The organism is Oceanobacillus senegalensis, from assembly GCF_900176885.1.
GTDB lineage: Bacteria > Bacillota > Bacilli > Bacillales > Amphibacillaceae > Oceanobacillus > Oceanobacillus senegalensis.
On record NZ_LT839648.1, the window covers coordinates 1,841,168 to 1,898,838 of the forward strand.

At 35.5% G+C, this 57,671-nt stretch carries 57 protein-coding genes and 1 other annotated feature (2 of these 58 running past the window's edge); of the genes, 5 read left to right on the forward strand and 52 right to left on the reverse strand.

Annotated features, from left to right (window positions below):
- On the forward strand, positions 1-1,433 hold the 3' portion of the coding sequence (locus CAO17_RS08745; protein ID WP_085992444.1) for an Rqc2 family fibronectin-binding protein. 274 nt of this gene lie to the left of the window's left edge; 1,433 of the gene's 1,707 nt are visible here — the last part of the coding sequence; its start codon lies off the left edge, out of view; it ends in the stop codon at positions 1,431-1,433.
- Positions 1,434-1,627: 194 nt separating this feature from the next.
- Here the strand turns inward: CAO17_RS08745 and CAO17_RS08750 are convergent, their stop codons facing one another.
- The 38 genes from CAO17_RS08750 to CAO17_RS08940 form a co-directional block, all read right to left on the reverse strand.
- Positions 1,628-2,488, reverse strand: a complete 861-nt coding sequence (locus CAO17_RS08750; RefSeq protein WP_085992445.1) for a LysR family transcriptional regulator — start codon at positions 2,486-2,488, stop codon at positions 1,628-1,630.
- Positions 2,489-2,695: 207 nt separating this feature from the next.
- Entirely contained in the window at positions 2,696-3,310 is a 615-nt protein-coding gene (gene pyrE, locus CAO17_RS08755) for an orotate phosphoribosyltransferase (protein ID WP_085992446.1), read from the reverse strand.
- A complete protein-coding gene (pyrF, locus tag CAO17_RS08760; protein WP_085992447.1) occupies positions 3,310-4,008 on the reverse strand; it encodes an orotidine-5'-phosphate decarboxylase in 699 nt (232 codons plus the stop codon). The genes pyrE and pyrF overlap by 1 nt, the downstream gene beginning before the upstream one ends.
- On the reverse strand, positions 3,998-4,918 hold the full coding sequence (locus CAO17_RS08765; protein ID WP_085992448.1) for a dihydroorotate dehydrogenase: 921 nt from the start codon (positions 4,916-4,918) through the stop codon (positions 3,998-4,000). The genes pyrF and CAO17_RS08765 overlap by 11 nt, the downstream gene beginning before the upstream one ends.
- Entirely contained in the window at positions 4,915-5,670 is a 756-nt protein-coding gene (locus CAO17_RS08770) for a dihydroorotate dehydrogenase electron transfer subunit (protein ID WP_085992449.1), read from the reverse strand. Before CAO17_RS08770 ends, CAO17_RS08765 begins: the two co-directional genes overlap by 4 nt.
- The gene (gene carB / locus CAO17_RS08775) at positions 5,667-8,867 is read right to left on the reverse strand and encodes a carbamoyl-phosphate synthase large subunit (RefSeq protein ID WP_085992450.1); all 3,201 of its coding nucleotides are present in this window, start codon (positions 8,865-8,867) and stop codon (positions 5,667-5,669) included. The genes CAO17_RS08770 and carB overlap by 4 nt, the downstream gene beginning before the upstream one ends.
- Positions 8,860-9,960 carry a carbamoyl phosphate synthase small subunit gene (locus CAO17_RS08780; RefSeq protein WP_085992451.1) on the reverse strand — a complete coding sequence of 367 codons (1,101 nt, stop codon included), beginning with the start codon at positions 9,958-9,960 and terminating at the stop codon, positions 8,860-8,862. Before CAO17_RS08780 ends, carB begins: the two co-directional genes overlap by 8 nt.
- Complete coding sequence (locus tag CAO17_RS08785) at positions 9,953-11,242, reverse strand: dihydroorotase (RefSeq protein WP_085992452.1); 1,290 nt, start codon at positions 11,240-11,242, stop codon at positions 9,953-9,955. The genes CAO17_RS08780 and CAO17_RS08785 overlap by 8 nt, the downstream gene beginning before the upstream one ends.
- Positions 11,196-12,122 (reverse strand): aspartate carbamoyltransferase catalytic subunit, encoded by a 927-nt coding sequence (locus CAO17_RS08790; RefSeq protein ID WP_085992453.1) that lies wholly within the window; start codon positions 12,120-12,122, stop codon positions 11,196-11,198. The genes CAO17_RS08785 and CAO17_RS08790 overlap by 47 nt, the downstream gene beginning before the upstream one ends.
- A gap of 164 nt (positions 12,123-12,286) precedes the next feature.
- Positions 12,287-12,829 carry a bifunctional pyr operon transcriptional regulator/uracil phosphoribosyltransferase PyrR gene (gene pyrR / locus CAO17_RS08795; protein WP_085992454.1) on the reverse strand — a complete coding sequence of 181 codons (543 nt, stop codon included), beginning with the start codon at positions 12,827-12,829 and terminating at the stop codon, positions 12,287-12,289.
- 182 nt (positions 12,830-13,011) lie between these two features.
- Positions 13,012-13,923: an RluA family pseudouridine synthase gene (locus CAO17_RS08800; protein WP_085992455.1), complete on the reverse strand. Its 912-nt coding sequence runs from the start codon at positions 13,921-13,923 to the stop codon at positions 13,012-13,014.
- On the reverse strand, positions 13,920-14,390 hold the full coding sequence (gene lspA, locus CAO17_RS08805; protein ID WP_085992456.1) for a signal peptidase II: 471 nt from the start codon (positions 14,388-14,390) through the stop codon (positions 13,920-13,922). Before lspA ends, CAO17_RS08800 begins: the two co-directional genes overlap by 4 nt.
- Positions 14,391-14,738: 348 nt before the next feature.
- Positions 14,739-17,492 carry an isoleucine--tRNA ligase gene (ileS, locus tag CAO17_RS08810; protein WP_085992457.1) on the reverse strand — a complete coding sequence of 918 codons (2,754 nt, stop codon included), beginning with the start codon at positions 17,490-17,492 and terminating at the stop codon, positions 14,739-14,741.
- A 128-nt stretch (positions 17,493-17,620) separates the two neighbouring features.
- Positions 17,621-17,844 (reverse strand) — a binding site (T-box leader).
- A 55-nt stretch (positions 17,845-17,899) separates the two neighbouring features.
- Positions 17,900-18,403, reverse strand: coding sequence for a DivIVA domain-containing protein (locus tag CAO17_RS08815; RefSeq protein WP_085992458.1), 504 nt, complete (start codon positions 18,401-18,403; stop codon positions 17,900-17,902).
- A 127-nt stretch (positions 18,404-18,530) separates the two neighbouring features.
- A complete protein-coding gene (locus tag CAO17_RS08820) occupies positions 18,531-19,307 on the reverse strand; it encodes a YlmH family RNA-binding protein (RefSeq protein WP_085992459.1) in 777 nt (258 codons plus the stop codon).
- 12 nt (positions 19,308-19,319) lie between these two features.
- The gene (locus CAO17_RS08825; RefSeq protein WP_085992460.1) at positions 19,320-19,586 is read right to left on the reverse strand and encodes a YggT family protein; all 267 of its coding nucleotides are present in this window, start codon (positions 19,584-19,586) and stop codon (positions 19,320-19,322) included.
- A gap of 6 nt (positions 19,587-19,592) precedes the next feature.
- Positions 19,593-20,021, reverse strand: a complete 429-nt coding sequence (locus CAO17_RS08830; protein ID WP_085992461.1) for a cell division protein SepF — start codon at positions 20,019-20,021, stop codon at positions 19,593-19,595.
- 34 nt (positions 20,022-20,055) lie between these two features.
- Positions 20,056-20,727, reverse strand: a complete 672-nt coding sequence (locus CAO17_RS08835; RefSeq protein WP_179151921.1) for a YggS family pyridoxal phosphate-dependent enzyme — start codon at positions 20,725-20,727, stop codon at positions 20,056-20,058.
- A 27-nt stretch (positions 20,728-20,754) separates the two neighbouring features.
- Positions 20,755-21,564 carry a peptidoglycan editing factor PgeF gene (pgeF, locus tag CAO17_RS08840; protein ID WP_085992463.1) on the reverse strand — a complete coding sequence of 270 codons (810 nt, stop codon included), beginning with the start codon at positions 21,562-21,564 and terminating at the stop codon, positions 20,755-20,757.
- Positions 21,565-21,619: 55 nt separating this feature from the next.
- A complete protein-coding gene (locus CAO17_RS08845) occupies positions 21,620-21,892 on the reverse strand; it encodes a YlmC/YmxH family sporulation protein (protein WP_085992464.1) in 273 nt (90 codons plus the stop codon).
- A 587-nt stretch (positions 21,893-22,479) separates the two neighbouring features.
- Positions 22,480-23,265 carry an RNA polymerase sporulation sigma factor SigG gene (gene sigG, locus CAO17_RS08850; RefSeq protein ID WP_085992465.1) on the reverse strand — a complete coding sequence of 262 codons (786 nt, stop codon included), beginning with the start codon at positions 23,263-23,265 and terminating at the stop codon, positions 22,480-22,482.
- 122 nt (positions 23,266-23,387) lie between these two features.
- The gene (sigE, locus tag CAO17_RS08855; protein ID WP_085994444.1) at positions 23,388-24,107 is read right to left on the reverse strand and encodes an RNA polymerase sporulation sigma factor SigE; all 720 of its coding nucleotides are present in this window, start codon (positions 24,105-24,107) and stop codon (positions 23,388-23,390) included.
- Positions 24,108-24,128: 21 nt separating this feature from the next.
- Positions 24,129-25,049 (reverse strand): sigma-E processing peptidase SpoIIGA, encoded by a 921-nt coding sequence (gene spoIIGA / locus CAO17_RS08860; protein WP_085992466.1) that lies wholly within the window; start codon positions 25,047-25,049, stop codon positions 24,129-24,131.
- Between the two features lie 572 nt (positions 25,050-25,621).
- Positions 25,622-26,797: a cell division protein FtsZ gene (gene ftsZ / locus CAO17_RS08870; RefSeq protein WP_085992468.1), complete on the reverse strand. Its 1,176-nt coding sequence runs from the start codon at positions 26,795-26,797 to the stop codon at positions 25,622-25,624.
- Positions 26,798-26,850: 53 nt separating this feature from the next.
- Positions 26,851-28,134 carry a cell division protein FtsA gene (gene ftsA, locus CAO17_RS08875; protein WP_085992469.1) on the reverse strand — a complete coding sequence of 428 codons (1,284 nt, stop codon included), beginning with the start codon at positions 28,132-28,134 and terminating at the stop codon, positions 26,851-26,853.
- A 253-nt stretch (positions 28,135-28,387) separates the two neighbouring features.
- Positions 28,388-29,185 (reverse strand): cell division protein FtsQ/DivIB, encoded by a 798-nt coding sequence (locus tag CAO17_RS08880; RefSeq protein ID WP_085992470.1) that lies wholly within the window; start codon positions 29,183-29,185, stop codon positions 28,388-28,390.
- A 176-nt stretch (positions 29,186-29,361) separates the two neighbouring features.
- A complete protein-coding gene (gene spoVE / locus CAO17_RS08885; protein WP_085992471.1) occupies positions 29,362-30,474 on the reverse strand; it encodes a stage V sporulation protein E in 1,113 nt (370 codons plus the stop codon).
- Between the two features lie 116 nt (positions 30,475-30,590).
- A complete protein-coding gene (gene murD, locus CAO17_RS08890; protein ID WP_085992472.1) occupies positions 30,591-31,946 on the reverse strand; it encodes a UDP-N-acetylmuramoyl-L-alanine--D-glutamate ligase in 1,356 nt (451 codons plus the stop codon).
- On the reverse strand, positions 31,943-32,929 hold the full coding sequence (mraY, locus tag CAO17_RS08895; RefSeq protein WP_085992473.1) for a phospho-N-acetylmuramoyl-pentapeptide-transferase: 987 nt from the start codon (positions 32,927-32,929) through the stop codon (positions 31,943-31,945). Before mraY ends, murD begins: the two co-directional genes overlap by 4 nt.
- 38 nt (positions 32,930-32,967) lie before the next feature.
- A complete protein-coding gene (locus CAO17_RS08900) occupies positions 32,968-34,329 on the reverse strand; it encodes a UDP-N-acetylmuramoyl-tripeptide--D-alanyl-D-alanine ligase (protein WP_085992474.1) in 1,362 nt (453 codons plus the stop codon).
- A gap of 5 nt (positions 34,330-34,334) precedes the next feature.
- Positions 34,335-35,807: a UDP-N-acetylmuramoyl-L-alanyl-D-glutamate--2,6-diaminopimelate ligase gene (locus tag CAO17_RS08905; protein ID WP_085992475.1), complete on the reverse strand. Its 1,473-nt coding sequence runs from the start codon at positions 35,805-35,807 to the stop codon at positions 34,335-34,337.
- 172 nt (positions 35,808-35,979) lie between these two features.
- Positions 35,980-37,929, reverse strand: coding sequence for a stage V sporulation protein D (locus CAO17_RS08910; protein WP_085992476.1), 1,950 nt, complete (start codon positions 37,927-37,929; stop codon positions 35,980-35,982).
- 109 nt (positions 37,930-38,038) lie between these two features.
- Positions 38,039-40,267 (reverse strand): penicillin-binding protein, encoded by a 2,229-nt coding sequence (locus CAO17_RS08915; protein ID WP_085992477.1) that lies wholly within the window; start codon positions 40,265-40,267, stop codon positions 38,039-38,041.
- 15 nt (positions 40,268-40,282) lie between these two features.
- The gene (ftsL, locus tag CAO17_RS08920) at positions 40,283-40,657 is read right to left on the reverse strand and encodes a cell division protein FtsL (RefSeq protein ID WP_085992478.1); all 375 of its coding nucleotides are present in this window, start codon (positions 40,655-40,657) and stop codon (positions 40,283-40,285) included.
- Positions 40,654-41,634, reverse strand: a complete 981-nt coding sequence (rsmH, locus tag CAO17_RS08925) for a 16S rRNA (cytosine(1402)-N(4))-methyltransferase RsmH (RefSeq protein WP_179151922.1) — start codon at positions 41,632-41,634, stop codon at positions 40,654-40,656. Before rsmH ends, ftsL begins: the two co-directional genes overlap by 4 nt.
- A gap of 35 nt (positions 41,635-41,669) precedes the next feature.
- Positions 41,670-42,101: a division/cell wall cluster transcriptional repressor MraZ gene (gene mraZ / locus CAO17_RS08930; protein WP_085992480.1), complete on the reverse strand. Its 432-nt coding sequence runs from the start codon at positions 42,099-42,101 to the stop codon at positions 41,670-41,672.
- Positions 42,102-42,309: 208 nt separating this feature from the next.
- A complete protein-coding gene (bshC, locus tag CAO17_RS08935; RefSeq protein WP_085992481.1) occupies positions 42,310-43,926 on the reverse strand; it encodes a bacillithiol biosynthesis cysteine-adding enzyme BshC in 1,617 nt (538 codons plus the stop codon).
- Positions 43,927-44,036: 110 nt separating this feature from the next.
- Positions 44,037-44,465 carry a DUF3397 domain-containing protein gene (locus CAO17_RS08940; RefSeq protein WP_218775550.1) on the reverse strand — a complete coding sequence of 143 codons (429 nt, stop codon included), beginning with the start codon at positions 44,463-44,465 and terminating at the stop codon, positions 44,037-44,039.
- Between the two features lie 199 nt (positions 44,466-44,664).
- On the opposite strand from CAO17_RS08940, the gene CAO17_RS08945 reads away from it, so the two are divergent.
- Positions 44,665-45,156 (forward strand): N-acetyltransferase, encoded by a 492-nt coding sequence (locus tag CAO17_RS08945; protein ID WP_085992483.1) that lies wholly within the window; start codon positions 44,665-44,667, stop codon positions 45,154-45,156.
- 136 nt (positions 45,157-45,292) lie between these two features.
- Here CAO17_RS08945 and CAO17_RS08950 read toward each other — a convergent pair whose 3' ends face one another.
- The 4 genes from CAO17_RS08950 to CAO17_RS08965 all read right to left on the reverse strand — a co-directional run bounded on the left by CAO17_RS08950 (position 45,293) and on the right by CAO17_RS08965 (position 47,601).
- A complete protein-coding gene (locus tag CAO17_RS08950) occupies positions 45,293-45,769 on the reverse strand; it encodes an RsfA family transcriptional regulator (RefSeq protein WP_085992484.1) in 477 nt (158 codons plus the stop codon).
- Between the two features lie 67 nt (positions 45,770-45,836).
- Positions 45,837-46,592, reverse strand: a complete 756-nt coding sequence (locus CAO17_RS08955; protein WP_085992485.1) for an enoyl-CoA hydratase/isomerase family protein — start codon at positions 46,590-46,592, stop codon at positions 45,837-45,839.
- A gap of 280 nt (positions 46,593-46,872) precedes the next feature.
- Positions 46,873-47,046, reverse strand: a complete 174-nt coding sequence (rpmF, locus tag CAO17_RS08960) for a 50S ribosomal protein L32 (RefSeq protein ID WP_085992486.1) — start codon at positions 47,044-47,046, stop codon at positions 46,873-46,875.
- A 30-nt stretch (positions 47,047-47,076) separates the two neighbouring features.
- Positions 47,077-47,601, reverse strand: a complete 525-nt coding sequence (locus CAO17_RS08965; protein WP_085992487.1) for a YceD family protein — start codon at positions 47,599-47,601, stop codon at positions 47,077-47,079.
- A 247-nt stretch (positions 47,602-47,848) separates the two neighbouring features.
- Between CAO17_RS08965 and CAO17_RS08970 the strand changes: the two genes are divergently transcribed.
- Positions 47,849-49,069, forward strand: a complete 1,221-nt coding sequence (locus tag CAO17_RS08970) for a nucleotidyltransferase (protein WP_085992488.1) — start codon at positions 47,849-47,851, stop codon at positions 49,067-49,069.
- Between the two features lie 32 nt (positions 49,070-49,101).
- Here CAO17_RS08970 and CAO17_RS08975 read toward each other — a convergent pair whose 3' ends face one another.
- A complete protein-coding gene (locus tag CAO17_RS08975; protein ID WP_085992489.1) occupies positions 49,102-50,118 on the reverse strand; it encodes a SepM family pheromone-processing serine protease in 1,017 nt (338 codons plus the stop codon).
- A gap of 441 nt (positions 50,119-50,559) precedes the next feature.
- Here CAO17_RS08975 and ylbJ point away from each other — a divergent pair, with 441 nt between their 5' ends.
- A complete protein-coding gene (gene ylbJ, locus CAO17_RS08980; RefSeq protein WP_085992490.1) occupies positions 50,560-51,780 on the forward strand; it encodes a sporulation integral membrane protein YlbJ in 1,221 nt (406 codons plus the stop codon).
- A gap of 192 nt (positions 51,781-51,972) precedes the next feature.
- Here ylbJ and coaD read toward each other — a convergent pair whose 3' ends face one another.
- The 7 genes from coaD to CAO17_RS09015 form a co-directional block, all read right to left on the reverse strand.
- A complete protein-coding gene (gene coaD / locus CAO17_RS08985) occupies positions 51,973-52,461 on the reverse strand; it encodes a pantetheine-phosphate adenylyltransferase (RefSeq protein WP_085992491.1) in 489 nt (162 codons plus the stop codon).
- Positions 52,462-52,475: 14 nt separating this feature from the next.
- Positions 52,476-53,030, reverse strand: coding sequence for a 16S rRNA (guanine(966)-N(2))-methyltransferase RsmD (gene rsmD, locus CAO17_RS08990; protein WP_085992492.1), 555 nt, complete (start codon positions 53,028-53,030; stop codon positions 52,476-52,478).
- A 290-nt stretch (positions 53,031-53,320) separates the two neighbouring features.
- Positions 53,321-53,596 carry a YlbG family protein gene (locus CAO17_RS08995; RefSeq protein ID WP_085992493.1) on the reverse strand — a complete coding sequence of 92 codons (276 nt, stop codon included), beginning with the start codon at positions 53,594-53,596 and terminating at the stop codon, positions 53,321-53,323.
- 82 nt (positions 53,597-53,678) lie between these two features.
- Complete coding sequence (locus tag CAO17_RS09000; RefSeq protein WP_085992494.1) at positions 53,679-54,110, reverse strand: YlbF/YmcA family competence regulator; 432 nt, start codon at positions 54,108-54,110, stop codon at positions 53,679-53,681.
- Between the two features lie 65 nt (positions 54,111-54,175).
- A complete protein-coding gene (locus CAO17_RS09005) occupies positions 54,176-54,409 on the reverse strand; it encodes a YlbE-like family protein (protein WP_085992495.1) in 234 nt (77 codons plus the stop codon).
- Between the two features lie 12 nt (positions 54,410-54,421).
- Positions 54,422-54,817, reverse strand: a complete 396-nt coding sequence (ylbD, locus tag CAO17_RS09010) for a YlbD family protein (RefSeq protein ID WP_085992496.1) — start codon at positions 54,815-54,817, stop codon at positions 54,422-54,424.
- 298 nt (positions 54,818-55,115) lie between these two features.
- The gene (locus tag CAO17_RS09015) at positions 55,116-56,207 is read right to left on the reverse strand and encodes a CAP domain-containing protein (RefSeq protein ID WP_245831813.1); all 1,092 of its coding nucleotides are present in this window, start codon (positions 56,205-56,207) and stop codon (positions 55,116-55,118) included.
- Between the two features lie 171 nt (positions 56,208-56,378).
- Here CAO17_RS09015 and CAO17_RS09020 point away from each other — a divergent pair, with 171 nt between their 5' ends.
- Positions 56,379-56,744, forward strand: a complete 366-nt coding sequence (locus CAO17_RS09020) for a YugN family protein (protein WP_085992498.1) — start codon at positions 56,379-56,381, stop codon at positions 56,742-56,744.
- 151 nt (positions 56,745-56,895) lie between these two features.
- On the opposite strand, the gene CAO17_RS09025 is transcribed toward CAO17_RS09020, so the two are convergent.
- Together CAO17_RS09025 and ctaG are read right to left on the reverse strand one after the other, a co-directional pair.
- Complete coding sequence (locus CAO17_RS09025) at positions 56,896-57,351, reverse strand: DUF420 domain-containing protein (RefSeq protein ID WP_085992499.1); 456 nt, start codon at positions 57,349-57,351, stop codon at positions 56,896-56,898.
- A gap of 44 nt (positions 57,352-57,395) precedes the next feature.
- Positions 57,396-57,671 carry the end of a cytochrome c oxidase assembly factor CtaG gene (gene ctaG, locus CAO17_RS09030; protein ID WP_085992500.1) on the reverse strand. The gene runs 636 nt beyond the window's last position, so 276 of the gene's 912 nt are visible here — the last part of the coding sequence; its start codon lies off the right edge, out of view; the stop codon is at positions 57,396-57,398.

Genomic DNA, 57,671 nt, shown 5'->3' on the forward strand with positions numbered 1-57,671 from the left:
AGCAATATGGATTAGAGCGGATTGTTACATTTACAATTCGGTCTAGAAATGAAATCGGGGACATTAGTCAAAAACATCTAATCATTGAGCTGATGGGAAAGCATAGTAACATTATGCTCGTTGATGCAGATAAGGGACATATTATCGATAGCATGAAGCATATAAGCTTTTCCCAAAATCGCCACCGCACTATTTTACCTGGCCAGGAATACATCTTACCCCCTTCTCAAAATAAATTAAATCCACTTCATATAAGTGGGGAAGATTTGATTAAAAGGCTTGATTTCAATGCGGGAAAAATGGAAATGCAGATTGTGCATACACTAGATGGTTTTTCACCCTTTATCGCAAAAGAACTTGTTAACCGTACTCATTTAGGTTCTCAAGAGTTGTACGCCAAAGTATTTACTGAGATAAAAGAGCAGTTAATAGAAAATAAATATCATCCGGCTATTTACCATAATCAAAAGGAAGAGTTCCATGTTATCCCTATCCACTCCTTTAAAGGGGATAAAACAGATTTTGAAGATGTACATCATATGTTAGATGCCTTTTACTCCGGAAAAGCTGAACGTGACCGGGTTAAACAGCAAGCTAAAGACTTAGATCGTTTCATAAAAAATGAAAAAAACAAAAATGAACGTAAATTGAAAAAGCATCAAAAAACAATGATGAAAGCTGAGAATGCAGACCAATATCAACGACTAGGTGAATTGCTTACAGCACATATGCATCTAGTTTCCCAAGGGGATAAAGAAGTTAAAGTTATTGATTACTATGATCCAGATCAGAAGGAAATCGTCATTTCTTTGAATCGAAATAAGACACCAAGTGAAAATGCACAAAGTTTCTTCAAAACCTACCAGAAACTTAAAACATCAAAACAAGTAGTAGAAAAAGAAATAGAAAAGACGAAAGATGAAATAAACTATTTCAAACAACTATTACAACAAATAGAAGTAGCAAGTGTGGATGATATTGAAGAAATACGGGATGAACTTCGAGATGAGGGCTATTTGAAAAAACAAAGAAAAGGAAAGAAAAACAAAAACAAACCAGCTAAACCGGTTCCTGAAAAATATATTTCCTCTGATGGAACAGAAATATTAGTTGGGAAAAACAATAAGCAAAATGAACATTTGACAATGAAATTAGCACGACGGGATGAAATATGGTTGCACACAAAGGATATCCCTGGCTCACATGTTGTTATTCGTAACCAGGAACCGAGTGAAACAACCTTAACAGAAGCTGCTCAAATAGCAGCGTACTTTAGTAAGTCACAAAACTCATCTACTGTTCCTGTAGACTATACAAAAGTACGGCATGTCAAAAAACCAAATGGGGCAAAACCGGGCTTTGTAATTTACGAAAATCAAAAAACTGTCTTTGTAACACCTTCTAAGGATATTGTTGATAAATTGAAACAATAGGTTCTTTTATTTTTTTCCTCCATTTTTGAGGTGGGAGTATAAATGCTCCTTAACCTTCGAAAAAAAAGCGCAAGCATTCCTTCATAGATTGCTTGCGCTTAAAATCTATTTCCCTCTAAATTTGCTACAGATTGAATGTTCGTACCACCTGACGAACAAACGTCATCTATTCATAGAAAATTGGAATGTGGACCTTACAAAAAAGTTGTATTCGTTAATAAGGAAATAAACTGAGCAACTTGTGGAAGATTTTGGACTCCTTCCTGGTAACATAGCCAAGTATCCCTAGTTACAACTTTACCATTTAATTTTAAAGGAACATTTGGGTATTCATCCTTCATCCTATCTGAAACACTTTCAGGCAATACGGCCATCCCGATTCCTTGTTTCATAAATTGCTTACAAGTCTCAATTTGATCCACCGTCATCATTTTCAAAGCTTTGATTTTATCCTGATGATGAAACAACCAATTTTCGACCTGTTCATTCATACTATCATCGCTTTTGAACGAAATTAATGGTCGTTCCTTTAATTTATTTTTTGGAAACTTTTCTGTATCAAAAATATATAACGGATCAGCAAATAAGCGAATACAATTGCCATCCTTAAGTGGTTCCCCACGAATAATGCTGACATGATAATTTTTGTAATCGCGTTGTATATCTTCACTAATTCCAGTTACAAGATCAATGGTAACCTTGGGATAGCTTGCTGTATACTCTCCAAGAATCGCCGGTAAAAATCGTTGACTAATTAAAGAGGAACAAGCAATGGATAACGTTCCTTGAATTTCAGTACTTGACTTAGCAAGTAAATTTTTTAACTCCTTTTCTTGTTCGACTATTCTCCTTGCGTAATCTAAAATAATTTCTCCACTCGGGGTCGGGATCAGCTGCTTCGTAGTCCGAATAAATATCTGTTCCCCAAAATACTCCTCCATATATTTTAACCTTTGTGTCACAGCAGGTTGAGAAATTAGAATAATCTTCGCTGTACCACGAATCGTTCCAATTTCATGCAACTTTAAAAGTAACGCATAATCCTCTATTTTCATAATTATTTTCCTCTCATGGTTTAAAAGAGACGGTTCTCTCGTAACAATATTATCATAGGATTGTTTCCTATTGTTCATTTTAGACTTTAGTCTTACCATCTGCTTCATCTTCATGGTTCTTTCAAATACGTATTAAAAACTATACGAAAAGTGCCAAGAATAAAGAAAAACACCGTAGAATCCATCCTCTACAGTGCCTCCAACTCTTTAAAGCTCATTTCTCCATTCTAGAAGTTCGTTTTTCTCTTGTTCATTTAATTCGCCATCTTCCACTAGTGCATCTACTAATTTATCAAAATTAGTAATTGTTTCATATGGTAGTTTTTCCTCTGCAAATTGATTAGCAGCTTTCTCCAGTCCATAGGTAAAAATAGCATATATACCTAATACGTCTGCACCAGCTTGTCTTAATGCATTTGCTGATTCGATTGAGGAACCACCAGTGGAAATTAGGTCTTCAATAACAAGTACTTTCTGGCCTTCCGATATTTCTCCTTCGATTTGATTTCCTTTTCCATGACCTTTTGGTTTGGAACGCACATAAACCATAGGGAGGTTTAATCTATCTGCAAGCCATGCTGCATGTGGAATCCCTGCTGTAGCACATCCCGCAATCACATCTGGTTTTATTACCATCTTCTCCATTTTCTCAGCAAATGCTTCTACTATTTTCCTACGAATTGCTGGATAAGACATCGTTAGGCGATTGTCACAATATATCGGTGACTTAATCCCTGATGTCCATGTGAAATATTGTTTTGCATTAATTTGTACTGCCTTTATTTTTAATAAATCTCGCACGATTTCATTCGTCACCGTCATTAGTTGCTACACTCCTTTAATGCTGTATCATAAGCTTTCCTTGGGTTTTCTGCTTTTGTAATGCTTCTACCAATAACTACAATATCCGAACCGTTTTCCTTGGCAAATTTCGGTGTTGCGACCCTTTTTTGATCATGATGCTCTGAATTATCCAGTCGGATACCAGGAGTTACCGTTAGAAAATCGGAGCCACATGCCTCTTTTATTGCAGTAGCTTCATGAACGGAACAAACAACGCCATCCGCTCCATTATCTTTCGCAAATCCAGCAAAATGTACTGCATTATCTTGTACACTACCTGGAATAAATAATTCGTTGTTTAATGTTTCCTGTTCCAAGGAAGTTAGAATGGTAACAGCGATTAATTTCGTTGGATGATCACTACTATTAAGGCCCTCTTTTGCTGCTTGAATCATACCACTACCACCCAATGCATGAACATTAACGATGTCTACCCCAAGATTTGCAAGATTTCTCATCGCGCGCATCACCGTCGTTGGGATATCATGTAACTTCAAATCAAGAAAAATAGGGTGATCGTGAACCTTTAGTTTTTCAATAACGCGTGGCCCTTCTCGATAAAAAAGTTCCATTCCAACTTTTACTGGAACACCCCGTAGATCATGTTCCATAAGAAATTGCTCTGTTTCATTCCAGCTTGGAAAATCTAGTGCAACATAGATAGGATTATTTTTCATGATAGACCGCCTTTCCGATTGCATCCTGAACAGATCCAAATCCATATTTTTCTAATGTATGAGGCAATTCATCAATGATTTCTGGGCAGCAAAATGGATTCGTGAAATTTTGTGTACCAACTGCAACCGCACTTGCACCTGCAAGCAAGAATTCTAGTACATCTTCTGCATTTTGAATTCCGCCCATTCCAATAATTGGAACTGATACATGCTGACTTACTTCATAAATCATTCGAATTGCTACCGGTTTGATGGCAGGCCCAGACATTCCACCTGTTTTGTTGGCAAGTAATGGTTGTTTGGATGGTAGATGAATCTGCATTCCCGTTATGGTGTTAATCATTGATATACCATCCGCCCCTGCTCCCTCCACTGCTTTTGCCATGGATACAATATCAGATACATTGGGAGAGAGCTTCACATAAACTGGTAGATTACTAGCTTTCTTTACTCTCTCTGTAACCATAGCCGCCATATTTGGATCGGTACCAAATTGGATGCCTCCTTCTTTCACATTAGGGCAAGAAATATTTAATTCTAACGCATGAACATCCTTTGTATGGTTAAAATACTGAGCAACATACTCATACTCCTCTGCGGTACTACCTGCAACATTCGCAATAATGGATGTATCATAGTTGGCAAGAAATGGCACTTCATGTTCAATGATTTTTTCTACTCCTGGGTTTTGTAAACCAATAGCATTTAACATCCCAGAATCTGTTTCTGCCACTCTTGGGGTAGGGTTACCATAGCGCTCCCTACCTGTAGCTGCTTTCATAATGACAGCACCTAACTTACTTAAATCATAGAATTGACTATATTCTCTTCCAAATCCAAAGCATCCAGAGGCAGGCATAATTGGATTTTTTAAATTTAGTCCAGGTAATTGAACTTCTAAATTAGTCATAAAACTACCTCCATGGCATTAAATACAGGTCCATCACAACATATCTTTTTATAGCCTTTTTCAGTCTTCGTAGGCAATACACAAGCAAAACAAGCACCAACACCACAACCCATACGTTCTTCCAGAGAAATGGAACCAGGTTTTCCCTTAAGTTCACTTGTCACTGCTTTTAACATGGGAGCTGGTCCACAGGAATAATAATGGTCAAAATCCCCAACTTGATTCAATACATTTGTAACAAAACCTTTCTTTCCATATGACCCATCATCTGTGACAATAATAGTCTTACCTAACTCCTGGAACTTTTCTTCATAAAAAACATGTTCCCTTGATTGAAAACCTAACACAGAGACAACATTGACATTACGCTCTTTATACTCTTTTCCAAGGGCATACATCGGAGGGACACCAATCCCTCCTCCAATTAGCAAAACTGTTGTACCCTCCTGTAAATCAGTGTTAAATCCATTCCCATTAGGCCCAAGAACATCTAATGTCGTACCAGAACTGACGGTACTTAATTGTTCTGTACCAGAGCCAAGTTTCTTAAAAAGTATCGTGATTGTTTTATTTTCTTGATCAATATCAGCGATCGAAATAGGTCTTCTTAATGTACGACCTTCAAGTAAAATATGAATAAATTGACCTGGAACAGCATTTTCACTAATATATTTATTTTCTAGAATCACTTCTGTCGTATCTTTCGCAATTTGCTGCGATGATAACACACGCATTTCTACCTTTTTTATCATAAGACCACAGCCTCTTTACTTGTCATCGGTTTGGCACTGAATGTTGTAGAATCAATAACATTTAAAATGGCATTTGCCGTATCTAAATTCGTTAAACATGCGATTCCATGTTCAACTGCTTCCCTGCGAATTAAGAATCCATCTGAGCGAGGCTTCTTACCAGAATTCAATGTATTTACGACAAAATGAACATTTCCGCTTTCGATTGTGGAAAGAACATTTGGTTCCTCTGATCCTACTTTTTCTACTTTCACAACTGGTATTCCGAGCTGCTCAACATAATCTGCTGTTCCTTGTGTAGCAAACAACTCAAATCCAAGGTGATGGAATCTTTCAGCAATTATCCCAATCTCGGGTTTGTCCTTATCTGCAACGGTTAACAGAACTCCCCCTTCTTGTGGAATCTTAATTCCAGATGCAATTAAACCTTTGTATAGAGCTTTTTCCAATGTCTTGTCATAACCGATAGCTTCCCCAGTAGATTTCATCTCAGGTCCAAGAATTGTATCTACACTGCGCAACTTTTCAAAAGAAAATACTGGGATTTTTACAGACACTAGATCTTCCTCTGGTAAGATACCTGTTTCATAACCTAAATCAGCTAATTTTGTTCCTAGGATGCTTTGCGTTGCTATATTTGCCATTGTTACACCAGTGATTTTACTTAAAAACGGGATAGTTCTACTGGCTCTTGGATTTACTTCTAAAATATAAACATCTTCATCGCGAATAATAAATTGAATATTGATAAGTCCCTTTACTTGAAGAGCTTCTGAAATCTTCTGTGCAGCATCCATACACTTTTGTTTTACAGATTCACTAAGTCTTTGTGGAGGATAGACTGCCATGGAATCCCCAGAGTGAACACCAGCACGTTCGATATGTTCCATAATACCTGGAACAATCGTAGTTTCCCCATCACTTATTGCATCCACTTCCACTTCAATACCTGTAATATACTTATCAATCAGAATAGGATGATCTGGGTCAATATTGTCTGATTTTGCTAGATACGTATGGAGTTCCTCATCACTATAGACAATCTCCATCTTACTTCCGCCTATTACATACGATGGCCTGACTAATACGGGATATCCAATCATATTTGCCGTTTCGATTGCTTGATTTAATTTCCGTACGGCCTTACCTTTCGGGCGTAGTAAATCAAGTTCATCAAGTAGTTCTTCAAATTTATCTCGATCCTCAGCGCGATCAATGGATTCCAGTGATGTTCCTAGAATTTTAACCCCTCTACGCTCAAGGCCTGCTGCAAGATTGATAGCTGTCTGTCCACCAAATTGGACAATAACTCCTTCAGGCTTCTCTAAATTGACAACGTGCATGACATCTTCTAATGTTAGTGGTTCAAAATACAGCTTGTCAGAAATACTGAAGTCAGTTGAAACCGTCTCTGGATTATTATTCATGATGATGGCTTCATAACCCATTTCCTTAATAGCAAGCACCGAATGAACCGTTGCATAATCAAATTCAATTCCTTGGCCAATTCGAATCGGTCCAGAACCTAGTACTAGAATTTTTTTATGCTCAGATACGATTGATTCATTTTCATCTTCAAAGGTGCTATAAAAATATGGTGTTTCTGATTCAAATTCTGCCGCGCATGTATCTACCATTTTATAAACTGGAGTGATTGCTTCTTGCATACGATAAGCATATATCTCTTCAACAGAAACGTTCCATAATCTAGCAATCTGGGAATCAGAAATCCCTAATTCTTTAGCCTTTCTCATAACTTCTGCAGAAAATGGCTGTTTTGCAATTTCATTTTCTAGATAGACTAATCCTTGAATCTTATTTAAAAAGAATCGATCAATCTTAGTGATATCAAAGATTTCATCCACTGTCATTCCACGACGAAATGCCTCTGCTAATACAAAAATCCTCTCATCATCTGCTATTTTCAGACGTTCCATCAATATTTCTTTTTCCTCGTTATCCAGGGCTTTTAACCAAAGATCCTCCGTACCACTTTCAAGTGAGCGAATTCCTTTAAGTAGGGATTCCTCAAAATTTCGGCCAATCGCCATTACCTCTCCTGTTGCTTTCATTTGTGTTCCTAGTTTTCTATCACCCATTGTAAATTTATCAAATGGAAAACGTGGTAATTTAGAAACCACATAATCTAAGGAAGGTTCAAACATCGCATATGTTTTCCCTGTAATTGGATTAACGATTTCATCCAAGGTATAGCCTACTGCTATTTTTGCTGCAACCTTTGCAATGGGATATCCGGTTGCTTTGGACGCTAGTGCTGACGATCTACTTACCCTTGGATTTACTTCAATAATATAGTAATCAAAACTATTTGGGTCTAATGCAAGCTGAACATTACATCCCCCCTCAATTTCAAGTGCACGAATAATCTTTAAGGATGCATTTCTTAAGAGATGGTATTCTCTGTCACTTAACGTTTGTGAGGGTGCAACAACAATAGAATCCCCTGTATGGATACCTACTGGATCGACGTTTTCCATATTACATACAACAATGGCCTGATCATTTTTATCACGTATCACTTCGTACTCAATTTCTTTATACCCTGCAATATTTTTCTCAATCAAACATTGATTTACAGGTGAAAGGGAAAGACCATTTCTTGTGATTTCTCTCAATTCTTCTTCGTTATAGCACATTCCTCCACCTGTTCCACCAAGTGTATATGCTGGTCTTACAATTAACGGATAGCCTATTTCCTGAGCAAAATGAAGAGATTCATCCACCGAGTGTACAATCTGACTTTCTGGAACTGGTTCATTTAATTCTTGCATCAATGAACGAAATCTCTCACGGTCCTCTGCCTTTTGAATTGCTTCTAATGAGGAACCTAGCAGTTCAACATTGTATTTTTCTAAAACTCCCGCTTCTTCTAGAGCCATCGCTAGGTTTAAACCAGTTTGTCCGCCCAATGTAGGTAGTAAAGCATCAGGCTGTTCGGTACGAATAATCTTCGTTAGAAAATCCATGGTCAACGGTTCCATATATACTTTATCCGCTACAGTATTATCAGTCATGATGGTTGCCGGATTAGAATTTGCTAAAATAACCGTATAGCCTTCTTCTTTCAAAGATTGGCATGCTTGTGTTCCAGAATAATCAAACTCAGCAGCCTGCCCAATAACAATTGGACCAGATCCAATGACTAGAATTTTTTCGATGGATGTATTTTTAGGCATTTACTTCAACCTCTTTCTTCGTTTGATTTTCTTTCATCATGTTTAAAAATTCATTAAATAAGTAGTTCGTATCTTCTGGTCCAGGTGATGCTTCTGGATGATATTGAACAGAAAATGCAGGATATTTTGAATGGCGAACACCTTCTACTGTATTATCATTTAAAGCCACTTGCGTTAATTCTAATCCAGTTCCTTTTAAGGATTCTTTTCTTACTACATAGCTGTGGTTTTGTGCTGTTAGGAATGTCTTATTTAACATTAAGTCTTTGACTGGGTGCCCCGCTCCTCTATGACCAAACTTCAGCTTTTCCGTATCTGCTCCATTCGCTAATGCTAATAGCTGATGGCCAAGAGAGATTCCAAAGATAGGGATATTTCCACTAATCTGTTTAATCATTTCAATCGCTTCTGGTACATCTTTTGGATTTCCAGGTCCATTTGTTAACATGATTCCATCTGGTTTTAACCGTAAAATATTTTCCGCACTATAGTTATATGGAACAACGGTAATATGGCAATCCCTTTTAGTTAACTCTCGTAATATACCATGCTTAGCACCAAAATCTACCATGACAATTCTCATTCCACGCCCTGGAACTACATATGGCTTAATCGTAGAAGTTCGTTTAACCTGATCTGTTGGAAATACTGTTGCTTGTAATTTTACAACAACATTTTCAGCAGTTTGATTTACATCCGTAATCATAGCCTTCATCGTTCCATTATTACGAATAATTTTAGTTAATTTACGTGTATCAATTCCTGAAATACCAGGGATATCATGTACTTTTAAATAGTGATCCAAGCTCTCTTCACTGCGAAAATTAGAAGGTTGTGAGCTTACTTCCTTTGCAACCAAACCATGAATAAAAGGGGTTACCGTTTCAAAATCATCGCGATTAATTCCATAATTTCCAATAAGCGGATAGGTCATCGTTACTATTTGACCACAATTGGATGGATTCGTAATAACCTCTTGATAACCTGTCATTCCTGTATTAAAAACAATTTCTCCTGATTGGGAGCGTTCACTACCAAATGATTCCCCAATAAAAACTGTTCCATCCTCTAATACTAATTGTCTTTTAGCCATGTATATCCTCCTCATCGATGTATACAGGTTTTCCTTCTACTATCGTTAACACTGGGCAAGCACTGACCTTCCAATTATGGAATGGTGTATTTTTTCCTTTTGAATAAAAACTGTCCTTATTAATCGTTACTTCTTTATCTAAGTTAACAACTGTAATATCTGCTAATTTATCTTCTTCTAAATTTCCATATGGCAAGTTAAATACGTTAGCAGGCTTAATCGTTAACCATCCAACAAGCTGTTCTAATGTGACTTTTTCTGTTTTTACTAGATTCGTATATAACAAGCTAAATGCTGTTTCAAGTCCTACAATACCAAAAGGTGCTTCAAGCATTCCCTTTGCTTTTTCCTCTTCGGCATGTGGAGCATGGTCTGTTGCAATGAAATCAATGGTCCCATCCATTAATCCTTCTAGTAGTGCCTCTTGATCCTCTTTTGAACGTAGAGGTGGGTTCATTTTAAAATTAGTAGAAGTTTCGCTGATGTCTTCTTCATTTAACAATAAGTGATGTGGTGTGACCTCTGCTGTAACCGGAATCCCCGCTTTTTTAGCATCACGAATAACTCGAACCGATTCCTTTGTACTCACATGACATACATGGTAATGGCAACCTGTCGCTTCAGAAAGCAATACGTCCCTGGCAATTTGAACCGATTCACTTATAGAAGGAATTCCTGGTAAATCAAATTTCTCACTCACTTTCCCATCATGTACAACCCCGCCATACACTATCGAATTATCCTCACAGTGCGCCACAATCGAAGCACCTTTAGCTTTTGCCCGTTTCATCGCCCTTAGCATGGAATTAGCTGTCTGTATACCAACACCATCATCTGTAAAAGCAAATACTCCCATTTCAGCAAGTTCTTCAATATTGGTTAATTCTTCCCCTTTAAGACCTTTCGTTATGGATGCATATGGTAAAACACGTACTTGAGCATCCTTATTAATTTTTTCAAATAAGGCATCTACGGATTCTTTACTATCTGGAACAGGATTTGTGTTAGGCATCGCACACACCGTTGTAAACCCTCCTCGAGCAGCAGCTTTCGTTCCTGTAAGGATGGTTTCCTTATGTTCACCACCTGGTTCCCTTAAGTGAATATGGACATCAATAAATCCTGGTAAAATGAGGTTTCCTTTTAAATCTATTACATTATCTACTTCATCTTTTATTACGGAATTAATTTCCTTAATATATTTATCCTCGATTAGCACTTCACAAGCTTCTAGTTTATTTGACGGCAGCAAACGTTTTGCGTTCTTTAAAATTGTTTTCATTTAAAATCCCCCAGTCTTCAAGTAATTGCATCATAATTGCCATTCTGATATACACTCCATTAGACATCTGCCTGAATATTCTTGATTTTGAACATTCTACTAAGTCTGAGTCAATTTCAACACCACGATTTACTGGTGCCGGATGCATAATAATAGCATTTTTTTTCATTTGTTTTTCTCTAGCTTTCGTTAACCCATATTGTTCTAAATAATTCATTGTTTCTGTATGTTGTTGATGCCTTTCATACTGAATTCGTAATAACATCAAAACATCACAATTTTGTACAGCCTCATCAATCGATATATAAGGCACTTCCAAGTCATCATCTTCAAACCCAGATGCTGCACACAGACATACCTCTGCACCTAATCTTTGAAGTGCTGATACATTGGATCTTGCAACTCGACTATGTTTGATGTCACCAACAATAGCTACTTTTATTCCTTGAAATCCGCCAAACTCTTGAAAAATGGTTAATAAATCTAACATACATTGGGTAGGATGCTCAGCCTTTCCCGCTCCAGCATTAATTATTGGTATGGAGAGCTTATTTTCCAACTGATAGAACCAATCATCCGCTTCATGCCGAATAACCAGCATATTTGCTCCAATTGATTCAAATGTTTTAGCTGTATCATATAAACTTTCACCTTTTAATACACTGGACGTTTCAGAATGAAAGTCTAAAACCTCTAATCCTAACTTTCTCTGTCCTACCGTAAAACTTGTTTTTGTTCGCGTGCTAGGTTCAAAAAAAAGATTCGCCACAAATAACTGGTGATCCACTTGGAAATCCTTCAAACGATAATATTCAGCTTTCTTTAAAACGCTATATATTTCTTTATTTGATAATTGGTCAACCGAAATAAAGTTTCTCATAGCTCCTCCTTCAAAATCTTTTTATCGTCTATTTTTAGGCATTAAAAAACCTCTTTGCATAAAAGGTTGCAAAGAGGTATACGTGTAGTATATATTTGTGGCTACACGCTCCTTAAACAACCTTTTAAATCTCTCGGGATTTAATTAAAAGTTGATGATATGATTCACTTTTCGTATATAGAAACAGAATCATCTTTATCTGTTTCATCTAAATGAACAACAATAATCTCCTTATCAGAAGTTGGAATATTCTTTCCAACATAATCTGCTCGAATTGGCAGTTCTCGATGTCCTCTATCAACTAGTACACCTAATTGTATACGTGAAGGTCTGCCAACATCCATTACAGCATCTAATGCTGCACGAACAGTTCTGCCAGTATATAAAACATCATCCACAAGAATAACTTTCTTACCTTTTAATTCAACATGGATAGTCGCTGACTTTATTTCAGGATCCTTAGATTCTGTCACTTTTTCTAAGTCATCACGGTAAAGAGTGATATCTAATTCTCCGACAGGAACCTCAATAGATTCAATTTGTTTAATTTTCTCTTGTAATCGATTTGCTAACGGTACACCTCTTGTTTTAATACCAACCAGAATAAGGTCTTCTCCACCTTTATTCTTTTCTAATATTTCGTGTGCCATTCTTGTCAAAGCTCGATTTATTGCAGCTGAATCTAGGATTTCTGTCTTTTTCTTCATCTATAGTGCACTCCTAACTGTCTGTCAAAATCAGTATGATACTAAAAACCCCTTCTTCCATGAGAAAAAGGGGTTTTTAGTATATCTTCACATATACATCCGATTCCTTTTTAGCCTCACGGGACTATTATTAAAAGGGCTTTATTTAACTAGAACTATTATTTCAAATAATACACGTTGTGTCAATACATTTTTTCAATATAATGAAGAACTTCCTTAAATTCTTTAGGTGGCTCTACTTCAAATTCCATCCATTCATTTTTTTTAGGATGGATAAATCCTAATTGTTTTGCATGTAGAACCTGTCCATTTGTATCAATCGTTTTCCTCGGACCATATTTGGGATCACCAACAAGCGGATAACCAATATATTTCATATGGACACGTATTTGGTGGGTCCTACCTGTTTCTAGCTGACATTCAATATGTGTATAATCTGAAAAAGCTTTTAGAACTCGAAAATGTGTAATGGCATGTTTCCCCTGATCAACCACACCCATTTTTTGTCTATCTTTCGTATCCCTCCCAATCGGGGCGTCAATCATACCTGTCTCATGCGGTATTTCACCATGAACAACCGCTTCATATTTACGTTTCATTTCTTTAGCTGCTAGCTGTTCAGACAATTGTGTATGCGTATAATCATTCTTTGCCACTACTAATAAACCACTTGTATCCTTATCGATTCGGTGTACGATACCAGGACGTTCTATCCCATTAATGCCAGACAAATCGTTGCAATGATATAGTAGTGCATTCACTAAAGTACCACTTCCATGTCCTGCAGATGGATGAACAACCATTCCTTTAGGCTTGTTAACAACTAATAAGTCGCTGTCCTCATACGCAATTTCCAATGGGATATTTTCCGGTGTTAATTCAAGTGGTTCCGTTTCCGGAATTTCCCACTCAATGATATCCCCACTTTGACATTTGTAGTTTGATTTTATATCCTCTCCGTTAACCTTAACATGGTTCTTAGATATCCATGTTTGAATTTGTGAACGAGAGTTTTCTGTATTTAGGTCAGATAATATTTTATCAATTCTTTTCTTAGCTTGCTCTTCTGTTACAATATGACTAAAAGAACTCATGATTTATTTTTTCCTTTCTGTACTTCGTCTAGAATAGTTGCTAAAATAACGAATATCACCCCAACTGTTAAAGCTGAATCCGCTATGTTAAAGATTGGAAAATTATAAGTAACTATGTAAAAATCAAAAAAGTCGACTACTTCTTGTCGAAATAAACGATCAATAAAATTACCAATTGCCCCTCCTAATATTAAGCCTAACCCTAATGCCAGCCATTTATCACTTTTAGCATATTTCTGCATGTAATAAATAACACCGATAACCACAATAACTGTTACCACATAGAAGAAGCCCATCTGACCTTGTAATATCCCCCATGCAGCACCTTGATTTCTGTGAGATGTTAAATAGAAAAATCCATCTATTATAGGTAAGCTTTCTCCAATTTCCATTGAAGTGACAACTATCCATTTGGTCCATTGATCAATTCCAATAATAATAAGAGCGATGATATAATACCAAAACATCTATTTTCCCCCGATTCTTCATTTCCTTATCATTGAACTTCCTATTCTAATATATAGGGATTATGTCTTTTTCATCTTATATGTTAAATTGATTATTTTCAAGAAGAAAAGCGGACAACGATACCTTCCTTGGCCTATTCTCGATGATTACTCTCCATTCTATTAAGAAGCTGTGATATATAAGATTGAGTGTATGACACACTTTACATTTTATACGCAGTAAAATATTCCTACAGAAATACACTTGCCGGTTTGGTGTAATACAAACATATATCCTATTTCCCACAGCAAAAAAGCACCCCAACCTTGTTGATTGGAGTGCTAGTTTATTTAGGTTTTATGCACAAGTTATTGAGCACTATAGTTTTCTTTTACTATACTTGCGCAACGTGTGCACAATTCTGGGTGATCGTGATCCTCACCAACTGTTTCAGATGATACCCAGCAACGTTCACATTTTTCACCTGGATGATTTTCAACAGCTACATCAACATATCTGTATTCTTTTGCATCAACAAAGTTGTTTGTTACAACTGTCTCAGAAACAATTAACAATTGATGTAGATGTTCCATTGACTCTAATACTTCTTTTGTTTCAGCATCTTTCGGTACAATGGTAACTTTAGCTTCTAAAGATTTTCCAATTACTTTATTGTTTCTAGCCTCTTCTAGTGCTTTAAGTACATCATCACGAACTTTCATAAAGTGATTCCATTTATCCTCATTCAAGTTAATCATTTCTCTCGGTTCTGGCATATCTGTTAACTGTACACTTTCCGCTTCCACACCAGGAATAAATTCCCATATTTCGTCTGCTGTATGTGGAATAATTGGTGATAATAATTGAACCAATGTTGTTAGAATTTCATAATAACCTGTTTGTAGACTTCGGCGGCGTTTATTATCAGATGCTTCGATATATAGAATATCTTTCGCAAAATCCAAATAGAACGAACTTAAATCTACTGCACAGAAATTATGAATAGCGTGATAGATTGGTGAAAACTCGAACTTGTCATAGCTTTCACGAACTGTTTTAACTAGCTGTTGTAGTCGATGTAGCATAAATCGATCCACATCCTCTAGTTCAGCATCTGAAACACGGTCTGTCTTAGGATCAAAATCCGCTAAATTACCAAGCATAAAGCGGACCGTATTACGGATTTTACGGTAACTTTCCGAAATTTGTTTTAGAATATCATCTGAGATACGTACATCGGCTTGATAGTCTACAGAAGCTACCCAAAGACGTAAAATATCAGCTCCATATTGTTTTAAAACCTTAGATGGGAATACAACATTGCCTAATGATTTACTCATCTTGCGTCCGTCTCCATCTAAAACAAAACCATGACTGATAATATTCTTATAAGGTGCTTTTCCAGTTACTGCTACCGCAGTTGAAATAGATGAATTAAACCATCCACGATACTGGTCACTACCTTCTAGATAAACATCTGCAGGCCTTTGATGTCCCGCGCGTGTAAGTAGTACTGCCTGGTGAGATGACCCAGAATCAAACCATACATCCATGATATCTGCTTCTTTTGTAAATATACCATTTGGACTATGTTCGGATGTAAATCCTTCAGGAAGTAAATCCTTTGCTTCTCTTTCAAACCATACATTTGATCCATGTTCAGCGAAGAGATTGGAAACATGCTCAATTGTTTCATCGGTGATAATAGGTGTACCATCTTCCCCGTAAAATACTGGAATCGGAACTCCCCATGTACGTTGACGAGAAATACACCAATCCTCACGATCACGTACCATATTATATAGTCTAGTTTCACCCCAATTAGGGTACCAGTTGATTTCCTTAATTTCGTCTAAAATATCTTGACGGAAATCTTTGATGGATGCAAACCATTGTGATGTTGCACGGAAAATAGTTGGCTTTTTCGTACGCCAGTCATGAGGATAGGAGTGTGTGATAAATGATAGTTTTAACAACGCTCCGTTCTCTTCTAATTTCTCTGTTACTACTTTATTTCCATCATCATAGAATAAGCCCTCAAAACCAGGAGCTTCTTTTGTAAATACTCCTTTATCATCAAGTGGGGATAAAGCTTCTAAACCATAGGATTTCCCTACATAAAAGTCATCTTCCCCGTGTCCAGGTGCTGTATGAACACAGCCCGTACCTGCGTCTGTTGTAACATGTTCACCTAACATAACGATAGAATCACGGTCATAGAATGGATGCTTAGCAATTACTTTATCTATATCTTTTCCTTTAAAGGTCTTAACAACTTCTGGATGTTCCCAGCTTAATTCTTCAGCAACTGTTTCAAGTAATTCATGCGCTACAATGAAACGATCCTCTCCAACTTTTGCGACCACATATTCTAAATCTGGATGTACGCTAATACCTAAATTTGCGGGAATTGTCCAAGGTGTTGTCGTCCAGATAACGATTTTATCACCTTCATTTAATACCCCTTTACCGTCTGCTACATCGAAAGCCACATAGATGGAAGGAGAACGCTTATCATGGTATTCAATTTCTGCTTCAGCTAATGCAGATTCTGATGAAGGAGACCAATAAACAGGTTTTAAGCCTTTATAAATATAACCTTTCTTAGCCATTTCACCAAACACTTTAATTTGAGCTGCTTCGAAATCTTTCGTTAAAGTTAAATAAGGATTTTCCCAATCACCGCGCACGCCTAATTGCTTAAATTGTGTACGTTGACCGTCTACTTGACCTAATGCATATTCAGCACATTTTTGTCTAAATTCTGTAATACTCATTTTTTTACGGTCTACCTTTTTGTTTTTACTTAACGCTGTTTCAATTGGTAAACCATGTGTATCCCATCCTGGAATATATGGTGCGTGATATCCTGTCATTGATTTATGACGAACAATAATATCCTTTAAAATTTTATTTAATGCATGTCCGATATGAAGATTACCATTTGCATATGGGGGTCCATCATGCAAGACAAAAGATGGTCTGCCCTTTGTTCGATCCTGAACCTTTTCATAAATGTTGTTCTCATCCCAATGTTCTTGCCTTTTTGGTTCTTTATTTGGTAGATTTCCACGCATTTTAAACTTTGTTTTAGGCATTAATAGCGTGTCTTTGTATTCCATATTACTTCCTCCTTATGGTTAATGAATGATGTAAAGTAGTTTTCATCTCGTTTATATCATCGAATGGATTAACAAGCTTTTGAAATCTTTATATAAGTAAGTATGTAAAAAAGCCTTCTCAATTCCCCAGAAGGGACGAGAAGACTCGCGGTACCACCCTTATAAATTTAAAACACATGATTTTAAATCCACTTTAAATCCGTAACGAGGATGAATCGTCCACTATTACTTTATTTCACAGTAGATACTATGGAGTGATTTTCTAAAAGCATACTGCATCAGGCTCACACCATACCCTGATTCGCTTAAACAGTAATGTTCGCTTCTATACTGTCTCCATCAACGTATTTCGACTTATTTTATCCTTGTGTATGAATTATATGTAAAATCTTGCATTTCGTCAAGATTTAAGATTCATTTTCAATTAACTCCAGTTCATTACTCATATCCGTATCAAACAGATCTTCCCAATCATTGGTATCTATCATTTCTAATTGAGCTTCTACAAGCATTTTTAATCGCGTACGAAATACCTTCGCCTGTTTCTTTAAATCCTCGACTTCAATAGAGATACGACGGGACTTATTTAATGCTTCATTAATAATCCGGTCTGCATTCTTTTCAGCTTCCTTGATAATCAACTTCGATTCTTTTGTTGCACTGCTTTTCACTTCTTCCGCTGTTTCTTGTGCAACTAGAATAGATTTATTTAATGTTTCTTCAATATTCGTAAAGTGTCCTAGTTTCTCATCTAGTTGATCCAACTTTTCTTGCAGATTTTTCTTCTCTCTTATCACCATTTCATAATCTTTAATCACTTGATCTAAAAATTCGTTTACCTCATCTTCATCATAACCACGAAAACTTTTTGTAAACTCTTTATTATGAATATCCAACGGTGTTAATGGCACATTGGCCACCTCCTTATAAAATTATCGTCCCATAGTTACACAAATTATTATTAAATGTATTAATTCGACAAAAAATCATTGAATCCTGTATTTTTTTACAATTTTATTCGTGTATCATTAGAAAAAATTATTTTAAAATTGCCGTTGTAATTTTCCATTTTTCTTTTTTGGATTGTCCATTTATCGTGACTAATTTACTTCTTCCTTTTCCTCTTACAGAAAATAAGTCACCCTCCTGGACTTGAAATTTTGTATCCTCGACAATTTTATAATTCACCTTAACTAACTGCTTGTATATATATTTTGCAGCATCTTTCCTGGAAATATTATAAATCTCTTTAAGAACAGCATCCAACCGCAATGATGATACCGTTTGTTCAGATTCTATCCAGTTTTTTTCAATCTCTATCAGTTGACTTAAAGGAACCTCTCTGAAAGAAATAGACGCCTTTTTTATTGACGTAAGATTTAATTGGACAAATGGAGCTATTTCTCCCGTTGTTACAATTTGAATAATTCCGTTACCTACAAAAATATCGCCTAATTTTTTACGCTTGATTCCCAATGACAAAAAAGCACCCATAACATCACGATGCTCTATTTTAATAAACTTATCCTGATAAGTAGCTTGGAGCAAGCAAAGCATATATGTATCTTCTGTTATTTCTTCATACAGCGGGGCAATAACAGCACGTTCACGTTCACTGTACATTCCACCGCCATTAGTAGTTATCTTTAAATCGTCATGGTTTGTACCAACTAACATACGAACAATTTGCTGTTCTCTTGGATCTAAAAAATCAGTTAACTTCGGAACAAAAGTCCTTTCAACTTGTTCTTTCCATGAAAGGACTTGGTCTATAAATGGTTGTTCATCTTTTCGAAAATGCTGATAAATATCCATAATTTCTCCTAATTAAAATAAGAACATTCTAAAAAATTCTAGCAATCCAATTCTAGCAAGATATAATACGAATATAGCTACAATAGGTGATAAATCAATCATTCCTAATGGTGGTATAAATCTACGGAAGATTTCCAAGTAAGGCTCGACAATTCTTCCGAGCATTTCACCAAATGATGATTCACGTGCTCCGGGAAACCATGACATAAAAATATAAATAATAATTGCCCAACTATATAAATTAAGTGCTAGGCTTAAAATTGAATACAATTGACCCATATACTACTACCATCCTTTATTTAAATCATCTTCATTCATAAAGTTCTCGGTTATCGAACCAGAAACATCTATATTTTCTGGGGTGCAAAGAAATGTTTCAGCACCGAGCTTTTGTATATCTCCATTTACCGCATAAACCGTTCCACTAAGAAAATCCACGATCCGTTTAGCTTGATTCCTGTCAATTCGCTGGAGATTAATCACAACGGCTCTTTTATTTACTATGTTATCCGCTATCTCTTGCGCCTCACTGTACGTCCTTGGCTCACATAAAACAACTTTGGAGTTAGGTTGTTGAACACTTGTTAAACTAACAACATTATTCTTATGTTTCACCGTTTGAGTAGGTTGTTCAGGTATCTGGTCTTCCTCTACATATTCATACTCATATTCCTCGTCAATAAAGAAATTTTTAATCTTATTTTTAATACTCATTCATCTCACCTCATTAAATTATTTAGTAGCTCTTCTAATTCCCTACTAATTTAGAACCAATACGAATATGCGTTGCACCCTCTTCTATAGCAATAGAATAATCATTACTCATTCCCATTGATAAGTACTCACATGGTGCATGTTTATATTGCTTCTCTTTGATTTGATTTCTTAGGTGAGCTAAATCTTTAAAATTCTCTCTAATTCTTTCCTTATCATCAATATGTGGAGCCATAGTCATTAATCCAACAATATGGACATTCGGATATTGCTCCATCTCCTCAATGAACGGAATAACGTTCTCGGGAGCTAGTCCATGTTTTGATTCCTCTCCACTAACATTTACCTGAACAAAACAGTCCACAGGCTTCGAAGCCCGTTTATTAACCTCTTTCGCTAATGATTTTCTATCAAGTGAATGAAGAAAATCCACTTTATCAATAATATCTTTTACCTTACGTGACTGGAGTGTGCCAATAAAATGCCAGTTCACCTTTTCCCCTATAGCTTGATATTTTTCGAGAAATCCTTCATTACGATTTTCGCCAAGATTTTTAATTCCTGCTTCAATTGCCTCTTCTGCTCGTTCTATTGTAACATATTTCGATACTCCGATAACCGTTATTTCACTCATATTTCGATTACTTTTTTCACATGCCTCTTTAATGTTATTTTCAATATTTTTTAAATTTGTTACAACATCCATTATAGTTTATTCTCCTCCCTAGTATAATTAAGGTAAATATCCTAGGAACGCAAGCATTCTTCCTGTTTTTCCTTTATCTCTTCGGTGCGAGAAAAATAATGCATCGTCCTTGAATGTGCAATATTTTGTCACATCTATATTATGACGTAATATTCCAGAAAGTAAAAGGATTTCTACATTTAATTGTTTTAAATCTAACAAAAATCGATTATTTTCTTTTTGAATAATCGTTTTATCTTTGTATCGATGATCAATATGCTGTATAACATGAAGGTCCACTTCATACATATCTTGTGATATACAAGGCCCAATCACTACCTGAATATTATGAGCTTGAGCTCCTTTCTCAGTTAAGGATTGTACCATCTTTTCTGCCATCCCATTAACGGTACCCTTCCATCCGGCATGCGCGATCCCGATGTATTCTGTCACTGGATCAAAAAAATATAGTGGTACACAATCCGCAAAAAAGGCTGTACAAACTATTCCTTTTTTATTTGTAATTAACCCATCTATTCCTTTCAAGGAGGAATCAAGAGACGTAGCTCCCTTCCCTTTATCCTCCTCCGTAACATGATAAAGGTTTGTACCATGTACTTGTTCACCTGAAACCCAATTTTCAATACTAATTTGAAGTCTTTCAGCTAATCGTTCTCGGTTCTTTAGGACATCATCCAACCGATCCTGTACATGCAACCCCATATTTAACGAATGGAATGGAGAGCTACTATTACCCCCATTTCTAGTAGTAAATCCTGCTATTAATTTAGGATGTAATTGCTGCCATTTTTCGATATGTAAATAGGATGTATCGTTTTGACGAAAAATATCGCTCATTCGTAGTCCTCCTGCATCTATTTGTTTTATTTTATCATATATTGTGCTCTAATTCTTATTTATGTGTAGCTGATTGTGTTAGAAGTAAGGGACCCTTTGCCTCTCTAACTAAAATAACATCTGAACCAATTCGAACAATTTGATCCCAGCTAATAACTAATTCATCCGTTTTTGTGAATAAATTCCCTTTTTTATCTCTTACCAAAAGAATAAGCGCTTCAATCATTCCAGTATCAGGATTAATGTCTAAATCCGAGATATTCCCTAATCTGCGACCGTCCTCAATAAGAATAACATCCTTTAATTGCAATTCCGATAATGTAACCATGTTGTTCACCTACCTTACTAACACTATATGCAAGGATGTACAATAATTTCATATAGATTTTTGGAAAATACACACACAATTCATTTAGATTACTGTGCGCAGTAACTTCACCTGAAATCTGGAGCTTAAATACCGCTGCGGAAATACACTACGCTTTCCGTGGGAGCTGCTGAGCCTCCTCCGAGCTAATGCTCTCCGTAGTCTCACCTAGGCTTTTCATCCCACTGGAGTCTTCGTGTATTCCTTCGCTGGTTGGTGCTAACCATCACACACCTTCTATTTATGTCAAAAATTTATTCACATATTGAATTGTGAATTGGAATGGATTGCAGTTGCCTCCTTGAAAATACTATCCGATTTTCTAACGAATGTCATGCTCACGAAGCCTTCCTTGTCCTGTGAATAGCACGTCGATGTATTTACGTATCGGTATTATTATACTATCTTGATTTTTAGAGTTACTGCGTATCATCCTTCAACTATGTATAAATCTAAATTCTTTGTTTATATTTGGACAAAATAAAAAGGAAGGGGGAGTTTTTCCCTCTTCCTTGTACATATAATGCCTATAACATTTTGTTATGTTTTCAACCCTCAAACATTTGTTTATTCATTTGACTTATAGCTGCTTTCTCTAAGCGTGATACCTGGGCTTGTGAAATTCCAATTTCATCAGCTACTTCCATTTGTGTCTTACCTTGGAAAAAGCGTTTATTAAGTATCATCTTTTCTCTATCATTAAGCTTGTACATTCCTTCTTTTAAAGATAACTTATCTACCCACGAGGAATCCTTATCTTTATCATCACTAATTTGATCCATCACAAAAATCGGATCTCCACCGTCATTATAAATTGGCTCAAATAAGGATACGGGGTCCTGAATCGCATCCATTGCAAATACGATATCATGATGAGGAATTCCCATTTCTTCAGCAATTTCTGCTGGAGTTGGTTCTTTCGATGTCTTGTTAATTAATTTTTCTCTGACTTGTAATGCCTTATACGCAATATCTCGTAGTGATCTAGAAACTCTAATCGGGTTATTATCTCGGAGATATCTTCTAATTTCTCCTATAATCATCGGAACAGCATACGTGGAAAATCTTACATTATGTCCTAAGTCAAAATTATCAATGGATTTCATTAAACCTATGCAACCTACTTGGAACAGGTCATCTACATATTCGCCACGATTATTAAATCGTTGTATAACGCTTAGTACCAGTCGAAGATTCCCATTCACTAATTCTTCGCGCGCACTTATATCCCCTTCTTGCTGCATTCTAATGAATAATTCTTTCATTTCTTCATTGCTGAGTACTGGTAGCTTTGATGTATCAACACCACATATCTCAACTTTATGTCTAGTCATATGTTAACCCTCCCAGATGGTGATGCTGTTCATGGACAGTATCTCCTTCGGGGAGGGTTTTTATGCAATACTAGGTACTTGAAAAAAGTACCACAAGTTGTCTCAAGCCATATCTGATAAGGCTAAACCATTTTATTAAATTCTTTTTTTAATCGTCTTATAATCTTTTTTTCTAAACGAGAGATATAGGATTGAGAAATCCCCAACATATCAGCAACATCCTTTTGTGTTTTCTCCTCTTGTCCTATTAACCCAAACCTTAATTCCATAATCTGCTTTTCCCTATCATTTAGTTTGGATAGAGCTGCCTTTAATAGGCTCTTATCCACATCAGACTCAAGTCCCTTTGTTATTATATCATCATCCGTACCTAGTACATCAGACAATAACAATTCATTGCCATCCCAATCAATATTCAATGGCTCATCAAATGATACTTCGGACTTTAATTTATTATTTCTTCGTAAGTACATTAATATTTCATTTTCTATACACCTAGAGGCATAGGTAGCTAATTTTATCTTTTTCTCAGGATTAAAAGTATTTACTGCTTTGATTAGACCAATGGTACCAATACTTATCAAATCTTCAATATTTATACCTGTATTTTCAAATTTACGGGCAATATACACAACCAGACGTAAATTACGCTCAATTAATATCGATCTAGCCGTTTTATCTCCTTTTGGCAGCAATACTAATAATTCCTGTTCTTCCTGCTTAGTTAGTGGTGGCGGAAGTGCCTCACTCCCCCCAATATAGTAAATTTCATCTGATTTCAAACCCAATTTCATGAGTAATTTATACCACTTTAACCTGAGACGTAGACGCATTTTCCACAATTTCATTTTTCATCTCCCTTTCTATGCTGAATGGATTGTAGCTAATTGAATAATTTGTGGATGTAGTAAGCAATGATAGCTATTATCCTTGGTCAGTCCTGCAAACTGAATCCCTATTAAGAGCTTTCGGCTTTTAATGGTCTGTTCTCCATAATTCACAATTATATAATCCGGCCTAATGGCTAATAAGAACATACTACTTCCTTGTACTCCTTGATAGGGAACAACTTGGATAAAATTTTCCCACTCTTTTGGTAATCGTTCAATATCTAGACTATCATTTGCTATTTTTAAACATTGCCAATCTTCATCGGTAAACCATTGCTTTAGAAATATTTCATCACAAATAATGACAGGCTTTTTAGTTAACGGATCTACTAGCTGGTTACCACTATCAATGTAACCCGTTGTTGAGAATGCTTTATCTCTTATTTTAATGGTTACTGTATATAGCTGATTATAGCGAATTTTTTCTTTTGCATGCTTGTCCATACGGCTCTTCGTAAAAATCCAAACCAATGGAAATCCAATGATCACAAATAACCAACTTACAGGATCACCATATCCCTTATTGAAAGTAACCAACCCACTCGTTGTTACGGTGATTGGACTCGAAAAAAGAAAATGCAATGCGACTAGTCCACCCCCTATAGCAAAAGTAGTAAAATAGAATAATAAAAATAACTTCAAATATCGATAAATCGTTATAAAACCAAAAGAACTTAATATAATAAAAAGAGAATATAGTACTTTACCGGTAACACTAGAAAAAAATGAATCTGGATAAATTAGAGTAATGGGAACAATACAGGAAGCAAAAAATGCACCAATTGCTATCCTAATTATTTTTGTATGGTCTCTTGCTAAGGCTTTTGTTAATAAAAGAAGCATAAAGTCTAGGAAAAAGTTAAGAGCCCAGACGGCATCAAGATAAACTGTCATCCATACCTTTCCTCTCTCAAAAGGTACTATTTTTAAATGTTCCTAATGGTTTGTTTATATTTAATGTGAAGTATATCCAATATAAAAAGAAAAGTCTGTCATTTCTTGTATGCAGAAATAGGCTATTTTTAACTAGTTATTGAAAAGTTTGTCGGGATAAATTTATAAAAAAGGTTAGATGTGCTAGAGTGCAGCATATATCCATGTCGAAATATTAGATATAAATTCTTAAGGATGGAAAACCTTTTTGAAAGGCTGTTTTCTAAAAGATTGTTACTCTAGTCACATGCTATCCCTATTCAAAGGCGACAACTATCCGATTCAATCAATTATCTTATATGCGGAAATTATTTGGCATTACTATCTAAAGAAAAAAACAGCGAAGGAAATACATAGTAACCAAGAAAGGCATCGTAATGGTAATGATCTTACTAATATTCGTGGTTTTCTGAGTATAATCATTCCTTTGTGAAGTTTAAAAAGTCAAAAATGAAGAAAAAAGAATCAACATACAAAAAAGCAAACGAGAGAATCATTCATCTACTCGTTTGCCTATGATATAGTTATTCAAATTATCTTCTGTTCCGATTACGGTTTCTTAAGAATGTTGGAATATCTAATTCTTCCTCTTCCGGTCTAGGCCGTGGAGCTGGTTGTTCACGTTTTACTGGTTGTGTTGGTTCTTCTTTCGTTGCTGCATGTTGATTATGACTAATAGTTTGACGTTGTTGTTGTACTGGACGCTGTTGCTGTACTGGACGCTGATGTCTAGTTTGTGGTTCTGGTTTATTATTTAATTCGTCAAAACCAGTAGCGATAACCGTTACAACAATTTCATCATTTAAGTTTTCATTAATAACTGAACCAAAGATGACGTTCACTTCTTTATCAGCAGCAGAAGTGACTAAATCAGCTGCTTCTTGTACTTCATAAAGACTTAGGTTAGTTCCACCGGTAATGTTCATCAGAATACCATGAGCACCATCAATAGAAGTTTCAAGAAGTGGTGAGGATATAGCCTTTTTAGCTGCTTCCGTTGCGCGAGTCTCTCCTGTTGCAATACCAATTCCCATTAATGCGGAACCCTTGTCAATCATTATTGTCTTCACGTCGGCAAAGTCCACGTTAATTAATCCGGGTTTTGCAATTAAATCTGAAATACCTTGTACACCCTGTCTAAGGACGTTATCCGCTTCACGGAACGCATCAAGCATTGGAGTATTTTTATCGACAATTTCTAGTAATCGGTCATTTGGAATTACAATCAGTGTATCTACACTATCTTTCAGTTCTCCTATTCCAGAAATTGCTTGAGTGGATCGTTTTCTACCTTCAAAGGAGAATGGTCTAGTTACAACACCAACTGTTAGAGCACCTAAGTCTTTTGCAACTTGAGCAATAACAGGAGCAGCACCTGTACCAGTTCCACCACCCATACCAGCAGTAACGAATACCATATCAGCACCTTGCAATACTTCTTCAATCTGCTCTTTACTTTCTTCAGCAGCTTTCTTTCCCACTTCTGGATTTGCACCTGCACCTAAACCTCTAGTTAACTTTCCACCAATTTGAATCTTTAACTCTGCTTTTGATAGATTTAGAGCTTGTGCATCCGTATTAACTGCAATAAATTCTACACCTTCTACCCCATGTTCAATCATTCGGTTGACAGCGTTATTACCACCACCACCAACACCGATAACCTTTATCGTTGCTAATTCATCCATATTTGTATCAAACTCTAACATTATTCGTTCCTCCTAATTTCTACGCAAAATCACACGAGTTTATAGATTACTTCCTAGTCAAAGAACCACTTAAACAGATTTCCAACCTTACTAGGCTCTTTTTTCTTTTTCTCTTTAGGTTCTTCTATGTTTTCTTGTTTTGGATTTCGTTTAGGTTGCGATTCGCTTTGAGTATTTCTTACAGCTGGATATAAATCTTTTCCTTGTATTTTCGCATTATGGTAAGCAAATTGTAGAATGCCTACTCCAGCAGTAAATTGTGGCTCCCGTACCCCTATATAATCTGGTATCGCAATTCGAACATTGGAATGGAATAGATCCTGTGCAAGCTCTAATACACCAGGCATTTTCATAGTTCCACCCGTTAATACATAACCACCAGGAATCTCTCTATATCCCATTTTACGAATTTCTCTTTCTGCAAACGCATATACTTCCTCTAATCTTGCTTCTATCATATCAGAAATTTCAAGTTGATTATATGTTTCTCGGTTATTACTTCCAATAATAGAAACTTCAAAGATGTCATCTTCCTGTGCATCATCATAGAAGGCATGTCCATGATTTAATTTAACATCTTCAGCCTCCTCAGTTGATGTACGTAATCCAATGGAAATATCCTTTGTAATATTATTTCCACCTAAACTAATAACACTTGTTCCCTGCAAGTGATCATTTTCAAAAACAGAGACCGTGGTACAGCCACCACCAATTTCTATTAATGCAACACCCATATTTTTTTCATCTTTTGATAATGCAATCGTACCAGCAGCAAGTGGTTGTAAGCAAATATCTGCTATTTCCAAATTAGCACGCTCTACACATTTCAAAATATTATGTAAAACGGTTTTGGAACAAGTAATGATGGTTCCTTCCATTTCTAATCGTACACCAATCATACCTCTGGGATCTGTTATTTCATCTAAGCCATCAACAATAAATTGTTTGGGAATAACATCAATAATTTCCCTTTCAGGTGGAATGGAAACAACTTGAGCACCATCTATTACTCTTCTAATGTCTTCATCAGCGATTTCACGATTTTCACTTTGTACAGCTACTATACCGTGACATGGTTGAAGCTCAATGTGACTACCATTAATTCCAACCACTACCCGTTCAATTTTCATTCCCACCATTCGTTCTGCTTGTTCAACTGCACTTCTAATGGATTGCACGGTTTGATCAATATCAACGATTGCCCCTTTTTTCATTCCATTGGACTTTGCAGTACCTACTCCAATAATGTTTAATGAATCGTTTAATACTTCACCAATTATTACTTTTATTTTTGATGTTCCTATATCAAGACTTACTAAAATTTCACTGTTATTCAAAGAAAGGCACCTCCAAATTCAAAACGACCATACCTTGTTCAATTTAACAATCAATACTTTTTTTCGTCATTTATCTTCTAAATCTATAAGAAATTGAGAAATTTACAGAAAAGGAAATATATATAGGTATTTCCACAAAAAAAAGCGTATTCCTTTAATTTTTTAAAAATCTTTTCTCATTTTCTAAAGACTTAATTTTGTTCAATCATATATATTCGATTATTTCACGAATTTATTATGGGTTATTTAATTACTAATCTATTTCTCCCGGTAATTCTTCTAACCCATCATCCTCCGTTTCTTCAGAATCGAATGATTCAAAATATACTCCAACACCAATATGTATGATTCCCTTTGATCCCGGTTCTAATTGTGAAACAATAGAAGGATATACTTCCATTTTATCAGCAAAATTTCGGATTGTACCATCAACTATATATCCATCATTCATATATAAGAGAATTTTATTTTTATTATCCTCCGTCGGCTGCCAATGTATTTCCGAAATAAGATTTGCCACACTTTCCGGGAGTGCATTTAATTCTTTGGCCATTTGGATTAAATAATCATCTTTTGAAAAACCAATTAACATTGGGGAGTTCCCATTATAGGTTGGTTGACCTAACTGATTGATGGTTACACCGTTTGAAAGAACTGGAATATAATTTCTTTCTTTCTTCACATAACCCACCACATTATGTTCAGTGATGTTCATATTTACCGTCCATGGCCATTCCTTTGTAACTTCTACAGTATCAATAATCGGATTGGACTGAATAAGTTTTTCCGTATGTTCAATATCAATCATCCATATATTTTGATCTGTAGTTAACTGACTCAAATCAATTATTTCTTCTTCTGAAGTATGTATATTACCCTCAATAGAAAAGGATCTAATATGACTCAATGGTGATTGTAAATAAACAATAATAGAAATTAAGAAGAAAAAGATTGATAGATAAAAAATCAAACGACGATTTGCTTTTTTTTTGCGGGCTTGTTTTAATTTAGGAATTCGCTCCTCAATTGAAACAATATTCTTTTTACTCATCTCCATTTCTTCCTTTTTAAAAAATTAAAAGAATAAACGGCATAAATTATGCCGCTATTATTCAGTTACAGAAATTATATCATAAATTGTAGGTAAACATATAGTGTGCAACCGTTAGTTTATCAAGTTTTTTGTCGAGAAAGGACTTCCAAATTTTTCCGCCTCCTCTCTAAATGTTAAATTTTGGAATAAATACTAATATTTAACAAGATTCCTACCGAGCAAAGTGTTAAGGTTAAGGAGGAGCCACCATAGCTGAGAAACGGGAGTGTAATACCTGTGACTGGTATTAAACCAATGACAACACTAATATTAATCATCGCTTGAACCGCTAACATGGAGACAATACCTAATGCCAATAAACGCGCAAACAGATCTGGAGCTTCAAGAGCTACTTTTGTTCCACGCCATAGCAATAACAGAAACAGAATAATGACAAAGGTGCCACCGATAAATCCTAACTCCTCGCCAATAATAGCAAAGATAAAATCGTTTTGTGGTTCCGGTAAGTAAAAATACTTTTGTAAACTATTCCCTAAACCTAAGCCCATTAAACCTCCTGGGCCAATTGCATATAACGATTGAATGATTTGAAATCCATCTCCCAAAGGATCTTCCCAAGGATTTAGGAATGCTGTAATACGATCGATTCGATAAGGTGCCGAAGCGATTAATCCTACTAAACCTAAAACCCCAAGTAGTGCTAGTCCAATAAAATGCGACAAACGTGCACCTGCAACAAAAATCATAATCATACATGTAAGAACAAGAACCATCCCTGTCCCTAAATCAGGTTGTAACATAATTAGTCCAAAAGCTGTAAAAACTAGTAGTAAGCATGGCAGGAATCCTTTTTTAAATGACGTAATGTACTTTTGTCCTACTGCTAGTAAATTTGCTAAAAAAATTATTAAACCTAGTTTCATAAATTCAGAGGGTTGGATACTAAATGCTCCAACACCAATCCAACTTTGTGCTCCACCACGTACCATCCCTATTCCTGGAATTAGAACAGCAACCAATAGAACAAAACAAACGATTAAAATTATTTTTGAATATTTTTTCCAAGTGTTGTATGGGATGAACATAACGAAAAACATGGCGATAACCCCCACCCCAGCAAACAATAATTGACGCTTTAAGTAATAAAATTGATCCCCAAACTTATATTCTGACCAAACATATGAAGAACTATAGACCATTACTACTCCTACAAGTAAAAGTCCTAAGATTACTAATAATAGAAAGTAATCTGGTTTACTTTGATCACTTCGACGTTTTTTAAACAAAAAAACACCCCTTTACCTAATAATAGATACGGGGCATTATGAAAAGAATGTTCAAAAGCTAGTCCACTTATTGAACACTAAACAATCTAATTGTAGCGAACATCCTATACAAGCCCCTATACAAGTTTATGCACGGCTCGTATAAACATGTCACCTCTTTCTTCAAATGTACGGTATTGATCCCAACTTGCACAAGCAGGTGAAAGAAGGACAACATCCCCTTCATTTGATATACTAAATGCTTTTTCTACAGCTTGTTCAACATTAGCTGCTACCACAATTTCTTGTATTCCTACTTGTTGACCCATTTCTTTTAACTTACCCTTCGTTTCACCAAATACAACCATTGCTTTTACATGTCCTAAGTAGGGAGCTAAGTCATCAAAGTCGTTTCCCCTATCTAGACCACCGGCTAACAGTATTACTGGTTTTTGAAAGGAAGAAAGTGCTTTTTGTGTAGCTAAAATATTGGTTGCCTTTGAATCATTGTAAAATAGGCGATTTTGGACATCATCAACAAATTGCAGCCTGTGCTTGACACCTTTAAATGTTGTTAGAACTTTTCTAATCCCTTCATTCGTAGCGCCATTCAATTTTGCTGCTGAAATTGCTGCAAGAATATTTTCTAGGTTGTGATTTCCAACCAAGACAATTGCATTACGATCTATAATTTTTTCATTTTTAAAATATATGCTTCTTTGATCAATCCATGCGCCCTCATCTAGCTGCTGATTAACCGAGAAAGGAACTAATGTTGCATCAACGCTTTCTTCCTGAATCGTATTTACAATAGTTAAATCATCTGCATTATATACCAGAAAGTCATCACTAGTTTGGTTTCTAAAAATATTACATTTTGCATGTTTATAATTCTCAAAGGTTTTATGGTAATCCAGATGAGCCTCAAAAATATTTAACAATACTGCAGTATGTGGCTTGAATTCTATAATTCCCTGAAGTTGAAAAGAGGACAGTTCTAATACTAATGTCTCATCTTTTTCAAGGTTTTCCGCTACCTCAGTAGCTACAATACCGATATTACCAGCTACCTTCACTGGCTTCTCACTTTCTTCTATCATTGCAGTTATTAATGTAGTTGTTGTCGTCTTGCCATTCGACCCGGTTATTCCTATGATAGAATCTCCCGCTAGCTTAGCTGCTAGTTCTACTTCTGTAATTATTGGAATAAAACGATTTTGAGCCTCTATAACAATTGGATTTTCATATGGAATCCCCGGATTCTTTATAAGTAATTTTACATCATCCAATACAGTGATAGGGTGTGATCCAGTTATCACTTCAGCACCTAACTCTCTAAGTTCTTGAACCACTGGGTCATTTTCACTTGCTTTTATGTCATTAATTCGTACATTCACACCACTAGATATTAGCAATTTCGCAGCTGCTGTACCGCTCTTTGCTAATCCTAAAACCAATACATCAGAATATGGAAAATCATATAATTTTCTCAATTTAAGCCCACCTCAATATATATACCAAGAACTGCAAAAATCAATCCAATCAACCAAAATGTTGTGACAACTCTCCATTCAGACCAACCTAATAATTCATAATGATGATGCAACGGGCTCATCTTAAATACTCTTTTACCTGTCGTTTTAAAAGAAATAACCTGAATAATGACAGACAGTGTCTCGAGGACAAATACTCCTCCAATGATGATAAGCAATATTTCTGTTTTTGTTAAAATAGCCACAGCCGCAATTGCCCCACCTAATGCCAAGGAACCAGTGTCACCCATAAAGACTTTAGCTGGATGTGCATTAAAAACTAAGAATCCTAAAAGTGCACCAACGACAGCTAAGGAAAAAATAACTACTTCTGAATGACCTCCTACAAATAAAGATAAAATAGCATAAGCTCCAAATGCAATCGCAGCTGTACCAGCCAATAAACCATCCAATCCATCTGTTAAATTAACAGCATTGGATGATCCAACTAACATAATGATTATTAGTACAGCATAAAACCACCCTAGGTCCCACTCCATATTTGTACCGGGAATAGTTATATATGTAGAAAAGCCTTCTCTATTAAGAATAAAGTAGAAAATAAGTGCGATGATAATCTGACCAATCATTTTCTGTCTTGATGTTAATCCTAAATTACGTTTCATAGCAACTTTTATATAATCATCTAAAAAGCCTAGTAACCCATAACCAAATAAAACAAAATTCAATAACCAAAATTCGTAACTGACATCATTTCCTAAAACCTTGTATACCATGATTATGGATGTAATAATAATACTTAAAACAATCATGATCCCCCCCATTGTCGGGGTACCTGTTTTCTTTAAGTGCGATTTTGGTCCTTCTTCTCGTATACTTTGACCAAATTTCAATCTTCTTAATAAGGGAATGAAAATGGGAGACAAAAGGACGGTAATTAGAAATCCTATTGCAATGGTTACTAAAATTACGGTTATATCCATTATTATTCCTCCTCTTACCTTAACCGTCCATTAAATGGCTAATTCAATATTTGTTCGATCATTGTTTCAAACTTCAATCCACGTGAAGCCTTAAACAAAATAATAGTATTTTTATTAAAATAACTTTCTAGGGCCTTAAGTAATTCCTGTTTATCAGTAAAGTGCCTACAAATAACGGAATGATTCTTTTTCTCAGCTGTCTCGGAAATAAATTTTGCGTTCTTACCATATGTAAATAGCACAGATATAGAATTATCTACCACATCAGCTATAGAGCGATGTAACGTTTCAGCAAAATCACCAAGCTCTAAAATATCCCCAAGCACAAGAACTCGATGCGTAAATCCTTGCATTTCCTTTATTACTTCGATAGCCGCCTTCATTGATGTTGGTGAAGCATTATAAGCATCATTTATTATGGATACATCATTTAAACCACGAATTAGTTCAAAACGCATAGATGTCTTTTTTAAGGTTAACAATGCTTGTTTTCTCTTTTCTGTCGGAATTCCTAATTTCATACCAACAGCAATTGCGAAAGCCGCATTTTTTGCATGATGTTTACCGATTAAAGGAACACTATAGGTAGCACCATCTGAAAGGGAGAAGGTAGTTTCAGTTGATGTCATTTTCACATTCTCTATCAATAATCCGTTCTCTTTGCCGAATCCACAACGAATAGTATTGCGCTGGTTATGAAGCTCATTTAAAAGTTCTTCATCACCATCAATTATAACGGAACCATTTTCTTTTAATCCGTTAAGTATCTCAAGCTTAGCCTTTGCTATTCCCTCTCTAGAACCTAGAAATTCAATATGAGACTCACCTATATTCGTAATGATGGCATAATCTGGCTTAGCGATTTGTGATAGTAAATCAATCTCCCCAAAGTCACTCATCCCCATTTCTAAGACAAGTACATCTGTATTTGGAGACATTGAAAGAATGGTTAAAGGTAGCCCAATATGATTATTAAAGTTCCCTTTTGTATAATGCGTTTGATAAATAGAACTTACCATGGAGGCTACTAAATCCTTTGTTGTCGTCTTCCCATTCGAACCCGTAATACCTATAACTGTGGGATTAATTTTATCACGATAAGTACTCGCAAGCTCTTGTAAAGCAATTAACGTATCCTCCACAAAAAAGATGGGGAAGTGGCTTGGTATGGACTCTGGTAATTCACGATCCTTTTGCCACAAAGCACAAACTGCACCATTATCAATAGCCTGTGGTAAAAATTGATGCCCATCGAAATTATCCCCTACGATTGGTACAAATAACGAATGGCTCGTATTAACTCGACTATCCGTTATTACTTCTTTTATGTTTATTGGTTCTTTTAAGTTTCCCTGGCCATTAGTAAATATATCGGATATCCACTTAACTGTAAATAACATTTTCATTACCCCTTAGAAATAATCGCATCTTTAGCTACTTCACGGTCATCAAAATCGTATTTAGTATGACCTATTATCTGATAGGTTTCATGCCCTTTTCCTGCAATTAAAATGATATCATCAACTTTCGCATAATTTACAGCTTTTTTGATTGCTTCCTTTCGATCTGCAATAACTTCATACCCGTCTTCCGTTTCAACCCCTGCTGTCATATCATTTAAGATTGCATGTGGATCCTCGGTCCTAGGATTATCTGAAGTAAATATAGCATAATCCGCATACTTTGCTGCGATATTGGCCATTAGTGGACGTTTCGAACGGTCACGATCCCCACCACAACCAACCACCACATATATGCGATTAGTTGCAAACTCCGTAATCGTTTGTAGAACATTTTCCAATGAATCTGGTGTATGGGCATAATCAACAATAACTGTAAAATCTTGTCCTTTGTCCACTACCTCAAAACGGCCATTTACTCCATCTATATTTTCCAATGCTTGTTTTATCACTTCTAAAGGGACATTTTGGGCTATTGCGGCAGCAGACGCAGCCAACATATTGTACACATTAAACATGCCAATTAATTTACTCTCTATGGAAACTTCCCCAATTGGTGTTATAAGAGTATATTTAGTTCCTGAAGCGCCCAAAATAATATCTTTTGCTAAAACATCCGCGTCATTTTCACAACCATAGGTTAATACATGCTGTGCAGTGCTGCGTAATAGCAGATCACACGAAGAATCATCTACATTGATAATAGCAAATTTTCTTTTTTCTTGATTATAATTATTTCCTAATTGACTGAACAACAGACTTTTTGCTCGCAAGTAATCATCTAAATCCTTATGATAGTCAAGATGGTCTTGAGATAAATTTGTAAATATTGCCACATCATAATCGCATCCATACACCCTCCCCAAATCCAAGGCATGGGAAGATACCTCCATAATCGCTTGCCCAACATTCTCTTCTTTCATTTTTCTAAAAAAGCGTTGAAGCTCCAAAGCATTAGGAGTGGTATTTGCTGATGAATATGGTTCATCACCTATTTTCATTTGAATCGTACCAATTAAGCCAACTTTTTTATGATGTAAGCGAAATATTTGTTCTAATAAATAAGTAGTCGTCGTTTTTCCGTTTGTACCTGTAACACCTATAAGTGGAAGCTTACTTGTTGGATAGTCATAGAACTTAACCGCTAGCATTGCTAATACGCGAGACGAATCATTTACCTTTATTGTAGGAACATTGGATGCTTCTACATCCTTCTCCACGATAACTGCTATGGCTCCGTTCCTTATGGCATCATCGATAAAATTGTGTCCATCTACCGTAAATCCCTCTATACATACAAATAATGATCCAGGCTTCACTTTCCTCGAATCCATTTCAATCTCTACAATCTCTATATCATCCGTTATAGAGTTAGCTTGATAAAAAGGAATTACAGATAATAAATCTTTTAATTTCATAAAACATACATCCTTTAATTTTTTCTCTGGAAATGGTATCCATCGTATATGTAAATTATCATTTCCACATATAAGTATTCTTCTTATACCTTATTTTTTAGAGGGTGGTGGATACCACCCTCTAAAAAATACCTATATTTGCTATATGTCAATTTATACATTATAGCAAACTTTACTCTTCTTCACGATTATTTTTTTCCATTTCACTTAAATAAATACGAATCGTTGACCCTGGTTCTAATTTTGTTCCTGGGCTAGGTGCCTGGTCTATGATATGCTCACCAGATCCACTTGTTTCAATGGATAAATTGGAAAGCATTTCAGCTAAATCACCTGTTTCTTTACCGATTAAATCTGGGACTTCTACAGCAGGTTCCTCTGGCCATTGATACTCCTTTGACAATCCGCCTGTCCTAGGTTCTACTCCTAGCGCACGTAAACTGTCCCCGATTATAGTTCCGACAATTGGTGCTGCTACTACACCACCAAATTGGACAGTATTCTTAGGATTATCAACTGCAACATAAACGACTATTTCTGGATTATCGGCTGGGGCAAAGCCAATAAACGAAACGATGTAGTTATTTTCAAGATAACCACCATTTGGGCCAACCTTTTGTGCAGTACCTGTCTTCCCCCCCACTCGATATCCTTCCACATAAGCTGGACGACCTGTACCTTTTGCAACAACACTCTCCAATGCATGTCGCAATTCTTTCGACGTTTCCTTAGAGATTACCCTCTCTTTCATATTTGGTTCTTTCTTGTCTACAACTTCTCCTGTTTGGGGGTCAAGCCACTCTTCTGCAATATACGGTTCATATAGGTATCCCCCATTTACCGCTGCGGCAACAGCCATTACCTGCTGAATGGGAGTAACGGAAACCCCTTGGCCAAAAGAAGTGGTCGCTAGCTCTACAGGACCAACATTTTCAGGATTAAATAAAATCCCATTTGCCTCACCTTGTAAATCAATTCCCGTCTTGGTCCCAAAACCAAATGCTTCGATATAGGAGAAAAGTTTTTCTGTACCTAGTTTTTGTCCCAAATCTACAAAACCCGGGTTACAAGAATTCTGGACAACCTCCAAAAAGGATTGGTGTCCATGCCCCCCACTTTTCCAGCAATGAATATTGGCTCCTCCCACTTCAATGGAACCATCATCATGGAACTCATCTTCTTGAAGATCAACTACTTCCTCCTGAAGAGCAGCAGCTAACGTAATTATTTTAAATGTAGAACCCGGTTCATACGTACTCCAAATAGGCAAATTACGGTTAAATATAGACTGGTCTACATCCATATAATTTTCTGGATGGAAGTTTGGCCTTGTCGACATTCCTAAAACTCCACCGGTTTTTGGATCGACTGCAATAGCTAAAGCTGAGTCAGGATTGTACTTCGATTCGGCTAAATCTAATTCCCTCTCAATAATGGTTTGTACTTTCGAATTAATTGTTGTTTTTAAATGCAAACCATCTGTCGGAGGATTATAAATGTCTGCTAATGTCTCTAACCTTCTTCCTTTAGCATCAGAATAGAAGGCTAAACTCCCTGGTTCACCACTTAGTTTTTCATCATAATATAGTTCAAGCCCCATTAAACCTTGATTATCAATTCCAGCAAAACCTAATACATGTGAAAGGTCATCACCTAGTGGATAATGTCTTTTTGAATCCTTTGAAAGATATACCCCACTCAGATTTAATCCACGAATTGCCTTTTCTTGTTCTTCCGATATCTTTATTCCTTCTGGCCTTAAATTCACGCTTGAAGCATTCTTTGTTATATTTTCTAACACTTCATCCTTAGACATTCCTAAAATATTGGATAGCTTCAATGCTGTGTCCTCTGGATTTTGAATTTGTCTTGGAACAACAACAATGGATGGGGCGGTAACATTCTCAGCAAGCACCTCCCCTTCCGCATCCAAGATGAGACCTCTTTCCGGTTCAAACACAATATCCCTTGTCCATAAATCAGTGGCTTGTCCCACCAATTCATCCCCTAAGAAAAATTGGACATAACCTAATCGAAAGGCAATGATGGAAAAGATTACAATTCCAAAAAGAAAAACAGTAACTATTCGTTTTCTGACGGTTACAGTAGATACACGTTTCATTTTCTAAATCCCCTTTTCATAGGTAGGCTTGTATCAACTATATGACGTTTCCATTACGAATAGAACACTGTTCATTCTCTAATAATTCATATATTTTATTATCTTAAGGTCACTCATTTCTGAAGGTTGTTTCACTTGTCTCTTCTTCCGCTTCTTCTTCTGCTGCTTCACCTGGAACTTTGAATTCCACAGCTAGGTATTCCTCGCCTTGGATTGGTGTGCCTTCTTTGATATTTTGGATGACTGCATATCCATTTCCAAAGGTTTCAATCTTTAAGTCTAGTAAATTGGAAAGTTGAAGAACTTCTCTGATAGACCACCCTATAACACTAGGCATGGTTGGTTCATTTGTTACTAAAATAATTCTTTCCTGTGGAATAACTTGATCCCCTTCATTTACATTAGCTTTAACAATTCTATCCCCAGAACCAATTACAGTAATTGACAAACCTTGTTCCTTTAACTCTGTAGTAACTTCATCCGTTTTTCTATCAACTAACTTTGGTACCTCCAAGCTATTTGACGAATATTCCTTTTGTTTATCTGGATCAATATTCAAATAATGTAAACTATTCTCCATCACATTTCGATATATAAAAGATACAGGATCTGAACCAACTTCATGGGGTTCAAGTTCAGGTTGTTTAACAGCTACATACATAATAAGTTGTGGGTTCTCGATTGGTGCTGCTCCTAGAAAAGAAAACACATAATTATCTCTTCCTACTAAATATCCACTACCATTTGGATTAGGGATCTCTGCCGTTCCAGTTTTCCCACCTGTTGAATAGCTTTCTAAAGCAAATTCTTCACCAGTTCCATGCTCACTGGTAACAACAGATTCCATTAAACTTAATACTTGATCTGCTGTTTCTTTTGAAATTGGTTGACCATCAACGTTTGGCGATTTTTCCTCTAGGATTTCTCCCTTAACAGGATCTACAATTTTTTGAATAACATATGGTCGCATCATCTTTCCGTCATTTGCTATTGCGGAAAGTGCTTTAACTTGCTGAATAGGAGTCATGGTTGAACCTTGACCAAATGCAGTTGTTATTTTCTCTAAAGGCCAATTATATAGGATCTGTCCTGCTACCTCACCAGGTAAATCAATGCCTGTTTTTTTATCATAACCAAACTTCTTCATATATTCTAAAAATGTTTCCGTACCTATTTTTTCCCAAACCAATTTTGCAGCAGCAACATTGGATGAACGAGCAAACCCTTCATCATAGGAAATAGTTCCCCAGCCTCTTCCACCATTATGATCATGAATAGGTCTAATCTTTGGATTTATTTGGTAGCTTCCAGATGAATAACCTTCATCGCCATTGTAAACTCCTTCTTCAATCGCTGCAGCCCAAGTGAATATTTTCGTGGTTGAACCGGGCTCAAAAGGAGTAGATATCACATCATTATACCAATTCTCTACATTTGCTGGATTATTTGGGTTATAGCTTGGACGATTCCCCATCGCTAGGATTTCACCTGTCTTAGGGTCCATGACAACAGCAGTAATTCTTTCCGGATTATATTCCTCCTCAACCTGAGTAAGTACGTCTTCCACTAACGTCTGAATTTTTTGATCAATCGTCAGGTAAACATTTGCACCATCTTCAGGCTTACGAATTACTTCATCTGGCTTTAATAACTTATTATTATATTGATCACGCTTATAAGAAATATAGCCAGCCTTCCCTTTCAATAAATCATTCATTTCTTTTTCAATTCCAGCAATCCCAGTTATCTCATTAACTACTTCTTCATCTTTCTCTATTTCTTCTTCTCGAGCAAATCCAATAATATGGGAAGCAAATGTGCCATTTGGATAATAGCGTAACGTTTCCTCTTGAAAATTGATTCCTGGTAGTTCAAGCTCTTCTATTTTTTCTTTTGTTTGTTGGGATAATTCCTTACCGACGTTACCAAATTCCACTTGGAACCTATCATTTTCTATTCCGTTAAGAATGGGATCAAGTATAGCACTCTTCTCAACATCAAGTATAGGTGCTAAAATTTCGGCAGTCTTTTCGGGATCAACAACATGCTTTGGTTCCTCAAGGTTTTCTGAGTAAGTTTCGCTGACAATAGCATATAATCGGTAGACTGGCATATCATATGCCAAAGTCATTCCATTATTATCATAAATCTTTCCTCTCTCTGCACTTAAAGTATAGGATGTGGTTCGTTTATTCTCGGCGAATTCCTTCAACGAAACGCCGTCTATTTCACCAGTGGCTTGAATATACATAAATCTACCAGCCAATACAATAAAAAGTGTAGCAAAAAGAATAATTAAAATCGCTGACATGAAATGAGTCGTTTTGTTTTTTTTCATACAAAATCACCTTATCTAGTTGTTAAATACTTGTGCTTGTCTCACTTCAGCTTCTTGGATTTTTAATCCCCTTTCTTTCGCGATCTCAAGGATTCTTTCTGGACGGCTAAGTTCTTTCTTTTCTAAAGCCAAGCCTTCATTTGTAATCCGTTGATGTTTTACCGTCTGCTCGAGTGATTGTAATTCTCTATTGAGGGTATCTGTCGATGAGGAGTAAGAAACTAAGAACATCCCTGCTACAATTAAGGATAGAAAAACTGTGGAATAGATTACTTTTTCACCTTTCGTTATCCATCCTTGCTTTTGTGCCTTTCCACTAACCTTTTGTTCTTTTTCCGGCGTTTGCTGGGGATTAATTTGTTGCCAGCTACGAGCGTGATTTGTACTCATTTTTTCTTCCACCCTTCCTCATAAGTAAATTCTTCATTCCATGGATTAACCTTCTCAACAATACGCAGCTTTGCTGAGCGTGATCTCCGGTTTTCCTCTAATTCCTCGTCCCCCGCAATTATAGGCTTTCTAGTAATAAGCTTAAATGGAGCTTCAAACTCTTTGGGTATAATTGGTAGGTTTTTTGGTGTTTCCTTTGGTGTGCTCCATTTTTTGAACGCCTGCTTACATATTCTATCTTCTAATGAGTGAAACGTGATAACTGCAATTCTCCCATCAACATCGAGAGTCCTTGCAGCTTGATGTAAAGCATCATTAAACGCTTCCAACTCATCATTAACCGCAATTCGAATGGCTTGAAATATTCTTTTAGCAGGATGCCCTCCCTTCCTTCTTGCTGGTGCAGGTATCGCATCCTTAATAATTCCAACCAATTCTGAAGTCGTTTCAATCGCTTTAGATTTTCGATAATCTTCAATTTTTCTTGCTATTTGCTTCGAAAATTTCTCTTCACCATAACGGAAAAATATGGATACTAAATGGTTGTATGACCAACTATTCACAACATCAAAAGCTGTTAATTCTGCAGTCTGATCCATTCTCATATCCAGTCTTGCATCCTGATGATAACTAAACCCCCTATCCCCTCTATCTAACTGGGGAGAGGAAACCCCTAAATCAAACAGTATTCCATCAATATGTTCAATATCATGCTCTTTTAACTTTTGTTCCATTTCTCTAAAATTAGCATGAATAAAGAGAATCCTATCTTTAAAAGGGGCTAGTCGTTCTTTCGCTGCTTCTAACGCATCTAAATCCTGATCAAACGCAATTAATAACCCAGCATTGGAAAGTCTTGAGACAATCTCCTTGGAATGGCCACCACCACCAAGCGTACAATCAACATATGTGCCATTTTCTTTAATATTTAAACCTTTGATGGTTTCATCTTTTAATACACTAAAATGTTCAAACATCTTTACACCCACTTTTTTTCATTTCTAGAGCTAACTTAAATATCAAAGTCCATTAGATTTTCTGCAATTTCTGCAAATGATTCTTCGGATTCCGATACATATTCTTCCCAATTATCATTTGCCCAAAACTCAATTCGATTGGACACACCTATCACTACACATTCTTTTTCAAGTCCAGCATATTTGCGTAATGTTTGCGGAATGTTTATTCTTCCCTGTTTATCAATTTCGCATTCGACAGCACCTGAAAAGAAAAATCGAGTAAACGCTCTAGCATCTTTTTTAGTTAGTGGGAGTTTCTTTAGTTTATGTTCTAGTATTTTCCACTCTTCCATTGGATAGGCGAATAAACATTTATCAAGCCCACGGGTGACAACAAACATTTCTCCAAGATCATCGCGAAACTTGGAGGGGACAATAATTCTACCTTTAGAATCCAAGTTATGTTGGAATTCACCCATGAACATATAATACGCCCCACTTTCATATTTTTATATTACCACATCCTACCACTCTTCACCACATTTAACCCCAAAAAAATTAATTTCTGTAAAATCAACTAACATTCCATTTTTTTAGAGCATTAAAAAAAGCTGTATCCTCAATGGGATAACAGCTTTTTTAATCATGTAAATGATAATGTGGTGGAGAGTGGGGAAACTTTCCCAAATTCACCTACAAAAATACGAGATAATGATCTTTTTCAAAAGAACAGGGCTCCTTCATTAATTCTCGAATAGTGTGAAAACCATATTTATTAATAAATGGTAGTGGATTCCACACCCGCTCCTGAAGTCCTTCTGGATGAAGACAAATACCAATATTCTCTAAATCCGATAATTCTTTCTCATGCTTTTCTTGAACTGCTTTTATCATCCTTTTCTCTAAAAAATCCACATGTTTATGTAAATAAAATAGATTTTTATTGGCTAATTCTCCTATATCTGAACGAATGGTTTTCGCAAGACCTTCTACAGGCTTGTGCGCCTCTTTAATTGTTTGTTTCAATTCTATAATTAATTCATGAATAGATGGTTCTGTTTTAGAGTCGAACCATTCTTCCCGAAATAAATCCACCCCATTATTCACAATAAATTCTGCCGTAAGATCAAATTGATTTAAAGACTTACTGACTTTACGATCAATGTAGGTAAAAGACAGACGCGGAACAACTGGTGGCATTTTTATATCAACGTTTTTAAATACAGGTTTTAAAGCAGCCCAATAGCTTATTTCCCCTGGACCAGCAATAAATGCCAAGGTAGGAAATAATAACTCCTGCATTAATGGACGAGTTACTACGTTATTACTTAATCGCTCTGGACTTTCCTCTGCAATTTGTAATAATTCTTTAGTAGAAAAAACTACCTCATTGTTTTTACCAACCCAACTTCCATCACTATTGCGTATAAGTAAGATTCGTTCATCACCATTTTGATAAAAAAGATGGGCATCATCACCACTAGCTTCCAATGATATGTCATAACCTTCTTTAGCAAGTCCATCTAATTGATTGGAAACCCCCATACTAATCTCATGCTGTTTATCTATAATTTCTGCAAAGTGAGAGCTCTCTAGTTTCCTAACCTCACGATGTGCTGAATCAATTAATACTAAACCTTCTTGAGGGAATAACTTGAACAGAAGATGCGCAAAAAAATCAGTATATGTTCTTGATTTCGCCAAACTATCTTTAATGGAGGTATATAGCTCCCTCGTAATATTTGTTTCTTCTAATTCCTTAAATAGAAGGTTAAGCCAATGAACAGCTTCTTCATCATTTAACTCAATATTAGATACAGAATTTTTCACTGTAACCTGTTGTCCAATTTTATATTTCTTCATACGCGACTTTGCTCTTAGAAAGATATGATTTATTTCATCAAAATCATGATCCTCCCCAGCAATCCAGAATACAGGGATAACCGGTATACCAAGTTCAGATTCCTGTTGCTTAGCTAACTTTACAATGGAAATAACTTTATTTATAGTATATAACGGACCAGTTAACAGGCCTGCCTGCTGACCGCCTATTACAACCACACTGTCCTTATTTTTTAACCGTTCTATATTATGAATCGTTTCATCGGGAGCATTCCATTCATTATTCATTTCTTCTAAAACATTCGTTAATTGGAACCGATTAAAAGTCCGTTCTTGTAAATCTTTCATCCTATCTTTAAATTGTCCAAAAGGTTTATAATCAAAATATTTTATTATGTTTTCTTTCATTAACCGATAATCCTTCACAAGTTGTGTTTGATTATGTAACGGTATAGGTTCGATCCGCATTTTTTATTCATGCCCCTTTTACTTTAGTAGTCCATATAACATTTTACATAAAAGCATCCGCAATTTCATTTATTCTGTTTGGGTTTAAAAAGAAATAGATTTCTATTTTTTTACGATACTATCTGCATAATTAGTCCAAAGATTAACAAGGAGAGGTACAAAAATAAAAATAGTAAAAAGCATACACGCCATAGTAATCGAAATGCTTTTTTAAATTCAATTTCTGTATTTTTCTTCCATTGCGCCAAGATGATAATGGTTAAAATAGTAAGCAGTACTACCAATATATAACCAAATGAGTCTATTTGGAAAATAACCTGGATAAGAATCATCACCGCTATAATATAAAATATAATTGTCCAATTGATACTTTTATGTAGAGCCCTTTTCTTGGAGCGACATAACTTCAAAAATAAAATAAACGTAAATATCGTTGCAATGATTGGTACTGTTATAAAAAAGGCTATGATATATACAATAAAATTAATCATCCTTAACTTTTTAACCCCTTCACCATTACTTTTCTTTAACTCATCCACACTATTCAATTATACATTGTACCAAATTGTGTAAAAATTAGCTTTAGTAAATGACTATTTAATTAATATTCTTATTGTTTCTTTTATTTTAAAATTGTTATATTTATATTATAATATAATTAAATAAAATTCTTTTATTATGAAACAACAACAATAAGCAGCTTCATTAGTAAACGCATACAACAAGGAGAGTGATTACATGAAAAACGTTAAGGTGGAACGTTTATTAATCAATTATAAAACACTAGAAATGTTTAAACACTTTAGACAATATGGGCATCAAGAATTATCTATGTTTGAAGAGTTACAAAATAATATGGTTGAAAATAATAGTGAATCACCGTTTTACGGTATTTATTATGGTAATAACTTAGTAGCGAGAATGTGTTTATATGAAGTGAAAAAGGAATATGATTATTATTTTGAACCCCCACAAGATTATCTAGCTTTATGGAAACTAGAAGTTTTACCTGACTATCGTTACAAAGGTTTCGGACAAGCTTTGGTAGAGTTTGCAAAAAAATATAACTTACCCATTAAAACCAATCCATTAGTTAATTCTCATCGTTTTTGGGAAAAAATGGGATTTCAAAAAGCACAATATGATATGCAACGTGACCTAGGGGAAAACCCACTAATATGGTTACCATCAGGGGTAAAAGAAAAAGAAATGGAACAACACTATTCTTAATTTAAATATATATAAAGTAAGAGCGCGCACGTCGCGTATTTAAAAAGACATGAATATGACTCTATTCATGTCTTTTATGTTTCCATTCCAATATATTCCTAATTTCCAAATAAAACAATCATCATTTAAATCCATACTATTTACTAGACTTGACCCATTCCCATAACTTTCGCATTTCTTCCCAGGCGTTTTCATAATGCTGTAGGGATTCTTTTAATTGTTTATTTTCTTGTTCTAATTTGGCAACTATTTTATTATGTTCTTCTTTCGTTAAGCTATTTTCTTTCTTGAATTGTGATTTCATTTTTTCTAATAATGTAATAGCAGATTCAATAGTGTCTTTTTCTTCATAATCCGTTTTAACAAGCTTCCAAACATCTTTCCTGGCTCCTTGTTTTCTTTCCTCTTTTGCCAATTCTATTGCATCTTGATATTGCTTACGAATTGTAGCATTCCATCTAAAGCCGCATGCTGCTGGGGTTCGGGATAATTGTGCTGCAACTTCTCGAAAAGCCTCTAATTGAGTTTTTCCTTCTCTAATATATCTTAGTACTGTTTCAGCTAGAATAATATCCTCATCCTTCGTCCAAGCATCCTGACGCGTCTCGTTCATAACACCCCTCCTTCTCTCTGCTATCAATGTATGCAAAAAGTAGGAGTGCTAGAATAATTTCTTTTGCTTATTTTCGCGATAAAAATTTTCGAACAGCTAATTTATGTTCTTTTGACCCCCATAGTCTAGTAGTATTTAGTACTTCTTCCGTCATTTGATGATATAGGTTAGTGTTCTTCCTATTTTTTATATATTGTTTTTTAAGTATTTTCATTTGAGTATGGGATTTTGATATATACCTTCTAAGTATCTCTTCTAAATGATAAGAATCCACTTCTGGAACTATTCTATTCACCCACCCTTTTTTTTCTAATTCCTTTGCATCTATGATTTCACCTTCCATTAACCACTGAAAAGCAAAAGTCGGGTGAACTTTTTCATATAGTAGCACCCCACCACCCCAACCAGGAAGAATTCCGAGATTGGATTGAACAAAACCAAATTTTGTACCTTCTTTAGCTACTCGCACATCACAGGCAGTGGCTAATTCACATCCGCCACCTAATGCACCCCCATTTAATACTGCTATTACTGGAACCGGAAAGGTTGCAATTTTATATAATACTTCTTTCATTAAATTTAACCTTTCGAAGGATTCAGTTTTTGATAAATCACTATGTAAAAATGTTAAATCTCCTCCTGAACAAAACATGTTTGAACCAGTGGAGGTAATCACTAAAAAATTCAGTTGATCCTGTTTAGCAAGATTAAGATATTTATGAAATAATGGAATCATATCTTCTGAAATAGCATTTCGCTTATTTGGTCTATTAATCAAAATGGACCCATACCCCTTCTCACTTTTACGATATTCTACCAACATAGACAATCTCCCCTATAATTTTATTATTCATATTTATTAGTCACTCTTTACATATATTGTTAATTCCTTGCAAAATTGATGATTTGGGAACTAATTTGAGGCATGTTCATTTTTTATGAGTTGATTCCCTGTTGGCATTGCTACGGCCAACTATTAAATATAGCTTAACACAAACTTTATTTCCGCAATACGTATACCAATTAGAAGGAATAAAAAGGCATAAAAAAACAGACCACTTCATCGTGATCTGTTTTTATGAAAGAAATTAGCTAGTAACTGATTAGTTATTCACTACTTCTTTTCCATCATAGTGTCCGCAAGATTTGCAAACATGGTGTGGCTTTGCTAATTCACCACAGTTTGAACATTCTACCATGCCAGGTACGTGTAATTTTTTATGAGTACGACGTTGATTTTTCACTTTTTTAGACGTTCTTCTTTTAGGTACTGCCATGACTTACACCTCCTTTAAAGGAAAGAAAAATTAATCTTCTTTCGGTTTTTTATCAAGTAATGATTGCAATTTTTGAAGACGTGGATCAACCTTACTTTTCTTTTGTTCTTCAGAGAGAAATTCCCATCCTTCACCACTAAAAGGAGCATCTTCTGCTTCTTGGTCAGATATTACCCGGAAAGGTAATTCTAATAAGATATTCTCCTTTATGTACGGGGTTAAATCAATGGTATCCCCATCAACTGGATGTATTTCCTGTTCTTCGTCCTCTGATGTCATATAAAGGGAGGTTGTAAAAACCTCTTTCGCTTTAATAGTAAATGGATAAGGAACATCCACTAACGTACGTGCATCAGGTAAGATTACTTTACCTTTCATGGTAAAGGAGAAAAAATATTGTTCTCCTCTTTGCGTACATTGTCCATGAACATGTACAGGCTCTATCTTGCGTATATCATTATTCATCGACTCAAGTTCGGTAACATCCACATAATCATCAAAATGTAAAGCTTCATGATTAGCATATTTTCTAATTTCAGCTAAAGTAAACTTCATTATTTTCACCCCAAGGCAACAAGAGTAATTTTAAAAGAAAAAAAGACTTTTGTCAATATGTTTTCTTTACACATCAACTATTATTCCCTATCTATATACCTTGTAATCATAAGATTATATTGATTTTTTCTATTATTCAAGTCAAATCACAAAATAATAGCTTAAATCATCTTTATTTATCACACAAGGTGCGATAGAGACGTTTTTTTGATACAATGATTACCAAAAAATAACAGGAGTTGAAGATATGAAAGCATGTGGTCTTATCGTGGAATACAACCCCTTTCATAATGGCCATTCCTACCATATTCAAGAAGCAAAGAAGACTGCAAATGCAGATTGTACCATTGCTATCATGAGTGGTTCCTTTCTACAGCGCGGAGAACCCGCAATTATTGATAAATTTCATCGTACGAAGGCTGCATTAGATTCAGGAATAGATATTGTTATAGAGCTACCGTTTGTTTATGCTGTTCAAAACAGTGATATATTTGCTGCAGGATCTGTCTTAACCCTTCATCAGATTGGTGTTTCTAGCATTTGTTTTGGTAGTGAGTCAGGTAGGATATCCTTCTTTATAAAAAGCTATGAAAACTATAAAGAAAAAGAACCCATCTATCGTGAAATATTGAAGTCAGGCTTAACAAAAGGTCTGTCATTTCCTGAAGCCAGCCGAATAGCTTATGAGAACATCGGTTTATCAACTAAGGAACTAGACCTCACTCTACCAAACAACATCCTTGGGTTTAGTTATGTAAAAACTATTTTAGAACACCAATTACCTATCGAGCCATTAACAATTAGTCGTACAAAAAATAACTTTCATGACAAAATGATAACAGATAAAATTGCAAGTGCTACAAGTATCAGGAAGAAATTATTTGAGGAAAATCAAATAACAGAAGCTATAAAAGCTACGATACCAGAAAAAAGTCATTATCAATTATCGGATTATAAAAGCTTAACAGGAAAATGGCATAATTGGGAGTATTATTTTCAGCTTCTTCATTATCGGGTAATGACCATGAGTTTAGACGAACTTAAGAATATACATGGAATAAACGAAGGTATTGAGCATCGCTTGAAAAAAACAGCAAAAAAAGCCACTACTTTTCATGAATGGGTTGAATTAATTAAAACAAAACGGTACACGTGGACGAGAATTCAACGAATGTTTATCCATATTCTCACTAATACAAAGAAAAGTGAAATCGCGTCTTTTACGAATCCATACACTATCCCTTATATTCGAATATTAGGCCTAACGAAACGTGGACAAGCATACCTTAATAGTAAAAAGAAAGATATATCCATCCCAATCGTCTTTGGCTTTAATCGGGATAAAAATCCAATGTTACAAATCGAGGAAAGAGCAACCCAAGCATATTATAGTATACTCGATCCAAGAATAAGACATAAGCTATTCCAGCAAGAATTAAGAGTCCCGATTATTAGAAATAGAAGCTAGACTAGCTATATTAAGAACTAGTCTAGCTTCTATTAAGGCAATTCTTGGAGATACTCCAATGCTTCATCGAAGGTATCTACTGGTATAATCTTCATATCTGTATTAATTTGTTCTGCTGTTTGCACTGCAATCTCATAATTTGATCCCTCTGCACCACCTTCATTTGGAGCAAAGAATATATCAATTCCCTCCCTATCTGCTGCTACCACTTTCTTATCAATACCACCTATTCGATATACATTACCGTTATAATCAATTTCACCAGTACCTGCAATTTGATATCCCTTTGTTAAATCTCCACCGGTAAGCTGATCGAATATTTCCAGAGAAAACATAAGTCCTGCACTAGGACCACCAATATTTCCGCTCGAGAATTCTACTGATGGTTCAACTGTCACGTCTCTATCCGTGACCAAACTGATACCAACTCCAACTTTTCCATTCATACTATCAAATTCTTCTAACATTATATCTTTTGTTAGGTGCTGTTCATCTCGAACAACTTCCAATGTTATAACATCATTAGCTTCTTTCTTGTCTACATAATTAATTAGATCATCCGCTTGTTCAATTTGGGTCCCATCAATTCCTATAATTCGATCGCCAGTTTGAAGAATTCCATCAGCTGGCATCCCCTTTAGCACAGAAACAACATATACTCCATTATAATCAATGGTGATTTCACTATTTGATGCTTCAAATGCCACAACAGTCGCTGCCTCTTGAGAATTTTCCATCACTTGAAGTTGTGCTTCCATATATTCCTTTTGGGAAATACCCTCTGGAAAGACCTCTTCTAAAGGTAAAATTTCATTATGCGGTAATATCTTTGCCAGTGCATACTGAATGGGCGTAGCCTGTATACCACTTACGGTAACAAGGTGCATATCACCCTCACTTGAATGACCTCCACTCACATTTACAATTGGATCTAATGCATCCGCTCCACCAGGTCTTTGTATGTAGTAAGGTAGCTGATAGGATGCTAAAAAATAAGCCAAGACTACAACAATTATTAAATATATAATATTTTTTCTAGAGAAGTTCATACGTCTAGTTTGTCCCCTTCCATTTCATACACACCATTAACAATAAAAGAAAATCTTTATAAAAGTGTATGGCATAAATAAGGTATGTATGTGCGTATATTGATATAGACTTGTACAAACTTTAGAGCCTGTATCTCTCTTTCCTTAGATAAAATTATTCTACTACTAACCAACTTAGATGTACAGAACAAAAGCATAAGCGTCCGTACAACGATGTAAGGACTGCTTCCTGCCATGTGGGTGGTTCGATGTTCCCACGACAAGTGCAGATTATAATCTATTAAACCTAACCGTGGAAGGTAGTTTGAATGTTTTATTCTGTAGACCATTATTCCATCATTAGAACTAACCATTTTTAAATACGTAAACTTGATATAACAAAGTGAAATGTCTATTTTCATTCCGCACACATGAAACACTACAAGCTTGGAGGGCATCCTATTGAAATCAATCTTAAAAACACTTATTTTCTCATGTACTACGATTTTTATAACGATATCACTGATAAAATTTCCCGATCCAGCACTAGAAGCTAGTATTCGCGGATTGAATCTCTGGTGGGAAGTCGTTTTTCCATCCCTACTACCTTTCTTTATAACGGCAGAACTATTACTCTCATTTGGAGTTGTTAAATTTATCGGTGTATTATTTGAACCTGTTATGCGACCTCTTTTTAATATACCAGGGGTGGGAAGTTTTGGATGGATGATGGGAATGGCGAGTGGTTATCCAACTGGAGCAAAAATTGCCTCCCGTCTAAGAGAGGAAAATCAATTAACCAAAATTGAAGCCGAAAGACTTGTTTCCTTTACCAATAACTCCAGTCCCCTATTTATCTTTGGGGCCATTTCTGTCGGTTTTTTTCACGACGCCAAATTAGGTATATTATTAGCAACTTGTCATTATCTAGGTAATGCTTTAGTAGGAATTAGTATGCGTTTTTACGGTAGAAAAGAAGAAATGAAACCAAAGGATAAAAAGAAAAAGGTTTCTCTAAAAAGGGCATTTTACGAAATGCATGAAACACAATTACAAGATCAACGACCTTTTGGTGAAATTCTAGGTGATGCTGTGCTTAATTCCATTAAAACATTGGTTATGGTAGGTGGATTTATTGTTCTATTTTCTGTATTAATTAAAATATTATTCTTGGTTGGTGTATCAGAAATAATAGCGACGTTTTTCGAATTAATCCTCATCATACTATCATTTCCAACAGATTATGCTTTACCATTCTTTTCGGGACTATTTGAAATAACAATAGGTGCGGATATGATTTCCAAAATTGGAACGGATTCATTATTACAACAAGCTATTTTAATTAGCTTTATCCTAGGCTTTAATGGCTTTTCCGTACAAGCACAGGTTGCTAGTATTTTAGCAAAAACAGATATCCGCTTTTATCCATATTTCTTTGCGCGTATATTACATGGAATGATAGCCAGTTTTTTAACCATTATCCTTTACAAACCTTTATATATAGATAAAAAAACGTTGGACCCTAATGACATGCCAGTAACGGCAACTCCAACAGAAAGCATTTGGGTCACAATATCAGAAATCATAAAAGACTTTGGTCCAATTATAACAATAAGCTTTTTAGGAATTGCTGCATGGATATTATGGAAAAGACGTAAAAGGAACAATGCTGCATGGAAATAATGCAGCATTGTTCCTTCAGGCTTTTATCGTTTATTTTGTTTTTTCTACGTATTAGTTGGATTATATGACAAAATTTAGTACACATTGACTTTCGCAACAAGCAACCACTATTCGTAGCAGTATGTAAACATCAATTTTCATGTTTAATTAATGAACATAATGAAGAGCCAAAACATTTTTTTCACAAAGCCCTTATTTAATATGACGATATTTTTCACGCAATGCGCTATGTACTACCTCTGGAACTAATCCAAAAATATCCCCATCATACTTCGCAATTTCTTTCACCATGCTTGAACTTAAAAAAGAATATTGATTGTTTGTCATCATAAACAATGTTTCAACCTCAGGGTTTAGTTTTCTGTTCATGGAGGTGATTTGCATTTCATATTCAAAATCGCTTACTGCACGTAACCCCCGAATAACTGCATCAGCATTTTTCTCCGCTGCATAATCCATTAATAAATAATCAGATGAATCTGTTAAAATATTAGGCAAATGCTTAGTAGATTCCTTTATTAACCTAATTCTTTCCTCTACAGAAAACAAGGATGTCTTTGCTTGATTGTTAAAAATAGCAACTATTACTCGATCAAAAATTTTAGATGCACGTTCAATAATATCTAGATGACCATTTGTTATCGGATCAAAGCTACCAGGGCAAATCGCCAATTTTCCCATATTTTAACTCCCTTTTAATTCTTTTTATATATGGTAATTCCTATTGTTCTACCATAATAATCCTGTTTAATCAGTTGTAATGGAGAATCATCATGAATTAAACTTTCCTGTGGATCATGCTCACAGTAAATAAGACCATTTTCCTCAATTAGCTCATATTCTATAATGTATTTTAATAATTTCTGATAATCGACCTTTTTATATGGTGGGTCCAGAAGAATTAAATTGAATTTTAGTTTTCTCTTTGCAGCAGCTTTTAATGCACGGAAAGCATCTGCACGGAATATCTCGACATGTTCTTGTAATTTAAGTAAACGAATATTCTCTTTTATTGTATGTATTGCTTTAGGATTCTTATCCACAAACACCCCACTGGACATTCCTCTGCTTATAGCTTCAATACCTAAAGATCCACTTCCGGCAAATAAATCGAGAACCATTCCATCATCAAAATATGGACCAAGCATTTGGTATATGGATTCCTTTACTTTATCTGTTGTTGGCCTTGTTGTCTTACCTGGGACTGCTTTTAATTGTCTACCTTTAAATTTTCCTGCAATGACCCGCATGTGTTCACCTCTATTACAACTATTCGCCCTATATCCTATCATAAAATAAACGTGCTGAAAACTATATTCAAAAGAATTTATATTTTATAGGTATAATAAAGAAAACCCTGTCCATAATAATTAATGATTCAACTAGTTAACTTGGTTGTTTCAAAACACGGAGAAGACTTAAACTTCCCCATAAGTTCTTCCTCCGGTTTCTCCTCTCCCTTTGCCTATTTGTTTTTCTTAGAAAAAACAAAGGGACCTGCAGAAGTATTTCTGCAGGTTTATTTTTTTCTACTTTATAATTATATCCCCATTTTATAGTCATATTGCTTCGCCTTGTCTGGCTTTGCATTTTCAAAATCTGTACGGATATAGGGTTTATATGATTTTTCTACTTTCGATACAAAAGGAAGCTTTAACAATCTAGTTTTTATATGGTCAATATCTACTTGGTTAACATAAATAATTGCATATTTCAACTTCTTAGATGCATATATTAAATGACCAAAACGTTTAATTTGTTTTAAATTTTTCATTTGATGAAACCATACAACTAATCCTTGTCTCTCCGTTCTCATTCGATATTCCTCACTAAGTTAATTTTATGTATATTATAAATGAACCAACTAACCCTCAGAGTTTTGAAGGTTAGTTGAGCTTTTATGATGCACAGCCACAAGCTCCGCCATGTCCGCAGCCAGTATCTGTTAATGCTGCCCCATCTTTAGGTGCTTTGATATTATCACTTACACTATTAACTACATATTGACTTATTTCATCTAACAAATTCTGAAGCTTGCGTTCGGCAATTTTATATAATGCAACTTTTTCATTCATATCCATTTCGCGTTTCGTCGATCTAACCTTTTTCATTATTTCATTATAGTCCGGGTGATATCTGCCAAAACGCTGAATATCGTCATAATGACTTTTCATATTGTTAAAGGCTTTAATAAGCTGTTGTGCTTCTTCATCATTATTCATGGCAATCCGTGATTCCTTATAATCTTCATAGACCTCAGATTCCTTAACCATTTTTCCCAGTTTTTCAGAATGGTCTAGAATTTCAACATATTCCAAAGTTGCTATCATCAAAACACCTCCCACACTTATTTTAGCATTTATTATATATAATGAAAACATATTGCCTTGATATGTTAATCCTTCATAGCACCAGCAAATTGTATTAGCATTTGAAGCATTTGTACATTATTTCCTATTCTCTCTAATTTCTGTGGAAGGGTTTTACCATAAAATACTTTTGCTTCTTTTTCCATTTCAGCTAAAACATTGGGATCCCTTGTTAAGTAACGATACCAGATCGGATGTTGACGGACAAAATTAACTAAGTCTGGACGATTATATAAATATTGGTACACGCTTTGTTCCATGTAATCCTCCTTTTAATCATGGAACCAATCAAATGGATGCGGTTCCCTTGATTTCTCCTGCTTCGATTCCTGAAATTGATTCACAAGCTCTTGAACCGTCCCAATCGTCTTACTTAAATTTGAAACCTGTCCCTGGATTTTATTTATATCTATATTCTCGGTTAATTTCATAATTTGGCTTATCAGTTCAAAATTTTTCTCATTTGATTTTGTTTCCGTATGTTTAGTAGACTCCGACTTCTCCATAAATTGATCCCAATATGGGTCGTCTTCACCTAACAAGGCCCACTTTTCATAATATTCCTGCCAAGATCTACCACTTTTACGGAGCTCACGAAGTAATGCTGGATGATTATTAACAAAATGTTTGAATGACACAATTGAAGGATGTAACTCTTGTTCCTTCATCTTTTCACCTCCATTACAGTCCTTTCTACTATATAATTTATGCGAATGTATCGTTTCTGTGCTTTTGACACATACCGAATCATATTCATAGCCTTTTTTGAATTCACCACATGTCCCACTTCCAATGAAAATTTAGGTGGGGGGGAAACTGCCCCTAAAACCTGAATCGTTAGGTTCTACAGAACGTAAATTTCAGGAGGCGTTGCGACTTTAGCCTTTGTTCCTTTGTTTCAGCGGGGGATGAAAGGAAACCGTCATTGATCGATGATTCATTTTATCCGAAGTTTTAGAGTCACCTCTAATATGGTTGTTCTAGGAAATTTTGTGTATAATAAAGTCGATACACGCCAACACCTAAATGTGTATACTCTTTATTCAATAAGGCTTCACGATGACTTTCACTATTTAGCCAACCCTCTATTGCAGCTGGTGCATCCGTATACTGGGCTGCTATATTTTCTCCTGCAGATACATAAAATACATCCTTTGTTGCTAACCTTTCCTTTAGGCCATCCCCATTTAACTTATAATGTGAAAAATAGTTGTTTTTGGCCATATCCTTGCTATGATTAAATGCAACCCCACTAACCGTTTCTTCCCATTCCAATATTGGTATATTATGTCGCTTTCGAATTACGTTGGTTAAATCAAATACTTGCTGTTCCATTCCTTTTTCAACATTTTTCCATTCCGATTCCGTCAAATCTGGTTTTTGGGGAAGATCTCCACGATAAACAATTTCATATGGACGATGCATTAATAATATGTCTGCAGATAAAACACGAATAGAAGAAAGCTTCTTAGTAATGGTATCAAAATATAGCTGTGCAAAAACATTTTCAGAAACCTTCATTAACGGTCGCATCATTAAATCTTCCTTGGTTAATCGAAAAGTATACGAAGATAAACCCTCTCTGTAGGTGACTTCATCCTCAAATGAGAATTCCTCATCTAGTTCATCATACATCTGTCCAATTTGTAGTGGTTTACCATTCATCTCCATTCCTGTTCCAAATACAGTTACAATTTCATTATTTAATATCCCAAATTGTAAATAACCCTTTGATTGTTTGTATATCCACCATTCATATTTATATGCGCTCGGATCTTTCCGTAATGGTTCTCCAAGCCGTTCTAATAGTAACTCATTAGATTGGCCAATACATTCAAACAAATCAATTTCCTCGGATATAACTGGAACTGACTTTATTTCAAGGAGATTGCTCTTTTCTTTTAGCGAACGATTAACTTGTATTAATTCCTCTTCATTAGCCATAAAATTCTGTTGTTCCGTGAAGTAGAAAATAGACAAAGCAATGACAGTAAGTATCACTATGCTTCGAATAAACCGCATCATACGATTCCCCTTCTCTACATTAATATAATCCATTCTATGTAACGAAAAGAGGAGAAATACTCGTTTACCTATCATTTCACCAAAGAAAAATGGTAAATCATTTATAAAATGGTATATTTATATTAGTACAAATATTTTCAATTGCATCTGAAGCGTTTTCGTACTATTATAAGTTAATGAGGACAAATAGCGAGGTGAGAAAAAATGAGAATAGAAAACACAGGAATTGATGACACAATTGTAGACTTAAAACCACTTGACCATCTGACGGGGAAACATGCTTTCATTCGTGCAGGTCAATGGGACTATGAAAGAGTAACCTACGACTATAAAGTTGCATCAAATGAAAAGAATATTACATATTATATTCGTATCCAAGGCCATGCACTTGAAGGTGATGTAGATAGCGGTAATGCAGTTATCAAATTACTAACTCCTCTACTAGGTAAACATTATTATCCTCACGGGGTAGAATACGGAGAAGAAGAACAGTTTCCAAAAGATCTTGTTGAGCGAGCAAAAACACTACTAACAAAAGTAGCTGATGAACTTGCTCCATATAAAAAATAGTAAAAAAAGGTGTGAACATTTTGTTCACACCTTTTATATTCTTTCTTCATCTTGCCAACCTAAATTGTACGCCAAAAAGCTGCTCTATAACCCTCATTTTTCTAATATGAAAAATGGAAAAAACAACAAGTTAAACATTAAGCATACCTAGTTAGAAGCCCCAAACCGCACGGAATAAGTTGGTTGTTTCTCCAACATCAAATAACACATATAAAAATAGATATACCATAATTCCTGTACCTGCAGAGAAAAACCAAATAATTGCTGTTACAGGTCCCCATTTTCTGTGAATCTTAATTTTACGTTTAAAAGCAAGGATAAGTGTAATGACCCCAAAAATTGCTCCAGTAGTTGCCAATATAATATGGAAAATCAGAAAAATAGTATAATAAACTTTTAATTCTTCCGGACCTCCAAAGCTTGTGCTTCCAATAAATACTGTGCGTGATATATAAATGGTAAAGAATATCAATGCACTTATAGCTGCTAATATCATCGTTTTCTTATGCGCTTTTTCTTGTCCTTTTGTAATAAACCTCCACCCTATTGCCACTAAAATGGCACTTACTAGAATAAAAAAAGTACTTAATGTTGGTAAAAAATACATGAGTTAAACAATTCCTTTCTAGCATATTACTCTATCCATTTTGATTAATGCGTGTCAACTGTAGTAGTTGTATTAGGCAAAGGATCTACTTTCGCCCCCTCATCCTTAAACCATTTATAAATTATTGAAGTTAGAACTGAACCATATGCAATTTCCTGAATAACCTTCATAATAATACCGCCCCATTGCTGGTCTCTCATTAAGCTAAGAGGAGAAAACATTTCTGGTCCAGATAATGCAGGCGCAATTCCATTTAACACAGTATTCGGTACGCATAAACTTAAAGCTGTTAGCCAAGCACCTTCTTGTGTATATGCAGC

Excerpts from the sequence above, each read along its gene's own strand:
- CAO17_RS08750 (WP_085992445.1), bottom strand. The coding sequence starts at position 2,488 with ATGAAAATAGAGGATTATGCGTTACTTTTAAAGTTGCATGAAATTGGA.
- pyrE (WP_085992446.1), bottom strand. The coding sequence starts at position 3,310 with ATGACGGTGACGAATGAAATCGTGCGAGATTTATTAAAAATAAAGGCA.
- pyrF (WP_085992447.1), bottom strand. The coding sequence starts at position 4,008 with ATGAAAAATAATCCTATCTATGTTGCACTAGATTTTCCAAGCTGGAAT.
- CAO17_RS08765 (WP_085992448.1), bottom strand. The coding sequence starts at position 4,918 with ATGACTAATTTAGAAGTTCAATTACCTGGACTAAATTTAAAAAATCCA.
- CAO17_RS08770 (WP_085992449.1), bottom strand. The coding sequence starts at position 5,670 with ATGATAAAAAAGGTAGAAATGCGTGTGTTATCATCGCAGCAAATTGCG.
- carB (WP_085992450.1), bottom strand. The coding sequence starts at position 8,867 with ATGCCTAAAAATACATCCATCGAAAAAATTCTAGTCATTGGATCTGGT.
- CAO17_RS08780 (WP_085992451.1), bottom strand. The coding sequence starts at position 9,960 with ATGGCTAAAAGACAATTAGTATTAGAGGATGGAACAGTTTTTATTGGG.
- CAO17_RS08785 (WP_085992452.1), bottom strand. The coding sequence starts at position 11,242 with ATGAAAACAATTTTAAAGAACGCAAAACGTTTGCTGCCGTCAAATAAA.
- CAO17_RS08790 (WP_085992453.1), bottom strand. The coding sequence starts at position 12,122 with ATGAGAAACTTTATTTCGGTTGACCAATTATCAAATAAAGAAATATAT.
- pyrR (WP_085992454.1), bottom strand. The coding sequence starts at position 12,829 with ATGAAGAAAAAGACAGAAATCCTAGATTCAGCTGCAATAAATCGAGCT.
- CAO17_RS08800 (WP_085992455.1), bottom strand. The coding sequence starts at position 13,923 with ATGAGTTCTTTTAGTCATATTGTAACAGAAGAGCAAGCTAAGAAAAGA.
- lspA (WP_085992456.1), bottom strand. The coding sequence starts at position 14,390 with ATGTTTTGGTATTATATCATCGCTCTTATTATTATTGGAATTGATCAA.
- ileS (WP_085992457.1), bottom strand. The coding sequence starts at position 17,492 with ATGGAATACAAAGACACGCTATTAATGCCTAAAACAAAGTTTAAAATG.
- CAO17_RS08820 (WP_085992459.1), bottom strand. The coding sequence starts at position 19,307 with ATGGATATTTATCAGCATTTTCGAAAAGATGAACAACCATTTATAGAC.
- CAO17_RS08825 (WP_085992460.1), bottom strand. The coding sequence starts at position 19,586 with ATGGGTCAATTGTATTCAATTTTAAGCCTAGCACTTAATTTATATAGT.
- CAO17_RS08830 (WP_085992461.1), bottom strand. The coding sequence starts at position 20,021 with ATGAGTATTAAAAATAAGATTAAAAATTTCTTTATTGACGAGGAATAT.
- CAO17_RS08835 (WP_179151921.1), bottom strand. The coding sequence starts at position 20,727 with ATGGATGTTGTAACAAATTTAAAAAATATTGAAAATAACATTAAAGAG.
- pgeF (WP_085992463.1), bottom strand. The coding sequence starts at position 21,564 with ATGAGCGATATTTTTCGTCAAAACGATACATCCTATTTACATATCGAA.
- CAO17_RS08845 (WP_085992464.1), bottom strand. The coding sequence starts at position 21,892 with ATGGTTACATTATCGGAATTGCAATTAAAGGATGTTATTCTTATTGAG.
- sigG (WP_085992465.1), bottom strand. The coding sequence starts at position 23,265 with ATGACTAGACATAAAGTTGAGATATGTGGTGTTGATACATCAAAGCTA.
- spoIIGA (WP_085992466.1), bottom strand. The coding sequence starts at position 25,049 with ATGACAGTTTATCTTGATGCCGTCTGGGCTCTTAACTTTTTCCTAGAC.
- ftsZ (WP_085992468.1), bottom strand. The coding sequence starts at position 26,797 with ATGTTAGAGTTTGATACAAATATGGATGAATTAGCAACGATAAAGGTT.
- CAO17_RS08880 (WP_085992470.1), bottom strand. The coding sequence starts at position 29,185 with ATGAGTAAAAAGAATATTGTTTCAATTGAGGAGCGAATTCCTAAATTA.
- mraY (WP_085992473.1), bottom strand. The coding sequence starts at position 32,929 with ATGGATATAACCGTAATTTTAGTAACCATTGCAATAGGATTTCTAATT.
- CAO17_RS08900 (WP_085992474.1), bottom strand. The coding sequence starts at position 34,329 with ATGTTATTTACAGTTAAGTGGATATCCGATATATTTACTAATGGCCAG.
- CAO17_RS08905 (WP_085992475.1), bottom strand. The coding sequence starts at position 35,807 with ATGAAATTAAAAGATTTATTATCTGTAATTCCTTTTTATCAAGCTAAC.
- CAO17_RS08910 (WP_085992476.1), bottom strand. The coding sequence starts at position 37,929 with ATGAAACGTGTATCTACTGTAACCGTCAGAAAACGAATAGTTACTGTT.
- CAO17_RS08915 (WP_085992477.1), bottom strand. The coding sequence starts at position 40,267 with ATGAAAAAAAACAAAACGACTCATTTCATGTCAGCGATTTTAATTATT.
- ftsL (WP_085992478.1), bottom strand. The coding sequence starts at position 40,657 with ATGAGTACAAATCACGCTCGTAGCTGGCAACAAATTAATCCCCAGCAA.
- rsmH (WP_179151922.1), bottom strand. The coding sequence starts at position 41,634 with ATGTTTGAACATTTTAGTGTATTAAAAGATGAAACCATCAAAGGTTTA.
- mraZ (WP_085992480.1), bottom strand. The coding sequence starts at position 42,101 with ATGTTCATGGGTGAATTCCAACATAACTTGGATTCTAAAGGTAGAATT.
- bshC (WP_085992481.1), bottom strand. The coding sequence starts at position 43,926 with ATGCGGATCGAACCTATACCGTTACATAATCAAACACAACTTGTGAAG.
- CAO17_RS08945 (WP_085992483.1), top strand. The coding sequence starts at position 44,665 with ATGAAAAACGTTAAGGTGGAACGTTTATTAATCAATTATAAAACACTA.
- CAO17_RS08950 (WP_085992484.1), bottom strand. The coding sequence starts at position 45,769 with ATGAACGAGACGCGTCAGGATGCTTGGACGAAGGATGAGGATATTATT.
- CAO17_RS08955 (WP_085992485.1), bottom strand. The coding sequence starts at position 46,592 with ATGTTGGTAGAATATCGTAAAAGTGAGAAGGGGTATGGGTCCATTTTG.
- rpmF (WP_085992486.1), bottom strand. The coding sequence starts at position 47,046 with ATGGCAGTACCTAAAAGAAGAACGTCTAAAAAAGTGAAAAATCAACGT.
- CAO17_RS08965 (WP_085992487.1), bottom strand. The coding sequence starts at position 47,601 with ATGAAGTTTACTTTAGCTGAAATTAGAAAATATGCTAATCATGAAGCT.
- CAO17_RS08970 (WP_085992488.1), top strand. The coding sequence starts at position 47,849 with ATGAAAGCATGTGGTCTTATCGTGGAATACAACCCCTTTCATAATGGC.
- CAO17_RS08975 (WP_085992489.1), bottom strand. The coding sequence starts at position 50,118 with ATGAACTTCTCTAGAAAAAATATTATATATTTAATAATTGTTGTAGTC.
- coaD (WP_085992491.1), bottom strand. The coding sequence starts at position 52,461 with ATGGGAAAATTGGCGATTTGCCCTGGTAGCTTTGATCCGATAACAAAT.
- rsmD (WP_085992492.1), bottom strand. The coding sequence starts at position 53,030 with ATGCGGGTCATTGCAGGAAAATTTAAAGGTAGACAATTAAAAGCAGTC.
- CAO17_RS08995 (WP_085992493.1), bottom strand. The coding sequence starts at position 53,596 with ATGAGAACGGAGAGACAAGGATTAGTTGTATGGTTTCATCAAATGAAA.
- CAO17_RS09000 (WP_085992494.1), bottom strand. The coding sequence starts at position 54,110 with ATGATAGCAACTTTGGAATATGTTGAAATTCTAGACCATTCTGAAAAA.
- CAO17_RS09005 (WP_085992495.1), bottom strand. The coding sequence starts at position 54,409 with ATGGAACAAAGCGTGTACCAATATTTATATAATCGTCCAGACTTAGTT.
- ylbD (WP_085992496.1), bottom strand. The coding sequence starts at position 54,817 with ATGAAGGAACAAGAGTTACATCCTTCAATTGTGTCATTCAAACATTTT.
- CAO17_RS09015 (WP_245831813.1), bottom strand. The coding sequence starts at position 56,207 with ATGGATTATATTAATGTAGAGAAGGGGAATCGTATGATGCGGTTTATT.
- CAO17_RS09020 (WP_085992498.1), top strand. The coding sequence starts at position 56,379 with ATGAGAATAGAAAACACAGGAATTGATGACACAATTGTAGACTTAAAA.
- CAO17_RS09025 (WP_085992499.1), bottom strand. The coding sequence starts at position 57,351 with ATGTATTTTTTACCAACATTAAGTACTTTTTTTATTCTAGTAAGTGCC.